36 protein-coding genes, 1 tRNA gene and 1 other RNA gene (1 of these 38 only partly in view) are annotated in these 40,886 nt (G+C 54.8%); 8 read left to right on the forward strand and 30 right to left on the reverse strand.

The genetic code is table 11. The features are described from left to right. Positions 1-369 carry the 3' portion of a hypothetical protein gene (locus ACP7IZ_RS07920; protein WP_006117435.1) on the forward strand. It extends 36 nt beyond the left edge of the window, so the window shows 369 of its 405 coding nt (coding positions 37-405); the start codon falls outside the window, past its left edge; the stop codon is at positions 367-369. Here the strand turns inward: ACP7IZ_RS07920 and ACP7IZ_RS07925 are convergent. Continuing rightward, positions 366-965, reverse strand: coding sequence for an IMPACT family protein (locus tag ACP7IZ_RS07925; protein WP_426848622.1), 600 nt, complete (start codon positions 963-965; stop codon positions 366-368). The two genes, ACP7IZ_RS07920 and ACP7IZ_RS07925, sit on opposite strands and share 4 nt — an antisense overlap. A gap of 206 nt (positions 966-1,171) precedes the next feature. Here ACP7IZ_RS07925 and ACP7IZ_RS07930 point away from each other — a divergent pair, with 206 nt between their 5' ends. Beyond that, on the forward strand, positions 1,172-1,597 hold the full coding sequence (locus ACP7IZ_RS07930; protein WP_426848623.1) for a hypothetical protein: 426 nt from the start codon (positions 1,172-1,174) through the stop codon (positions 1,595-1,597). A 50-nt stretch (positions 1,598-1,647) separates the two neighbouring features. Here ACP7IZ_RS07930 and ACP7IZ_RS07935 read toward each other — a convergent pair whose 3' ends face one another. The 23 genes from ACP7IZ_RS07935 to rnpB form a co-directional block, all read right to left on the reverse strand. Next, entirely contained in the window at positions 1,648-2,472 is an 825-nt protein-coding gene (locus ACP7IZ_RS07935) for a pyruvate, water dikinase regulatory protein (RefSeq protein ID WP_426848624.1), read from the reverse strand. Positions 2,473-2,522: 50 nt separating this feature from the next. Then, positions 2,523-5,198: a pyruvate, phosphate dikinase gene (ppdK, locus tag ACP7IZ_RS07940; protein WP_426848625.1), complete on the reverse strand. Its 2,676-nt coding sequence runs from the start codon at positions 5,196-5,198 to the stop codon at positions 2,523-2,525. Positions 5,199-5,420: 222 nt separating this feature from the next. Further along, positions 5,421-7,508 carry an NAD-dependent DNA ligase LigA gene (gene ligA / locus ACP7IZ_RS07945; RefSeq protein WP_426848626.1) on the reverse strand — a complete coding sequence of 696 codons (2,088 nt, stop codon included), beginning with the start codon at positions 7,506-7,508 and terminating at the stop codon, positions 5,421-5,423. Further along, a complete protein-coding gene (gene recN / locus ACP7IZ_RS07950; protein WP_426848628.1) occupies positions 7,501-9,234 on the reverse strand; it encodes a DNA repair protein RecN in 1,734 nt (577 codons plus the stop codon). The genes ligA and recN overlap by 8 nt, the downstream gene beginning before the upstream one ends. 158 nt (positions 9,235-9,392) lie before the next feature. Continuing rightward, on the reverse strand, positions 9,393-10,430 hold the full coding sequence (locus ACP7IZ_RS07955; protein WP_063354424.1) for an outer membrane protein assembly factor BamD: 1,038 nt from the start codon (positions 10,428-10,430) through the stop codon (positions 9,393-9,395). A 96-nt stretch (positions 10,431-10,526) separates the two neighbouring features. Then, on the reverse strand, positions 10,527-11,507 hold the full coding sequence (gene lpxC, locus ACP7IZ_RS07960) for a UDP-3-O-acyl-N-acetylglucosamine deacetylase (protein WP_426848630.1): 981 nt from the start codon (positions 11,505-11,507) through the stop codon (positions 10,527-10,529). A gap of 153 nt (positions 11,508-11,660) precedes the next feature. Next, positions 11,661-13,181: a cell division protein FtsZ gene (ftsZ, locus tag ACP7IZ_RS07965; protein WP_426848632.1), complete on the reverse strand. Its 1,521-nt coding sequence runs from the start codon at positions 13,179-13,181 to the stop codon at positions 11,661-11,663. Between the two features lie 86 nt (positions 13,182-13,267). Beyond that, positions 13,268-14,704, reverse strand: a complete 1,437-nt coding sequence (gene ftsA, locus ACP7IZ_RS07970; RefSeq protein ID WP_063354421.1) for a cell division protein FtsA — start codon at positions 14,702-14,704, stop codon at positions 13,268-13,270. Further along, the gene (locus ACP7IZ_RS07975; protein ID WP_426848633.1) at positions 14,697-15,653 is read right to left on the reverse strand and encodes a cell division protein FtsQ/DivIB; all 957 of its coding nucleotides are present in this window, start codon (positions 15,651-15,653) and stop codon (positions 14,697-14,699) included. The genes ftsA and ACP7IZ_RS07975 overlap by 8 nt, the downstream gene beginning before the upstream one ends. After that, positions 15,650-16,588 (reverse strand): D-alanine--D-alanine ligase, encoded by a 939-nt coding sequence (locus ACP7IZ_RS07980; protein WP_426848634.1) that lies wholly within the window; start codon positions 16,586-16,588, stop codon positions 15,650-15,652. Before ACP7IZ_RS07980 ends, ACP7IZ_RS07975 begins: the two co-directional genes overlap by 4 nt. Continuing rightward, positions 16,585-17,529 (reverse strand): UDP-N-acetylmuramate dehydrogenase, encoded by a 945-nt coding sequence (murB, locus tag ACP7IZ_RS07985; protein WP_426848636.1) that lies wholly within the window; start codon positions 17,527-17,529, stop codon positions 16,585-16,587. The genes ACP7IZ_RS07980 and murB overlap by 4 nt, the downstream gene beginning before the upstream one ends. Continuing rightward, positions 17,526-18,959, reverse strand: coding sequence for a UDP-N-acetylmuramate--L-alanine ligase (gene murC / locus ACP7IZ_RS07990; protein ID WP_035351936.1), 1,434 nt, complete (start codon positions 18,957-18,959; stop codon positions 17,526-17,528). Before murC ends, murB begins: the two co-directional genes overlap by 4 nt. Continuing rightward, positions 18,956-20,104 carry an undecaprenyldiphospho-muramoylpentapeptide beta-N-acetylglucosaminyltransferase gene (gene murG, locus ACP7IZ_RS07995; RefSeq protein ID WP_426848637.1) on the reverse strand — a complete coding sequence of 383 codons (1,149 nt, stop codon included), beginning with the start codon at positions 20,102-20,104 and terminating at the stop codon, positions 18,956-18,958. Before murG ends, murC begins: the two co-directional genes overlap by 4 nt. Next, entirely contained in the window at positions 20,101-21,264 is a 1,164-nt protein-coding gene (locus tag ACP7IZ_RS08000; RefSeq protein ID WP_426848638.1) for an FtsW/RodA/SpoVE family cell cycle protein, read from the reverse strand. The genes murG and ACP7IZ_RS08000 overlap by 4 nt, the downstream gene beginning before the upstream one ends. 7 nt (positions 21,265-21,271) lie before the next feature. Continuing rightward, positions 21,272-22,687: a UDP-N-acetylmuramoyl-L-alanine--D-glutamate ligase gene (gene murD / locus ACP7IZ_RS08005; protein WP_426848639.1), complete on the reverse strand. Its 1,416-nt coding sequence runs from the start codon at positions 22,685-22,687 to the stop codon at positions 21,272-21,274. Continuing rightward, positions 22,684-23,778 (reverse strand): phospho-N-acetylmuramoyl-pentapeptide-transferase, encoded by a 1,095-nt coding sequence (mraY, locus tag ACP7IZ_RS08010; protein WP_063354414.1) that lies wholly within the window; start codon positions 23,776-23,778, stop codon positions 22,684-22,686. Before mraY ends, murD begins: the two co-directional genes overlap by 4 nt. After that, a complete protein-coding gene (locus ACP7IZ_RS08015) occupies positions 23,778-25,163 on the reverse strand; it encodes a UDP-N-acetylmuramoyl-tripeptide--D-alanyl-D-alanine ligase (protein WP_426848640.1) in 1,386 nt (461 codons plus the stop codon). Before ACP7IZ_RS08015 ends, mraY begins: the two co-directional genes overlap by 1 nt. Continuing rightward, positions 25,160-26,629, reverse strand: a complete 1,470-nt coding sequence (locus ACP7IZ_RS08020; protein WP_426848641.1) for a UDP-N-acetylmuramoyl-L-alanyl-D-glutamate--2,6-diaminopimelate ligase — start codon at positions 26,627-26,629, stop codon at positions 25,160-25,162. Before ACP7IZ_RS08020 ends, ACP7IZ_RS08015 begins: the two co-directional genes overlap by 4 nt. Beyond that, complete coding sequence (locus ACP7IZ_RS08025; protein ID WP_426848642.1) at positions 26,626-28,644, reverse strand: peptidoglycan D,D-transpeptidase FtsI family protein; 2,019 nt, start codon at positions 28,642-28,644, stop codon at positions 26,626-26,628. Before ACP7IZ_RS08025 ends, ACP7IZ_RS08020 begins: the two co-directional genes overlap by 4 nt. 31 nt (positions 28,645-28,675) lie before the next feature. Beyond that, a complete protein-coding gene (gene ftsL / locus ACP7IZ_RS08030; protein ID WP_426848643.1) occupies positions 28,676-29,665 on the reverse strand; it encodes a cell division protein FtsL in 990 nt (329 codons plus the stop codon). Between the two features lie 4 nt (positions 29,666-29,669). Then, entirely contained in the window at positions 29,670-30,677 is a 1,008-nt protein-coding gene (gene rsmH, locus ACP7IZ_RS08035; RefSeq protein ID WP_426848644.1) for a 16S rRNA (cytosine(1402)-N(4))-methyltransferase RsmH, read from the reverse strand. Continuing rightward, positions 30,674-31,159, reverse strand: a complete 486-nt coding sequence (gene mraZ, locus ACP7IZ_RS08040) for a division/cell wall cluster transcriptional repressor MraZ (RefSeq protein ID WP_426848645.1) — start codon at positions 31,157-31,159, stop codon at positions 30,674-30,676. Before mraZ ends, rsmH begins: the two co-directional genes overlap by 4 nt. 288 nt (positions 31,160-31,447) lie before the next feature. Next, an RNA gene (gene rnpB, locus ACP7IZ_RS08045) (RNase P RNA component class A) lies at positions 31,448-31,875 on the reverse strand. A gap of 60 nt (positions 31,876-31,935) precedes the next feature. Between rnpB and ACP7IZ_RS08050 the strand changes: the two genes are divergently transcribed. Further along, positions 31,936-32,994, forward strand: a complete 1,059-nt coding sequence (locus ACP7IZ_RS08050; protein WP_426848646.1) for an alpha/beta hydrolase — start codon at positions 31,936-31,938, stop codon at positions 32,992-32,994. A gap of 16 nt (positions 32,995-33,010) precedes the next feature. On the opposite strand, the gene ACP7IZ_RS08055 is transcribed toward ACP7IZ_RS08050, so the two are convergent. Together ACP7IZ_RS08055 and zwf are read right to left on the reverse strand one after the other, a co-directional pair. Further along, the gene (locus tag ACP7IZ_RS08055; RefSeq protein WP_426848647.1) at positions 33,011-33,457 is read right to left on the reverse strand and encodes a hypothetical protein; all 447 of its coding nucleotides are present in this window, start codon (positions 33,455-33,457) and stop codon (positions 33,011-33,013) included. Further along, positions 33,454-35,088, reverse strand: a complete 1,635-nt coding sequence (gene zwf / locus ACP7IZ_RS08060) for a glucose-6-phosphate dehydrogenase (protein ID WP_426848648.1) — start codon at positions 35,086-35,088, stop codon at positions 33,454-33,456. Before zwf ends, ACP7IZ_RS08055 begins: the two co-directional genes overlap by 4 nt. A 96-nt stretch (positions 35,089-35,184) precedes the next feature. On the opposite strand from zwf, the gene ACP7IZ_RS08065 reads away from it, so the two are divergent. Next, positions 35,185-35,457, forward strand: coding sequence for a DUF2312 domain-containing protein (locus ACP7IZ_RS08065; RefSeq protein WP_003623048.1), 273 nt, complete (start codon positions 35,185-35,187; stop codon positions 35,455-35,457). A gap of 23 nt (positions 35,458-35,480) precedes the next feature. Further along, positions 35,481-36,134 (forward strand): hypothetical protein, encoded by a 654-nt coding sequence (locus tag ACP7IZ_RS08070; RefSeq protein WP_426848649.1) that lies wholly within the window; start codon positions 35,481-35,483, stop codon positions 36,132-36,134. A 3-nt stretch (positions 36,135-36,137) separates the two neighbouring features. On the opposite strand, the gene proB is transcribed toward ACP7IZ_RS08070, so the two are convergent. The 4 genes from proB to rplU all read right to left on the reverse strand — a co-directional run bounded on the left by proB (position 36,138) and on the right by rplU (position 39,079). Continuing rightward, the gene (proB, locus tag ACP7IZ_RS08075; protein WP_006117403.1) at positions 36,138-37,265 is read right to left on the reverse strand and encodes a glutamate 5-kinase; all 1,128 of its coding nucleotides are present in this window, start codon (positions 37,263-37,265) and stop codon (positions 36,138-36,140) included. A gap of 54 nt (positions 37,266-37,319) precedes the next feature. After that, positions 37,320-38,339, reverse strand: coding sequence for a GTPase ObgE (gene obgE, locus ACP7IZ_RS08080; protein WP_006117402.1), 1,020 nt, complete (start codon positions 38,337-38,339; stop codon positions 37,320-37,322). Between the two features lie 108 nt (positions 38,340-38,447). Beyond that, positions 38,448-38,717: a 50S ribosomal protein L27 gene (rpmA, locus tag ACP7IZ_RS08085; protein WP_003623041.1), complete on the reverse strand. Its 270-nt coding sequence runs from the start codon at positions 38,715-38,717 to the stop codon at positions 38,448-38,450. A 47-nt stretch (positions 38,718-38,764) separates the two neighbouring features. Then, on the reverse strand, positions 38,765-39,079 hold the full coding sequence (gene rplU, locus ACP7IZ_RS08090) for a 50S ribosomal protein L21 (RefSeq protein WP_026019364.1): 315 nt from the start codon (positions 39,077-39,079) through the stop codon (positions 38,765-38,767). A 221-nt stretch (positions 39,080-39,300) separates the two neighbouring features. Here rplU and ACP7IZ_RS08095 point away from each other — a divergent pair. From ACP7IZ_RS08095 to ACP7IZ_RS08105, 3 genes are all read left to right on the forward strand, one after another. Continuing rightward, positions 39,301-39,390: transfer RNA gene (locus ACP7IZ_RS08095), tRNA-Ser, on the forward strand. 155 nt (positions 39,391-39,545) lie between these two features. Further along, positions 39,546-39,953 carry an Arm DNA-binding domain-containing protein gene (locus tag ACP7IZ_RS08100; RefSeq protein WP_426848650.1) on the forward strand — a complete coding sequence of 136 codons (408 nt, stop codon included), beginning with the start codon at positions 39,546-39,548 and terminating at the stop codon, positions 39,951-39,953. Further along, the gene (locus ACP7IZ_RS08105; RefSeq protein WP_426848651.1) at positions 39,914-40,462 is read left to right on the forward strand and encodes a hypothetical protein; all 549 of its coding nucleotides are present in this window, start codon (positions 39,914-39,916) and stop codon (positions 40,460-40,462) included. The genes ACP7IZ_RS08100 and ACP7IZ_RS08105 overlap by 40 nt, the downstream gene beginning before the upstream one ends. Positions 40,463-40,886 lie beyond the last annotated feature (424 nt).

The raw sequence follows: 40,886 nt of genomic DNA on the forward strand, positions 1-40,886 counted from the left end.
TCGGGCATATGTGTTGGATTTGGCCTTATGGCTGGTATTTCTGCAGCTTATGCAGATCCAGCCCTGATGCCTGATGATAATGTTTCCTTCTCTGAAGGTTCTGGCAGCCTCGATTCTAACGGCCAGCAGAGCCAGTCTTCTGAAAAGAAGACCGTGCATGGGCATCGTAACCTGCCACCTGGGTATCAGGATGCACCATCCATGGATTTTCAGCATGGCGCAGACCCGGATCATCTGGCCAAGGTGCATCGTGACTCGGTAACCGGTTCCGATATTTCCAAATATGGTTCTGCCTATCAGAGCAGCAGCCCGTTTGGTTCCGGGCAGGTTGGGGATTCTACCGGCAACGGGTGGGTTATCCCGCGCTAATTTTCTTCTACCAAGCGTATCTGGGCCTGACCATTCGTCAGGTCTGTGATGCGTTGAGTGATGTTTTCCTGCCATTCTGTGGGCAGCGTAAGAATAAATTGAGCACCCAGAGCATCAAATTCTGGCGTGTCAGCCTCCACCCCCCATTCTGGTAAACGAGACTGTAGCAGCCCGATCAATGAAAACGGGCAATGAAAGCTCAGTTTGATACGGTCTATCAGCGGTTCTTTTGGGGCTTCTCGCAAACATTCTGCCGCAGTGCCAGCATAAGCGCGCACAAGGCCACCGGCCCCAAGCTTGATACCGCCAAACCAGCGCGACACCACAATGGCAACCCGATCAAGCTTTTGTGCAAGAACAACCTGTAAAATTGGCCGCCCAGCAGTGCCCGATGGCTCTCCGGCATCATGGCAGCGGCAATGTGGGCCAAATTGCCACGCCCAGCAATGATGCGTGGCATCTGGCCCCGCCGCTGCAATGCGGCTGATAAAAGCTTCGGCCTCTTCTATGCTGTTTATGGGCGTAGCATTGGCAAGAAAACGGCTTTTTTTAATATCCCGTTCCAGAGTAAAGGGGCTGAGAAGCGTTTCGGTCATGCGCTTAATGATACAGCCTGCCTAAAGCCCAGCAAATATGTATTCTGATGAGTGTATGATGAGAAAGCCGCAGTTATGGCCTTATTAAGGTTGTTTCTTTGGTAAAATGGCATGACAGGATGGTGAAAAACAGGCTTGCTCTGTTGGGTGTAGGATCGTTTTGTTCCAATATATGGAAACAATCGCATTTCGCGGCTTTGCAGATTATGTATCTGCTAGCAGTGGAGCAGAAAAAGGAAAGCAGCAGCATGGTGCCTGTGTTGCGTAAGAAGTGTTTGGTTCTGGCAGGTGTTTGCGCAGTTGCTTTACCTATTCTGAATATGCCTTTTGCTATGGCAGAAGGCGGGTTGGGCGACGATGACGATGCAGAAACGCATCGTCCGGCAGATATGCACAATTTGGCAACCAAGCCGCCGCTGCCCCGTGCCCACAAGGATTTTAGCAAATATCGCTATAAGCCAGAGGGCGATAAAGTGCAGGAACAACCAGATGCCAACCGGTTGTTGTTCTGGACACAGGATGGCAAGCCAGATGGTTATGCGCAGCGGCGTGGAAGCAGCATTATTTATTATAATGCGCAAGGGCAGGCGATACGCATCCAGCACCTGACCCCAGAAGAAATGGCTGACTAGAACGGGCTTCCTTCTTCTTTCTGTATGCGTGCAGGAAGAAGAAGGTGTTTTTACCCGGCGGAAATCAGATCCAGAATAGCAGCGGATGTTTCTTCAATAGACCGGCGCGTAACATCAATAACTGGCCAGTTATGGCGGCGGCACAAGCGGCGCGCCCAGTGTAGTTCTTCCTGCACTTTTTCCAGATCAATATAGGCATAATCTGCCACTGGATCGATCTTGGCTTTGGATGGCACCATTTGAGATAAACGGTTACGGCGAATTTCAATAAGGCGTTCTGGGTCTATTGTCAGCCCGATAACGGGTTTGTTGGTAGTAAACAGATCCTGCGGTGGCTCAATGCCCATTACCAAGGGAACATTGGCTGCCTTTAGGCCCCGATTTGCCAAGTAAAAGCAGGTAGGTGTTTTAGAAACGCGCGAGACACCAACTAGAATAACATCAGCTTCGTTCAGACCTTTGGTTTCCTGCCCATCATCATGCGCCAGCACATAATGCATGGCCTCAATGCGCTGATAATAGTTTTCATCCATGATGTACTGGCCACCCGGATGAAGCGTAGCTTCTTCTCCCGTTTCTTCCGTAAGAAAGTGCAGGGCGTTATCTAGCACATCTAACAGCCGCACCTGGAGGCTTGCACAGCCTGCTTCCATATCAGCCTGCAAGGTCGGGTCTGTCAGGGAAGACATAACTGGCCCACGATCCAGCGCGATATGCCGCAAAACCCGGCGGAGCTGAAGCTGCGTGCGAATAAGGTTCCAGTGGCGCAGATGCACTTCTGTATTGGGAAACTGCGCAATACAGGCGCGGGCAACGGAATCCAGTGTCTGGCCCGTTGCTTCGGAGACAAGGTGGAGCGTGATTTTTTTTTGCATGATCTAGATTCAAAAATGGCCGCCTCGGTGAGAGGCGGCCACCTTTTTGTTCAGGCTTTTACGGCCTTGTTGTTTTTGGCAGCCAGTGCAGCCTGTGCTGCGGCCAATCTGGCAACGGGCACGCGGAAGGGAGAGCAGGAGACGTAATCCAACCCAACTTCTTCAAAGAAGGAGATGGAAAGCGGATCGCCCCCGTGTTCACCACAGATGCCCAGTTTGATGTCGGGCTTGGTGGCACGGCCTTTTTCCACACCCATACGCACCAGTGCGCCAACGCCTTCGCGGTCGATCGAGACAAACGGATCTTGCGGAAGCAGCCCTTTTTCCACGTATTCTGGCAGGAAGGAGCCAGCATCATCGCGGGAAAGGCCAAGGGTGGTCTGTGTCAGATCGTTTGTGCCGAAGGAGAAGAAGTCTGCGCTCTGCGCAATCTGATCTGCCGTAATGGCTGCACGTGGCAGTTCGATCATGGTGCCGATCTTGTAAGACAGCTCTGCCTTCCGTTCAGAAAGAACATCAGCAATGGCTGTTTCACAGGTTTTACGCACCAGATCCAGTTCTGCTTTGGTACCGATCAGCGGGATCATGATTTCCGGAGCAACAGGCTTGCCTGTTTCCTTGGCGATATCAAGGGCCGCTTCTGCAATGGCACGCACCTGCATGGCGTAGATTTCTGGGTATGTAATACCCAGACGGCAACCACGATGGCCCAGCATTGGGTTGGCTTCAGATAGCGCAGACCGGCGGGCGCGCAGGGTTTCAACATCCTGCCCAAGCGCTTTGGCCACTTCTTCCAGCTCTGCTTCACCATGCGGCAGGAATTCGTGCAGTGGCGGATCAAGCAGGCGGATGGTTACAGGTAGCCCCGCCATAATGCGGAACAGTTCTGTAAAGTCACTCCGCTGGAAGGGCAGAAGCGCGTTAATGGCTTTGGCGCGGGTGGCTTTGTCATCCGCCATAATCATCTGGCGCACATGGCCAATACGATCAGGGCCGAAGAACATATGCTCAGTCCGGCACAGGCCAATACCTTCTGCACCAAAGCGACGGGCTGTTGCCGCATCTTCTGGTGTTTCAGCATTGGCGCGCACACCAAGGCGACGGATGGAATCTGCCCACCCCATAAGGGTTGCAAAGTCACCAGAGAGTGTGGGCGGAATGGTGGGAACACGGCCTTTGTAAACAGCACCCGTGCCACCATCCAGTGTAAGCCAATCACCAGCTTTAAGCGTGTGGCCATCTACCTTCATGGTCTGGGCTTTGTAATCCACAGCAATGCTGCCAGCACCGGCCACGCACACGCGGCCCATGCCACGAGCCACCACAGCAGCGTGGGATGTCATGCCGCCGCGCGTTGTTAGCACACCGCGGGCAGCGTGCATGCCGTGCACGTCTTCCGGAGAGGTTTCAACACGCACCAGAATAACATCTTCACCCTTGGCAGCGCGGTCTTCCACATCCTCAGCAGAGAACGCGATAACGCCCGTTGCCGCACCCGGAGAAGCGGGAAGGCCGCGTGTCAGAAGCTGACGTTCTGCTTTGGGGTCCAGCACAGGGTGCAGAAGCTGATCGAGAGATGCAGGAGGCACGCGGTTAACGGCTTCTTCCTGCGTGATCAGGTTTTCCTTGGCCATATCAATGGCAATGCGCAGGGCGGCCGCGGCTGTGCGTTTGCCAGAACGAGTCTGGAGCAGGTACAGTTTGTTAGCCTGCACCGTGAACTCAATATCCTGCATATCGCGATAGTGGCGTTCCAGCAGATCGCGCACTTTTAGCAGTTCCTGATACGCGTTGGGCAGGGCCTTTTCCATAGGCACTTGGCCTTCAGCCGCACGGGATGCAGCCATAGGCTGCGGTGTGCGGATACCGGCCACAACGTCTTCACCCTGCGCGTTGATCAGGTATTCACCGTAGAAAATATTTTCACCGGTAGAAGGATCACGTGTGAAGCAGACGCCTGTGGCGCAATCATCACCCATGTTGCCGAACACCATGGATTGCACGTTAACAGCCGTACCCCAGCTTGCCGGAATATCATGCAGCTTGCGGTAAGTGTTGGCGCGTGGGTTCATCCATGAGCCGAATACGGCCCCAATGGCGCCCCAAAGCTGCTCTTTCGGGCTTTCAGGAAAGGCGGTGCCGGTTTCCTGCTGAACAATCTGTTTGTAGCCTTTAACGACTTCCTGCCATTCCTCAGCGCTCAGAGATGTATCATCTTCCTTGCCGATGGCGCGCTTGATCTGCTCAAGCAGATCTTCAAAGCGGTGGTGGGCAACACCCAGCACAACAGAGCCGTACATCTGAATGAAGCGGCGGTAGCTATCCCATGCAAACCGGGCATCGCCGGATGACTTTACAAGCCCTTCAACGGTGCTGTCATTCAGCCCCAGGTTGAGAACTGTATCCATCATGCCGGGCATGGAAACACGTGCGCCAGAACGGACAGAAACAAGCAAAGGGGCATTGGCATCGCCAAAGCGCAGACCCATGGCTTTTTCAACCAGACCCATGGCTTCTTCAAGCTGGGATTCCAGTTCAGCCGGGTATTTCCGTCCGTTTTCGTAGAACGCCGTGCAGACTTCAGTGGTAATGGTAAACCCCGGGGGGACGGGCAGGCCAATATTGGCCATTTCTGCCAGATTGGCTCCCTTACCGCCGAGGAGATTGCGCATCCCGGCGTTGCCTTCGCTCTGGCCTGCGCCGAAACTGTAGATCCACTTGGTCATGTGCCGTTCACTTCATTCCTGCATACAGTAAAGCCAAAAGCCCCGACCGAGGGGAGGAAAAGGAGATAACGGGGCGATAGGCTGGCCTGCGTGCTATTTTTATTCTTGGTTTTGGACGACTTTGTAATCCATCCCTTCGTTGGAAAGTAGCATGACGCAGTTTTGCTGGGCGGGCAATCTCTCTTTTGTATCAGAATACAAAAAAACGTGTGGCGCGCTGCGCTATTCCTGCTCGGAGCAAAAAGCGTTCCATTCTGCCTCATCCATGGTCTGAAGGCCAAGTTCCACAGCCTTTTTGGCCTTTGAGCCAGCTTTTTCCCCCAGAACAACCAGATCTGTTTTTTTGGAAACAGAATCCGAAACCTTGGCGCCCATGCGTTCCGCCGTTGCTTTGGCTTCTGGCCGTGTCATGGTGTGTAGGGTGCCGGTAAACACAATGGTTTTGCCAGCTAAGGCACCTTCGGATGCCGCAGTTTCTTCCGTTATGGTCAGATTTGCGCGTAAATCCGCCAATGTTTGCAGGTTATGTTCTTCTGCCACAAAGGCCACCAGATCTTCCGCTGTGGTCGTGCCTATACCGGTAATGGAACCCAGTTCCAGCCGCGCGTCAGATCCAATAATGGCGGCAGCCTGCATCTGGTTGAACCAGTTTTCATAGGTGCCATAGTGGCGTGCCAGCAGGCGGGCATTGCTGGCGCCAATCCGACGGATGCCAAGCGCATAAATAAAACGAGAAAGAGAAATGGTGCGGCGGCTCTCTATGGCCTGCAACAGCTTTTGAACTGATTGCTCGCCCCAACCATCGCGCTTTTCTATGTCTGCGGCGTGTTCATGCAGGCGGAAAATATCACAGGGTGTTAAAATCAGGCCGATATCGTGGAATTCACGAATACTGCGGTCTCCCAAGCCTTCAATGTCAAACGCTTGGCGGGAAACAAAGTGGATAAGCCGCTCCACAACCTGCGCGGGGCAGGTGAGCCCACCTGTGCAACGGCGCACAGCTTCGCCTTCTGGCCGCACAGCCGCCGCACCGCAAGCAGGGCAATGATCGGGGAAGAGATAAGGGGCCTGCCGGGGCGTGCCATCTGTAGAAGGGGCAACGCCCAACACTTGAGGAATAACATCCCCCGCCCGCTGGATAAAAACCATATCACCGGGGCGGACATCCTTGCGGGCAATTTCGTCTTCATTATGCAGGGTTGCGCGCATAACCAGCACACCACCAACATTTACCGGCTCCAGATGTGCAACAGGGGTAAGCGCACCTGTGCGGCCAACCTGAATTTCTATTTCTTTCAGGCGGGTTACTGCCTGTTCTGCCGGAAACTTCCACGCAATGGCCCAGCGTGGGGCCCGGCCTGCAAAACCTAAGCGTTCTTGCAGGGCCAGATCATCAATTTTGTAAACAACGCCATCAATATCGTAGGCAAGTTCAGCCCGATTCTGGCTGACTTCCGCAAAAAAGACTTCGGCATCTTCTACGCCTTTGATCTGGCGAGAAAGCGGGTTAACCGGAAAACCCCACGCTTTGAGTTGCTCCAGATAAGCCCAATGGCTGCGGCTGATTTTTTCTGAGCAGAAACCAAGCGCATAAGCGAATAAGGATAGCGGGCGTTGTGCCGTAATTTTGGAATCTAGCTGCCGTAATGAACCCGCTGCTGCATTACGCGGGTTGGCAAACAGCCGTTTGTTTGCAGCTTCTTGCGCTGCGTTGAGTTCCAGAAAGTGCTTTTTGGAAAGAAAAACCTCACCACGAATTTCGATGAGATCGGGGTAGGAGCCAGAAAGGCGTAACGGCAAATCCTTAAGCGTGCGCAAATTGGCGGTAACGTCTTCGCCTTCTGTGCCATCTCCGCGGGTGGTGCCACGTACAAAACGGCCTTTTTCGTAGGTTAGGCTGATAGAAAGGCCATCAATTTTGGGCTCCCCTACAAAAATCAGTTGTTCTGTTGCTTCCTGATCCAGGCCTAAAAAGCGTGTGGCGCGGCTGATAAAGCCTTCAAAATCTTCTCTGTCAAACACGTTGTCCAGCGAGAGCATGGGCACAAGGTGGATGTGCTTGCCAAAAGCTGTATCGGGTGCGGCCCCTACGGCTTGGGCTGCGCTGTTTTCTGGTTCGGCCTGTGGGTGCTGGGCCACAATGGCATCATACCGCCTGCGCAGGGCATCATATTCTGCATCACTGATTTCTGGCGCATCGTTCCGATAATAGGCCGCGTTATGGTGGGCAATTTCGGCGGCAAGGCGTTCCAGTTCTTCCCGTGCTTGTTGGGGTGTCATTGTAGCGGGAAGAAGGGCGGGTTCAGGCATTATTGTCATGTCCAAGTAGGCTGGCGGCAGCGGCGCGGGCGGCATCGGTTACTGTATCACCTGCCAACATACGCGCAATTTCCTCGTTACGCTCTGTATCTGTAAGTGGGGTGGCGTGTGTTACGGTTTGGCCGTTGCGGGTAAGTTTGCCAATACGCAAATGTGCATCTGCGCTGGCCGCCACTTGAGGGCTATGGGTAACAGCCAGAACCTGCACATTTTGCGCAAGCCGATGCAGGCGTTCACCAATGGCGGCGGCTGTGGCCCCCCCAACGCCCGCGTCAATTTCATCAAAAATCAGCGTGCCAATACCTGATTGACCGGCCAGAACCAGTTTAAGCGCCAACATAAGGCGGGAAAGTTCACCACCAGAAGCAACTTTAGCCAAAGGCCCTGCTGGTTGGCCGGGGTTGGCCGCGATCAGAAAGATCACCTGTTCCATACCCTGCCGGCTCCACTGTTCAGTAGGAAGTGGCTTGATATCCACCAGAAAGCGGGCTTTTTCCAGTTTGATAGGCTTTAATTCCGCGGTAACAGCCTGCTCCATCTTGCGGGCAGCTTTGGTGCGGGCTTCGTGCAGGGCTTCGGCTTTTTGAATATACGTCAGCCGCGCTTCTTCGGTTGCAATTTTAAGAGATTCCAGCGCCGCCGTGCCGTTTTCCAGTGCTGTCAGGCGGCTAGAAAGGCGAGCAAGCAACTCTGCCAGATCATCTACGGGAATGGAATGTTTGCGTGCCACGGTGCGTAGGGCAAACAGGCGCTCTTCTGTATCTTCCAACAGGCGCGGGTTGGCTTCTGTGTCCGCAGCTAAGCGGGAGAGCAGGTTTTCGGCTTCTGCCAAAGCGTTTTCGGCATTTTCCAGCGCCGTGAGGGCTTCTGTTGTGCGGGCTTCCAACGGTTCGGCTTCTGCCGATGTTGGTGGGGTAGCGGATGCATTTGTTGGCACAAGGCGCAGCAGGGCGCGGGTTGCGCCACGCAAGGCGGCGGCTGGGCCGGGGGAGCGTCTGTCTCTGGGGGTAAGTTCGGAAAGGGCTGCGGCTACAGCTTCTCCACGTCGTTCGGCTTGTTGAAGCGCATGGCGCTGTTGGGCCAATTCCTCTTCCTCACCCGGTTGCGGGGCGAGGGCTGTGAGTTCATCAACCGTATGGCGCAGCCATTCCTCTTCCCGCGCGGCTTCTTCTAATGCGCGATGTGCATTGGCAAGTTCTGAGCGCAGGGTTTGCCAACGATCAAACGCACCAGCAGTACCACTTAATAGAGAAGGTTTGACACCATAAGCATCAAGCAAACCGCGATGTGTGCTGGAATCGGCCAGCCCCATTTGCTCGTGCTGGCCTTGAATTTCAATAAGGGTTGCGGCCACGCGCCGCAAAAGCGTGATACCAACAGGCTGATCGTTGATCCATGCGCGGGAGCGGCCTTCCTTGGAGATGACTCGGCGGAGGACCAAGGGCTCCTGTAATTCTGCGGGAATGTCCTGCTCTTGCAGAATGCCGAATGCCTCGTGTGAAGCAGAAACATCAAAACTGGCAGTTACGCGTGCTTCTGGCGCACCGGCACGTACTAGGCCAGCACTTGCGCGATCACCCATGGCAAGGCCCAAACTATCTAGCAGAATGGATTTGCCCGCTCCGGTTTCCCCTGTAAGTGCAGTAAAACCTGCGTGGAGTGAGAGATCGAGCGTTTCAATCAGAACAACATCCCTGATGGAAAGGCTTGTTAGCATAATGGCATCCGGTTTTCCGGGCTTGCGCCCAAAGGACAGGAAAGACGGCAAAACACAAAAGCCAATAGCTTCCTGCTTGCCCCGCCCGCGTGGGGCGGCAAACGCACAATACTCATTTCAGGCGCGAGCCGCCAGAAAAAATGTTCTCTATGTGTTCTTTATTTTGCAGGTGAGCTTGCAGGGGCAGCCGGAGCGGTAGGTTCTGCTTTTACAGGTGTAACAGGTGCTGCCTTAATAGGCATGGCCTGCGGCTGTGTGTTTTCATTACGCGTATCTGTTGCCAGAGCATCTGGTTCCATAGCTGTGCCTTTTTTGGCACCAGCTGTTCCGGGCTCGGCATCTTTGGGCATGTCAGATGCAGAAACAATCTTACCGGGAATAGGGAACTTATCCGTTAGCAAATGATAGCGGTGCAGATTATCATAGGCATAGCGATACCATTTGCTGCCGGGGTAATTGTAACCCAGCACAATGGCAGATTTACGCGCCTGATCCGTTAATCCCAGATCCAGATACACTTCCACCATGCGTTCCAATGCTTCGGGCACATGGTTGGTGGTCTGGAAATCCTGCACCACACGTTGGTAGCGGTTGATCGCGCCTTCGTAGTTCTTTTCACGCTGATAATAGCGGCCAACCAGCATTTCCTTACCGGCCAGATGGTCTCGGCAAAGGTCAATTTTCAGCTGCGCATCACGCGCGTATTTGGACTGCGGAAAGCGTGTGATCACTTCTTCCAGCGCATCCATAGATTCTGCTGTGCCTTGTTGATCGCGCTGGACATCTGCAATCTGCTCGTAAAAGCACAGTGCGCGCAAATAATAGGCGTAGGCGGAATCTGAACTGGTGGGGTGTAGGCTAATAAAGCGGTTAAGCTGCTGCACGGCTTCGGGGTATTTCCCTTTCAGGTAATACGCGTAGCCCTCCATAAGCTGGGCATTCGCGATGTAACCAGAATAGGGGTAATTCTGCTGAAGCGTTTCAAACTCTGAAGCCGCAAGGGCATAGCGCCGAGTGCGCAGGGCATCAATGCCGTTATTGTAAAGGGTTTCAGGCGCAGCAATTTTGGGAGCCGGCGGCAGCTTCTTGTTTTCATTAAACAAGCCACAGCCTGCCAGGCTCGTCAGCAGGGCAACTGAAAGCACGCGGGGCAGGACGTGGCGAAGTAACTGTGGTTTGATACAAATGTCAGACATACCGGCTCTTCATTTAGAGACGGCATCTTATAGCATGCCCACTGCGCAAGAAAAGCAATGAAACAGCTATTGATTCGTTATTGCGCCAAAAAGGCATCAGGCGGCGGACGCAGCGGGTAGGGATGTCGTGATATCACGCCACGCATTCTGGTCCGCAAAAAGGGCGCGCAGAACCTGGTTGTTCAAGGCATGGCCAGACCTGTGGCCCCGGAATTCACCCAACAATACGCCACCGGCAAGGTAGAGATCCCCCACCGCATCCATTACTTTATGTCGAATGAATTCGTCCGGCTTGCGCAGGCCAGATGGATTGAGAATATGGTCATCATCCACCACGATGGCATTGTCGAGCGAGCCACCACGTGCCAGCCCGGCGCGATGCAGGGCTTCAATTTCCGCTTTAAGGGTAAAAGTGCGGCTATCTGCCAGTTCATGGCGGAAAGACCACGGCGTAAGTTCGGCGCTATAGCTTTGCTGGCCAATGGCTTTTGCCGGAAAATCAATGCTCAGGGAAAGATGAAGGTGGTGGCCTGCTATGGGGTGAAGCTCTGCCCATGAATCCTTATGGCAAATCCGAATGGGCTTGGAAACTTCAATAAAACGGCGGGGGGCATCCTGCGCCTTCCGCCCGGCACAATCCAGCAGGAACACAAAATCGGCGGCAGACCCATCAAAAACCGGAGTTTCCGGGCCGTCAATCAAAACAAGCACGTTATCTATGCCGCAGCCATTCAAGGCTGCCATAAGATGTTCAACCGTGGCCACCCGGTTTTCTGGGCGTTGGGCTTCACCCAAAACGGTGCTTAGGCGTGTTTCCAGCACGTTATCGTAACGGGCCGCAATGGGGGCCGCATTGGGCAGATCTGTACGCTGGAACACAATGCCATGTCCGGCACAGGTAGGATGCAAGCTCATGCGAATGGATTGCCCCGTATGTAGCCCCGTGCCAGTGCACGAAATGGCATGGCGAAGCGTATGCTGCAAAGCAGACGGGGTTTTCCTTATAGATGGCATAAAAGATGCTGGGCTTTCTACAATATCGGAATACAGGAGAGGCTCCCTTAGCAGACCGTCCATTATCTGGGCATCCTATGCTTGCGTAGATAGAAAGTTATGACAACGCTAAAGCTTGTTTCTGGGAGAAGCCAGTCAACGATTATTGCCATCTATTACATAAAAAATGCGCCGCCTTATGAAAGGCGACGCATTTATAGAGTAAAGTATAAAAAATTAACGGCGCAGGAAGGTAGGAATTTCCAGCCCGGAATCTCCTTCACCAGAACGCAGGCCAGATCCCTGATCGGCTTGGCTGATGGTGGGGCGCGGCTGAGCGTTGGGTTCCTGCCGGGAAGCATCGGCTCCGTTGCGGCGGAACGCACCAGTTACGCGGCCAAAAAGGCTGCGATGTGCTGGGGCTTCCTGCTGCTGAGGGGCCGCTGCGGGTTGGCGCGGCGTTTCAGTAAACAGACCAGCGCGGGGAGATACCGCCGGGCGTAGCTGTTGGGGCTGGTGGTTGGTGGCTGCTGCCGGCGCAGCCTGTACCGGAACTGTATGTGCTGGCGGAGCAGAAACATTATTGGCGCCAGCAGGCTGAAAAACCTGCGCATGCTGCGGTGCCGCTGTGGCCTGTGTAGAAGGCGTAGCCTGCGTGGTTGTGGGTGGAACGGGCGCAGCAGTAGCAGTAGGCGCGGGCGCGCCACCACCAACAGCAGCCTGCGGCTGTTCTGCCGGAGCTTCACCCTCAACCGCCACCAAATGCGGACGATCCGTCGAATCGGAAGGCATATCAATGCCAGTGGCAACCACGGATACCCGGATACGGCCGCTCATTTTTTCATCAATAACAGTCCCGAAGATCATGTTCGCATCTTCAGGCACTTCACGGCAGACACGGTTAAAGGCTTCTTCTGCTTCAAAGAAGGTCATGTCTTCGCCACCGGTCACGTTCACCAGCAGGCCCTTGGCGGTGGACATGCAGGTATCTTCCAGCAGCGGGTTGGAAATAGCGGCTTCTGCTGCTTCTACGGCGCGGTTTTCACCTTCACCTTCACCTGTGCCCATCATGGCTTTGCCCATTTCAGCCATAACGCTGCGGATATCGGCAAAATCCAGATTAACGTAACCACGATCCATCATCAGATCGGTTACGCCGCGCACGCCCATGTTGAGCACCTGATCAGCCAGTTGATAGGCTTCACGCAGGGTCGTACGTTCGTTGGCAATACGGAAAAGGTTCTGGTTGGGGATAACAATCAGCGTATCAACATACTGCTGAAGTTCCTTGATACCTTCATCCGCAACACGTCCACGGCGCTTGCCTTCATAAGCAAAAGGCTTACTGACAACACCGATGGTCAGAATGTTCCGTTCACGCGCCATGCGGGCAATAACGGGGGCTGCGCCTGTGCCCGTGCCACCACCCATGCCGGTGGTGATAAAAACCATGTGAGCGCCATCCAGATACCGTGCAATTTCATCTGCAGCTTCTTCTGCCGCAGCCCGGCCTACTTCTGGCTTTGCACCGGCACCCAAACCGTGGGTCAGATGTGGGCCAAGCTGGATTCGGCTATCTGCCAGACTTTTTTCCAGACTTTGGGCATCGGTGTTGGCAACAACAAAATCAACACCCTGCAGGTTGGACGCAATCATGTTGTCAACTGCGTTCGTTCCCCCACCGCCAACACCAATGACTGTGATTTTTGGGGAAAAATCAGCATGTGTTTGGGGTGGAACGGTCAGGTTGAGTGTCATGTGTGTCTCCCGAACGGCTGCAGCTTACCGGTATATGCTTAGAGAAATAAGATTACGTTCAGATTACCAAGAATTTGTAAGCTAAATCAAACCCTCTCTCGAATAAAAGCGACGAGTTTTTGTAAAAAACCGGAAGGGGCTGCTTCCCGAAACTCCACGTCTCCAAAAGGACGTTCTGCGCTGGCGGCCCAGAACAGCAACCCAGCGGCTGTTGCAAAGCCCGCAGCAGCGGCAGTATTTTCGGGCAGACCAATAATATGCTTAGGCCGCCCAAGGCGAACGGAGCGCGTAAACCCTGCCCCAGAAGGGCGTCCAGAACTGACCGGCATGCCAAGTATGCGTTCTGCCATTGGGCGAATGCCATCTAGCAAGGATGCGCCGCCAGTTAACACAATGCGCCCACTGGCCGCAGTGCCAAGGCCTGCTCCATCCAGTTTTTCACGCACCAGTTCCAATGTTTCTTCTACGCGCGGGCGGATAATATGGCCGAGCTGTGCGCGTGAAACCTGCTCAAAATGCGGGACATCATTGCCCAAAAGTTCAACGGTAAGAACTTCATCTTCAACATCTGATGCCAGATCTGCACTGCCGTAAAAGGTTTTCAGGCGTTCGGCATTCTCCAAGGAAGTGCTGAGCCCGCGCGCAATATCACGCGTAACATGCAGGCCACCCACACCAATCTGAGCCGTATGCAGAATTTGCCCTTCACCAAACACTGCCAGAGATGTGGTGCCACCCCCCATATCCACTACGGTGGTGCCGAGGTCTCGCTCATCTGCATCCAGCACGGAAAGGCCAGAAGCGAGAGGAGAGGAAACCAAGGCTTCCATTTTCAGTTCTGCACGGCTCAGCACAGTTTCCAGATTCATCAGTGCTGTGGTGGCCGCATCTATAATATGCAGGCGAGCTTTGAGCGTTTCGCACAGATGGCCCCGTGGGTCTGAAACGCCTTCCGTATCATCCACGGTAAAATCTATGGGAAGGGTATGAATAACTTCACGCCCCTGAACGGTGGCCTGAATACGGCCTTCCGTTACTACGCGCCGAATATCTGCTTCCGTAACAACCCGGCCGCCAATAGGCCAGCGCACGTTAAACAGACGGCTGGCCGGATGCCCGCAGGAAAGATTAACCACCACCTTATCAATCGGGCGCTCTGCCATGGTTTCGGCCTGCCCAACGGTGGCCCGAATGGCAGCTTCTGCTTCCTGCAACTCTGTAATGGCCCCATTACGCACACCGGCAGAACGCCGCCAGCCATAGCCAACCACGCGTAAATTGCCGTTGGGCTCACCTTTGCCAATCAGGCAGGTGATTTTGGTGGAACCAATATCCAGAACAGCGGTGTAACCATTGCGCCATGTATGTGGCCGTTTGTTTTTCTCACTAGGCGGCAAGGGGAGAGAGCTTTCCCCGCCACTCATCAGCAGGGAAGATCCAGTTGCCGCTGTCGTGCGCTTTTTATGCAGCCGATCAGAAAGACTAAATCCAGAGGAAGCGGGTGAACGCGTGGGGTCACTCATCTGGGTTTTCCTCCGGGTTATCTTTTTTTGCTTCTTTAGCCGCAGGGTGCACAGGATGCGAGACCGGTTTAGGAGCATCTGCCTTGTGCGGTGCAGGAGTATCTTGCGTGTTATTTCCTGCATCCGATGGTGGTGGAGATGCAGGTGGTTTTTCCTTAATGGTCAACCGGTCTGGCAGGCGCATATCTATCAGCAGCACGGGCCGATCCAACAGCCGTGTTGTAGCGTTGATTTTTGCCAGCCTGTGAATGGCCGGTGCTTCCTCGCCTTCTGGCAAAAGCACGGTTGCGCCATCACGCAGTGTAAGATTCCAGCGCCTGTCACTGACACGTACAGCAGCCGTAACACGGGCTTTAACGTCTGGTTCTTGTGCCATAATATCAATCAGGCCGGCAGCGGATGTATTTGCGCCATCCCCCACAACCAAAGGCAATTTGGTAAAGGCTTCTGCATCCTTACCTGTCATGCCTTGGTCTGGTACACGGTTGCCTTGCTTGTCTATCAGTTCAAAATGCCCTTGATGCTGCCATACAGCATAGGGCAGGCGTTCGGTAATATGCACGTCAATTTCGCCAGAGAGATGGCGTTCTATGGTAACGTGATCAACAAAAGGCAGGGTATCCAGTTTTTCCCGTGCAGCGGAAACACTAAAGTCCAGCACGGGGTCTCCAACTTCCACACCCAATGCATCCCGAATGCTTTGCTCACTGGTGAGCTGCGCACCATCAATATGAATGCTGGTAACACGCAGGGCAGAGGTACCCAGCAGCTTATCGCGCAAAGGGGCGAGCTGTTCCTGCACAGCAGGAATTTTTAGGCTGATATATCCAGCACCACCCAGAACAGCCAGAAACAGCAGCCCGGCGATAGGCCGCAGCAAGCGTTTTTGCCGCCTGAGAAAAAGCCCGATGCGAGAGGGCCTGTCAGCAGGAGATGGGGGTACCCTCATTGTCGGCAGGTAGCCTGTTCAACCAGCCATGCGCAAAGTTCCGGGTAGCTGATGCCACAATAGGCGGCTTGTTCGGGCAACAGGGAAGTTGCCGTCATGCCCGGTTGCGTATTGACCTCCAGCAGAATGAGGTGTGGCTGCTTCGGATTGGTATCATCCAACCGGAAATCAGAGCGCGATGCGCCAGAGCACCCCAAAGCCTGATGAGCCTTTACAGCAACTTCCAGCGCAAGTTTGGCGCTAGAAGCATCAATTTGTGCAGGCAGAACGTGGGCAGAGCCGCCAACCTGATATTTGGAATCATAGTCGTAAAAATCATGCCCCGTGCCGGTAGGGGTAATATCCGTAATGGTGAGAGCACGATCCCCCATAACCCCTACGGTAATTTCGCGGCCCGGAATAAAGGCTTCTACCAGTGCTTGTGGGCCAAAAGTCCAGTTTTTAACAATATCAGCCCGTGTGTTGGAACCCGTACGCACAATGGAAACCCCAACGGACGAGCCTTCATTGAGTGGTTTCACAACATATGGTGTGGGTAGGGGATCTGCATCGGCAAGGGTGACAATATCTACCACCATGCCTTCAGCTACAGGTAATCCGGCAGTTTGGAAAATAGCACGGGCAGCAGCTTTATCCATGGCAGTGGCCGAGGCCCGAATACCCGAATGGGTGTATGGAATGCCCATCCAGTCCAGAATACCCTGAATACAGCCATCCTCACCAAAACGACCATGTAGGGCGTTAAACACCACATCCGGCTTTTGTGTGTTCAGCGTTTCAACCAGTGCTGCCAGATCTGCTTGGGCATCCAACGTGCAAACATCATACCCTTTGCTGCGCAGCGCTTCAGCCACACCTTGCCCGGAGGAAAGGCTGACTACGCGCTCGGAAGACATTCCGCCCATCAGCACAGTAACGCGTTTTGGTGCACTCATTTGGGGGAGGCCTCCGTTTTACCTAGCCGCTTGATTTCCCAGTGCAGGGAAACGCCAGAATTCTGGGCAACACGTGTGCGCACGTCTTCTCCCAATTCTTCCAGATCGGTTGCTGTGGCATTGCCCAGATTGATGAGGAAATTGCAGTGTTTTTCACTTACCTGCGCATCTCCGTGGCGCAGCCCACGGCACCCTGCGGCGTCAATCAGTTCCCAAGCTTTACGAGCAGATGTTTCTGCATCTGGATTGCGGAAGGTGGAGCCCCCGGTGCGTGCCCGCACAGGCTGAGAAAGCTCACGCGCAGCGCGTACTTCTGCAATACGGTTGGCAACATCTTGCGCATTTGCAGGTGTGCCCCGCAAACGTGCACGAATAACAAATGCTCCTTCCGGCAGGCCAGAACGACGGTAGCCAAAGCGCAGGGCAGCATTATCCAACCGGATCAGGCTGCCATCCCGCGTAATAATTTCGGCCCAATCCAGAACATTGGCGATGTCTGACCCATAAGCGCCTGCATTCATCCGCACAGCACCCCCAATGGAACCGGGAATGCCAGCCAGAAATTCCAACCCGGCAAGCCCGGCCTGTGCGGCATGTTCGGCCACGGTGGCATCCAGGCAGGCGCTACCAGCTATAATGCCATCGGCTTCTACTTTAATATCAGCAAACCCACGCGCCATACGCACCACAACGCCTTCCAACCCACCATCACGGATGATGACGTTAGAGCAAGCCCCCAAAGCGGTTATGGGCAGTTCCGGGGAAAGGCGTTGCAAAACACCAGCCAGATCCTCGGCATCAGCAGGCTGAAACAGCCATTCTGCCGCCCCACCAACCCGAAACCACGTGCGTGGGCCCAAAGGTGCCTGTGGTGTTAGCCTTCCGCGCATATTGGCAAAGGCATGCTTGACCATATCCTGCATGGAGGCCGGATTGTTCATGCCGCGTTGCCACCCTTGTCTTCTGCCTGCAAGGCAGCAAGCTGGGCAGGGAGAGCCTGCGCCCAGTTGGTAATGGTGCCTGCGCCAAGGCACACAACATAATCCCCCGGTTTGGCGATGGCGTTGATCATTTCGGCCAAATGGTCTGGGCTGGACAATGGCACCACCGAACGATGCCCACGTTCACGCAGGCCTTCAATCAGCTTGTCGCGGCTGGCATCGGGCAATGGGTCTTCACCCGCAGCGTACACATCCGACACAATCACGGTATCTGCATCATTCATGCAGGCGCAGAAATCTGAGAACAGGATTTTCAGGCGCGAATAGCGATGCGGCTGCATAACGGCAATAACATGGTTGGCACCGGCTTGCCGGGCAGCTTTCAGTACAGCGGCAATTTCAACAGGGTGATGGCCGTAATCATCAATTACCGTAATGCCACCGGCTTCCCCCGTGCGGGTAAAGCGGCGTTTTACGCCACGGAAGCTGGCAAGGCCTGAACGGATGACGTCATCACTGATGTCCATTTCCGTTGCTACGGCAATGGCGGCCAGAGCGTTCTGCACATTGTGAGAACCCAGCATAGGCAGACGGAAGGGGCCAGCCTTGCGGGTGTGGCGGCTTACGCGATCTGTTAGCGTGACTTCGAACGTGGCGCCCAGTTTGTCAGTAATCAGTTTTTCTGCGCGCACATCGGCTTGGGGAGAGAACCCATAGGTGACAATCCGGTGGTCAGACAGGCGCGGGATCATCTGCTGCACGGCTGGGTGATCAATGCACAGCACGGCAAACCCGTAAAATGGCACGTTGGAAACAAACTGGTCGTAAGCTGCTTCCATTGCTTCGGGGGAGCCCCAATGGTCCAGATGTTCCGGGTCCATATTGGTAACAACCGAAATAACGGAAGGCAGGCGCAGGAAGGAGCCATCGCTCTCATCTGCCTCAACTACCATCCAGTCACCTTTCCCCATGCGGGTATTGGTGCCGTAGGCTTCAATAATACCACCGTTAATAACTGTTGGGTCCAGCTTGGCGGCTTCCAGCACGGCAGCCACAAGGCTGGTGGTGGTGGTTTTGCCATGTGTGCCACCCACAGCAACAGACCAGCGCAGGCGCATGAGTTCAGCCAGCATTTCTGCCCGGCGTACAACCGGAATCAGCTTGGCGCGTGCGGCAACAACTTCCGGGTTATCACGCTTAACAGCGGTGGAAATAACCACCACCTGTGCATCACCCAGATTTTCGGCTTTATGACCAATGGTTACAGGAATACCCGCAGCCCGCAGGCGCTTAACGTTAGCGTTTTCTGCAATATCCGAACCCTGCACAGAATACCCCAACAGGCACAGCACCTCCGCAATGCCGGACATGCCAATGCCGCCAATGCCGACAAAATGGATGGTTCCGATGGAAAGGGGGAGGGCTCTCATGCGCGTGTCTCCGTCTCGCTGGAGGTCGTCGGATGGGCGGGTGCAGGGGAAGGAGTGAAGCATTCTTCTACTATATCGGCCAGGCGGAGGGCAGCATCCGGGCGGGCAAGCGTGGCAGCGGCTTGGGCTGCCTGTGCCAGTTCATCCGGCGCGGTGAAAAGATCATTCAGGCGGCTGGCAAGGGCCGCAGAGGTGAAGTCTGGCTGGCGGATCATCCAGCCTGCTCCAGCATTGGTAATGGCGCGGGCATTTTCCGTTTGCTCATCGCTGGCGGCAATGGGCAAAGGCACCAGAATGGATGGGCGGCCCGCTGTTGTAATTTCTGCCACAGAAGAGCCGCCAGCACGCCCGATAACCAGATGGGCGGAGGCTAGAAGTTCGGGCACATCCTGCAAGAAGGATTCAACACGTGCCTGCACACCCATTTCTGCATACGCAGTGCGCACGGCGTCCAGATCATCCTGCCGCGCCTGCTGTGTAATATGGATACGCTGGCGCAGGCCTTCCGGCAATTTGGCTATGGCGGCAGGCACAACCTGAGAGAAAATACGCGCCCCCAGAGAACCACCCCATACCAGCAGGTTAATATGGTCTGTTGGTGGCACCCATCCTTCACCCGCCAGAGCGGCAATGGCGGGGCGTACGGGCATGCCTGTAAACACGGTACGCGCGCCAATAGGTAGCTTGGCAACAGAAGGGAAAGACGTGGCAATAACATCCGCAAAGCGGGAAAGAACCGCATTGGCCTTACCCAATACAGCATTGCCCTCATGAATAATCAGGGCAGGGTGTTTACGCCCGATCAGCCGTGCGCCCAGCAAAGGCGGCACGGAAGGATAGCCCCCAAAACCCACCACCACATCAGGCTTGATTTGCTGGAGAATAGCGCGCGCTTTCCATGCACTCGCCAACAGGGTGAGGCCTGCGCGAATGGCACGGATTGGCCCACGCCCAGCCACACCAGCACCGCTGAGAACATATTGCGGGCCACGGGCAAATACACCGCTTTCCCGCTTGCCAGCGCGCCCATCTGTCATAAGCACAAGGTGGTGGCCGCGTTCTGCCAATGTATCTGCCAGCGCTTCGGCCGGAAAGAAGTGTCCGCCAGTGCCGCCTGCGGCAATGACGATAGTACGTGAACTCATGCTGACCGCCATTGTCTGAGTGTGGTTACAAAACCATTGCCAGCCAGGGAACGCCCCTGTTGTTGCCGTGTAAGAGCAAGCACCATGCCGATAGCCAACGCGACAGACATGGCAGAAGACCCACCATAGGAAATGAATGGCAGTGTCATGCCCTTGGTGGGAATAAGATGCAAGGAAGAAGCCATGTTCACAAATGCTTGCAGGCCAAAGCCTGTTACCAAGCCAGATGTGGCAATCACAACAAATGGATCGTCCTCACGGATCAGCCGCAGCAGGGTGCGCACCACGATCACGCCAAATACGCAGATAATGAGCATGCACACAACCAGCCCGTATTCTTCCCCCGCCACAGCAAACACAAAGTCTGCATGGGCATCTGGCAGCAGATCTTTTACGCGGCCTTCACCGGGGCCACGGCCCAGTAGGCCACCATTACCAAAGGCGCGCAGGGCGGTATCAATCTGGTAGTGGTCCCCCACGCCGGGGTGCATAAAGCGCTCAACGCGGGAACGCACATGCGGGAAGATGAAAAACGCAGCAATACCGGCGGCAATCATGCAGCCAAAGCCAAATGCAACCAGAATGAGGTTAAGGCCATCTACAAAAAGCTGCACCAGAAACACGGCCGTAATAACCGTAAGCATGCCAATGTCTGGCTGAGATTTCAGCAGCAGCATAATCAACCCATATAGGGCAAAGGCAATAAGCATACCGGGAAAGTAGCGTGAAACACGGCGCTGGGTCAGCAGCCAGCCTGTAACAACGGCAAAGCAGGGCTTTAAAAACTCGGATGGCTGGAGAGACATCATGGGCAGGGCAATCCAGCGCCGTGCCCCTTTAATTTCTATGCCATGTACAAGGGTAAGTGCTGTTGCCCCCAGCATAAGCATGCCGCCTATTATGGAAAGGCGCAGCACAGCCTTGCGGGAGAGCATGGAAATGCCCACCACGATAACGCCCGCAATGCCTAAAAACATCACCTGCTTGAAAATGAACATATTGCGCGATGCGCCAATACGCACAGCCACAGCAGGGCTGGCGGCCAGCATAAGGATGTAGCCAAAACCAATAAGGATGAAGGTGCAGATCAGAGTTGTCCGGTCTACATTCCGCCACCAGCGGCCAAACGGGGAATCATCGGTGCGGGAAGAACCGGCCATCAGTCTCTCACTGCTCTGTCATGCCCGCATGCCGGGCGCAAACCTCATCCGCCAGTTCCTGAAAGCGCAGGCCACGTGCCTCAAACCCAGAAAACTGATCAAAGCTGGCGCAGGCGGGTGAAAGCAGCACAACAGGCGTATGCGTAAGGTGCGCTTCCGTATAAGCCGCAGGCACGGCGTTTTCCAGTGTTTCTGCCATAGTAAAAGGCACGTTGTGTTCTTTTAGTGTTTGGGCCAATTGCGGAGCATCCCGCCCGATCAGGAATGTATGTGCAATATGCGGGAAATAGGGCGTGAGAGAGGCAATGCCACCTTCTTTTGCCGTGCCGCCTGCAATCCACACCAGTTTTTCATAACACCCCAAGGCGCGCGAGGCTGCATCTGCGTTGGTGGCTTTGCTGTCATCCACAAAATCCACCCCGTTGCAGGAAGCTACAAGCTTTTGCCGGTGTGGAAGGCCGGGAAAGGAGGCCACAGCCTGCGCAATGGTTGCATCTGGCACATCCAGAAAGCGGGCTATTGCAATAGCAGCAGCAGCATTTTCTGCATTATGGGTACCGGGAAGGCTTAGCCCGGTTTGTGCTATGCGTGTGCTGTGGTGCCATATGGCACCATCCTTGCCGTAGTAAGAACAGGCCGGATTGGTGCCAGAAATGGTTTCACATTTGGCAGGTCCATGCTCCAGCTCTGCTGCAATGGTGCGGCACCATGTATCATCCATGCCAATAACAGCCAGATCCTTGCCTGTTTGGCCGGTGAACACTCGCTTTTTGGCTTGAGCGTAGCCATCCATGCCTGCGTGACGGTCCAGATGATCTGGAGTCAGGTTCAGCAAACATGCGGCATCAAAGCGCAGGGTATCTAACCGTTCCAGCATGTAGGATGACATTTCCAGCACATATATGCCGTTATCCGGTAGCAAAGGCAGGGCAAGGGCTGCTGGCCCCAAGTTGCCGCCAGCAGCTACGGGTAGTTTGGCTTCTGCCAGAATATGGGCCAGCAAAGTGGTGGTGGTGGATTTACCGTTGGTGCCTGTAATGCCAACAAAACGGGCTTTGCTGCCAGATTTGCGCACAGCCCGATAAAGCAGTTCCGCATCGGAAAGAATGGGAATGCCCGCTTCCTTGGCCATAAGGGCAATAGGGTGCGGCTTGGGTAAAACGTGTGGAATACCGGGGGAAAGAATAAGTGCTTCAAACCCATGTAGGCTTTCAAACGGCTTGCACTGAATACGTGCTGCAACGTTTGGCGCAAGAGTGGAAAGTGCTTTTGCCAGCCCTTTGCGCCCGCCTTCACCATCATCCCATACCTGCACAGTGGCACCTGTGCTGGCCAGCATAAGCACAGCTGGTAAGCCATTTTTGCCAAGCCCGAAAACAGCAAAGCGCTGCCCGGAAAACAGGGAGGGTGAAAAGCCGTTCATCTTAGTTTCAGCGTGGCTAGACCACACAGCCCCAGAACAATGGAGACAATCCAGAACCGGATGACAATTTTGGGTTCTGCCCACCCTTTTTTCTCAAAATGGTGGTGGAAAGGGGCCATAAGAAACACACGCCGGCCTGTGCGTTTGTACCAAAACACCTGAATGACCACAGAAAGTGTTTCCGCCACAAACAGGCCGCCCACAATGCACAGCACCAGTTCATGCTTGATAGCTACGGCCAGGGAGCCCAGTGCGCCACCAAGGGAAAGAGAGCCTGTATCCCCCATAAAGACCGAGGCCGGAGGGGCATTAAACCACAAAAACCCAAGGCCAGCCCCCACAAGGGCGGCGCAGAATACGGCCAGTTCCCCCGTGCCGGGCACAGCGTGGATTTGCAGGTAATCAGCAAAAACGTGGTTGCCGACCAGATAGGAAAGAATGGCAAACACGAGGGAAGCCACAATAACGGGGCCAATAGCCAGCCCATCCAGCCCATCTGTAAAGTTGACCGCATTGCCAAAGCCGGTAATCACAATCATGGCGAACGCAGGGTAGAGAATACCCATCGGCAGCAGAAGGTCTTTTACAAACGGAAAAGCCAGATGGTTTGCCAGCTCTGGCGGCATAAGATATTGCAGCCACAACCCGCAGATAAGCGAGATACCAAATTCTCCGCCAAGCCGGGCGCGTTTGGAAAGACCATCCGTGTTGCGGCGCGCAAGCTTGCGGTAATCATCTGCAAACCCAATGGCGCCAAAACCCAGCGTGGTGAGCATAACGGCCCACACAAACCCGTTTTCCAGATCTCCCCAAATCAGCATGGAGATCACCAGAGAAATCAAAATCAGCACACCACCCATTGTGGGCGTGCCGGTTTTTTCCAGAATATGGCGTTCAGGGCCAACGGCACGAATGGGCTGACCTTCGCGTTGGATACGGCGTAGCATTCTAATAAGCGGGCGGCCAAGAAGCAGGCTGATGCCAAGGGCTGTCATACACGCACACCCTGCGCGGAACGTGATGTAGCGCAGCAGGTTCAGGATTGTGATGTGTCCATCATGCGCCGCGTGAGAAATCAGCATATACAGCATTAGGCACACTCCACTGCGGGAAGTGCGTTGAGTGCTGCAATAACATCGCGCATGCGGCTCCCTAAACTGCCTTTCACCAACACGGCGTCTCCTTTGCGCAAAGCCGCGCAGACATGAGGAGCAAGTAAGGCAGCACTTTCTGCCCATGCGCCCTGCTTAGAGGGCGGAAGGGCATCAAAAAGGGTTTTCATGTAGGATCCGCAGCAAAAAACGAGGTCAGCAGCACTGGCTGTAGGGGCAGCAAGCGCTTGATGTTCGGAAATGGAAAATTCACCCAGTTCACGCATGTCGCCCAGAACGGCAATACGGCGCGTGGCAGGAATATGGTGCACAACATCCAAAGCAGCCCGGATGGAAGCCGCTGAGGCATTGTAACTTTCATCCAGCAGCGTAATGGCTCCACCGGCAATTTGGGTGAGAGCACCACGACCTTTGCCTGGGCGGAAAGCTGCCAATGCGGCTGCGGCTTTTGCAGCATCTGCACCTAGGGCGGCACAAGCTGCGAGTGCCGCAACGGCGTTGCGGGCCAGATGCGTGCCGGGGGCGGGAAGGTGGACGTTGAAAGTTTTGCCCAAAATGGAAACATCAAAGTGCGAGCCATCAGCACCAGTTTGCAAATGGCTCAGATGTGCAGTGCTTTGAGGGTTTACACCACAGGGCCACAAAACAGCCTGCGCTTTTACTGCTGTAGCAGTAAAAAACGGTGTGCCGTGCGCATCATCCGGCACAATGGCAATACCGCCTGCGGGCAGTGCGGTAATAATGGAGGCTTTTTCTGCCGCAATAGCATCCAGACTGCCCATATGGCCCAGATGCGCTGAGCCAATGGTGGTGATAATGGCCACATCTGGCTGCACCATCTTGGCAAGCGGAAGAATTTCTCCCGGATGGTTCATGCCAATTTCACTGATACAGAAAGCAGCTTCCCGCGGTAGGCGCGCAAGGGTAAGCGGCACACCCCAATGGTTGTTGTAGGAGGCCTCGGCCGCATGTGTCAGGCCAGAAGGTGCCAAGCAAAGGCGCAGCATTTCCTTGGTGGTGGTTTTACCCACGCTGCCTGTTACGGCTACAACTTTACCCTTAAAGCGCGCCCGTGCGGCCAGTGCCAGTTTTTGAAGGCCCAGCATGGTATCAGATACCAGCAGAATACGCGGGTCTGTTAGGCCTTCGGCTGAATGAGCCAGAATGGCCGCGGCACCTTTTTCTAGCGCTGTAGCAATATGTGCATGGCCATCGCTGTTATCGCCTTTGAGGGCAATAAACAGGTCTCCGGGGGCAAGGGAGCGTGTATCAATTGAAATGCCGGTAACGGAAACAGGGGTATTTCCTAAAAACGTTCCACCAGTTGCGGTTTCCAGTTCTTCGCGCGTCCACAAAAGGCTCATGGATGGCCCGCCAGTGTGCGCAACACGGCGGCATCATCAAACGGTAAAATGGTATTGCCTATAATTTGTCCCTGTTCGTGGCCTTTGCCGGCCACAACCAGTACATCGTCTGCTTTAAGCATGGAAAGAGCTTCTGCTATTGCCTGTTTTCTATCTGCAATTTCCAGCGCTTGCGGAGCGCCGGTTTTTATATCTGCACGAATGGAGGCCGGGTTTTCTGTGCGCGGGTTGTCATCTGTAATAATGGCAATATCTGCACCTTTTACGGCTTCCTGCCCCATAAGAGGGCGCTTGCCACTATCGCGGTCTCCGCCTGCGCCCAAAACAACAATCAGCTTGCCGCGTGCGTGGGGGCGCAAAGATGCCAAAAGCCGTGCCAATGCATCTGGTGTATGGGCGTAATCCACATAGGCGCAGGCCCCGTTGGGCAGCACTGTTGCGCGTTCCAGACGCCCCCGCACCCCTTTAAGATGGGGCAGAAGGGGGAGAATACGCGCAATTTCGGCATCATCTTGTGCAGCCAAGGCTATAGCCAACAATACGTTGTCTGCCTGAAAGCGCCCCGGAATAGGCAGCAGAACCGTGCTCGTGCGGCCATTGTGTTCAATGGTCAATTCCTGCCCGGCGGGGAGAGCGTTATGTGCCACAAGGCGGAGTGTTGTGCCGTGCTCCCCAACCAGCCTTAGCCGTAGGTTCCGCCGTGCGGCAATGGCGCAGATGGCTTGGAGTGTTTGTGCATCCATATCGGCATTGGCAGCCGCAATGGCATGTTCTGGCAAAAGGGTATCAAACAGCTTCAATTTGGCTGTGCGATAGGCCTCTATGGTCAGATGATAATCTAGGTGATCCCGTGTTAGATTGGTAAAACCCGCAGCGGCAAGATGTAAACCATCTAGCCGCCCTTGTTCCAACCCGTGGGATGAGGCTTCCAGCGCTACATGCTGAAAGCCAGCTTGAGTAAGCGCTGCCAGCCCATTGGCAAGGGCAACCGGATCTGGCGTGGTAAGTGCTGGAAATGAAATGGAAGTATCTTCCGCCCCAGTAAGGCCAAGCGTGCCAATGGCAGCGGCCTTAAAATCCTGCAACGCCCAGATCTGGCGCATAAAATCTGCAGTGCTGGTTTTGCCATTTGTGCCAGTAATAGCTACCAGATGCTGTGGCTGAGGCCCCGCCAGAACAGCCGCCATAAGCGCCAGTGCGTGGCGTGGGTTAGGTGCCAGAACCAGCGGGCAGGCGGGTACATCAGTCGGCCACTGTGTATCTGCGGGTGCCAAAACTGCTGCTGCACCATTTTGCACGGCCGTTGCGATAAAGGCCCGGCCATCGGCTTTTACACCCGGCAACGCGGCAAAAAGCGTGCCTGGTTTTACCTGCCGACTGTCCGCCGTAATGGAAGAAATTTCAGGATTTTCGGGCAGAGCCGGAAGCCCTACAGCAGCAAGAAGGGTGGAAAGAGGAAGGCTCATTCGTCCATAACCTCCGCAGCCGCTTTTTTGCGTTCAGCCATAGCACGTTTAAGGGCTTCTTTTTCTGCCTTGTGTTCGGCTTCCGCTTTGCGCGGGTCTCCCGGATCATTCCCAGGGCCAAGTGGTCTTACGCCACGCGGCACTGCAGGATGCAGGGGCAGAGCCATTTGCGCATCAATCTGCTCAGCATGCTCTGTATCTGGAAAAATCTGAAGCATGGGGCCAATGCGTGAAACAATTTTGGAAACAGTAGGTGCCGCGTTCCAGCCTGCTGTTGTCCAGCCGTGGGTTTGGGGTGTGGGTTTGGGGCTATCCAGCATGACATACACAGCATAATGCGGTGAGTTCATGGGGAAAATGCCTGTAAAAGCCGAGATGTTGACGTGCTTCAGGTAGCCACCATGTGGGCCAATTTTTTCTGCCGTGCCGGTTTTGCCACCAACAAAATATCCCGGAGATTCCGCAGTGCGCCCTGTGCCGTGGGTAACATCCAGCCGCAAAAGACGACGCAGAAGGCTGGATACTTTTTCGGAAAGAATACGCGGGCCTGCAGGCGTAACTGGGGCATCTGCCGCACTGCTTTGAGTATCATCTTCCACGCTTTGCTCAAGCGCTGCGTTTTGAATGCCGCTGGCAAATTGCGGGCTTATGCCGGGTGCGCTGGCTGTGGCATTAGCTGGGTCTTCCTTATCCAGCAAAGTAGGCGTTACCAGAATACCGCCATTAACCGTAGCCGCTGTGCCACGCACAATAGCCAATGGGGGTTCTGCCACACCATGCCCGAACCCAACTGTCATAACCGTGGCAATGCCCCATTGATGTGGCACCAACGGGCGTGCAGCTTCTGGCAGTTCCACCGGAACGGGGGAGAAAAACCCCATGGAACGCAGCCATTCGGACTGTTTTTTGCCGCCAACATCCAATGCAATATGTGCGGCCGCCGGGTTGGAGGAATAAGCCATCACCTCGGGCAATGTCAGCCACGGAGAGAAATGGTCACTCTTCATATCGCGGATAGTAAAGCGCCCGATATGCAACGGCACGGATGAAAACCGGTCCCAAATATGGATAGTGCCCGTTTCCAGCCCCATAGCCGTTGTTTGCAGTTTAAAGGTAGAACCCGGTTCGTACAAACCGGTAACTGCACGGTTAAAGCGCTCATCATTGGTGGCGTGGGCAAAATTATTGGCATCAAAGTCAGGCAGGCTGACCATGGCGATAATTTCACCGGTGCGCACATCCATCACAATGCCACATGCCCCAATGGCTTGGAATGTCTGCATGGCGTTTGCCACTTCTTCACGCACAGCAGACTGAACACGAATATCCAGTGAGAGATGGAGCGGGCGATGATCAGAAAGCAGGCGCTTATCGAAGTATTTCTCAATCCCAGCCACGCCGTGATCGTCAATATCAACAGTACCCATAATCTGGGCAGCCATGCGGCCTAGCGGGTAATGCCGCCTTTCACCCGGTTCGAAATAAATGCCCGGAATGCCAAGGTTATTGATGGCCAGTTCCTGTTGGGGCGAAATATTACGTGCGATGTAAACAAACTGTTTGGGGCGGGAAAGGCGATCAGCAGTTTCCTGCTCATCCATATCCTTCAGGATAGACTTCAGCTTGTGCGCAACATCCTTGGGGTCAATCAGTTCTTGCGGGTTTGCGTAAACCTGCGCAACAGGCAGAGAAAGCGCCAAGGTTTGGCCGTTGCGGTCCACAATGGAAGCACGGTGCACTTGCGGCAAAGAGAAATCGCCAGCAAGGCTGCCCTTGGGGTCAATTTTAGGAATTTCAGGAACCTGCGGCGCAATCTGCCGCTTTTCTGGCGCCATGGGGTGAACGACTGTTGCAATAGTAAGCTTAATGGCGACAACGGCAAAAATCAGGCAAAAACCACCGGCAACACCCAAAAGCCTTACATGCATTTGGTCCCGATGTGCGCGGGCGCGCAAATCGTCCCCCGTAACACCTACTGTACGCGTTGGGTCGGGGTCATTGGGGGAGACAGACATGTCAGGTCAGAAAGGCCTTTAACCACAAAAATCAGTTGGCAACCGGAACCGGAGCCGGCAGCGCATCACCACCGCGGCTGAGCAAAGAACCGCTGCTATAGCCGGAAGTCGCACGCGCTTCCATATAGCTGGAAGGTGCCGGAGATGCGCGATGCGGGCGTGTAGCATGCCAGCTAGCTGCTGCAACAGGCAGAGGATGCCGGATTGGCGCCGTATCATCATCCGAAGCCTGCGCAACGTGCCGAATGGCAGGGGATGCCGCATGGGTGAGGCTGTGGCGAACCGGGACTACAGGCGCATCATCATCCACGTTGGTGGAGGCAACAACCTGCGGGCGCGGTGTTTCTACAGCCATATGGTGCACAGGGCGCGAAGGTACGGCGGGTTCGGTTGTCTGTGCAACACGCACTGGTGCAGCTACGGGTTCAGGCGCAGTATGAGGGCGATCATGATGTAACGTAGGTGCACGCAGAACAGGCGCGGCATCAGCTACAGATGTTGCGCGTGGGCGAGGGGCAGGTTCCGCTGCAACATGCGGTACGTCAGCCACAATAGTTGGTGCGGCCACGGGGCGCGCCTGATGGGGAACTGCCGGTGGCGTTACGTGCGCAGGGCGTGCATCAGCCACAACAGCCGGTGCGTGCACTGTGGGCGCAATAACTGGCGGCGGGGCAACATTAGTTGATTTGTCTGCAACCAATGCTGGTGTGGGCGGCAGGGCATCTTTTGCAACCGCAGGCAGGTGGCTTTCCAAATCAGCCATACGCACAAACTGCGTGGGGTTCATGGTCTGCAACCCAGCCTCATGCCGTGCCACAAGCTGGGCCAAGCGTTCAGGCTGGTTTTCCAAAGCCCATTCCGTGCGCAGGATGGATGTTTGTGTGCGAACGTGCTCCGTTTCCTTCACGATCTGCGAAATCTGCTGATCAAGAAGGGTGGTCTGGTGCTTCTTTGTGTAAAGGAAAAAGCCAGATGCAATCGCCAGAACCGCACAGCAGCATGTAAATGGACGGGGGATCATGGACTTAGCCCTTTTTTACGGAAGCAGGGGTTGAAGCACGTTTCATGACAGCGCGCAGCCGTGCACTTCTGGCGCGCGGATTATAGCTACATTCGGTATCGGTGGGCCGCCGGGCTTTGTGTGTAAGGGCCACAAAATCGGCTTCTGGCGCTGGGGTGCCTGCGGCGCGGGGATCATAGCGTGAAAAGCTTTTATCCTTGCCCGTGGCATGCTGCACCATACGCTTGGCGATACGGTCTTCCAGTGAATGGAAGGAAACAACAACCAGTCGTCCACCAGGCGCCAGCATATCCAGCGCCTGTTTAAGCCCGCGTTCAATTTCGCCCAGCTCATCATTCACGGCAATGCGCAGGCCCTGAAAGGCGCGCGTGGCGGAATCTATGCCGGAACGATCTTTGGGAATAACAGAGCGTACAAGATTGGCCAGTTGTGTGGTGGTTTCAAAAGGCATTTCCGAACGCGCATTTACAACAGCGCGGGCAAGACGGCGTGCGTGGCGCTCTTCTCCATAAAAATGGAAAATATCTGCCAGTTCTGCTTCCGGTGCCTTGTTGACGATATCTGCTGCGGATGGCCCGGACTTTTCCATGCGCATATCCAGCGGGCCTTCCATACGGAAGGAAAAGCCGCGGTCAGCTTCATCCAACTGGAAGGAGGAGACGCCCAAGTCCAGCACAATGCCATCGAACGTGGAAACACCTGCGGCACTGGCAAGCGCCTGCATGTTGCCAAAGCTACCTTGCAACATGTGAAGGCGAGATGTGCCATCGGCGGCAGGGAAATTACGGCTGAGCGCCTGCCCGCGCGCAATTGCGTCCGGGTCACGGTCAATGCCCCACACATTGCAATCTGCGCTTTTTAGAATGGCAGAGCTGTAGCCGCCTCCACCAAAAGTGCAATCCAGAATACGCTCACCATCTGCGGGCTGAAGATATTCCAGAACCTCTGGCAACATAACGGGAATATGGCCCTGAGCCGTTTCAGGGGATGTAAAGGCAGAAAGAGCGTTCATGCATTACGCCCTTTTGAATCCGCTCCACCTGTAGCCGGAATACTAACGCGGCGTGAACGCTGGCGTGCTTCTACCCGGCGTTGCTGCGCGGCCTGAGGTTCCCAGATCTGAAAGATACGACCAACGCCCATAAAGGCAGCCGTGGGGCTTTCTGCCAGCCCGGCATGATCACGTAAAAATTCGGGTAAAATAATGCGGCCTTCACGATCGGGGTCTATGGGGTAAGCATCAGCATATAGGGCAGCCGCCAGATCATCATGCTCATCAGAAAACATGTCCAGCCGATCAAGCGGTTCGGTCAGGCGTGCAAAAGCCACGGCAGGCCATGCCTCAACACAGGGCAGGGTATGGGAGGGGCGGAGAATCATCAGCGCGTCACCTTCCGTCTGCTGCGTTTTGAGTACTGAACGGAACCCGGCAGGAATCGAAATACGCCCCTTGGCGTCGAATCGATTTTCATGCGTGCCGAGAAATACGCCCACGTACGTCAGAAGCCTTTGCAGAATCAGCCTTTCCGTTCGCAATTCAGCGGGGAACAGAACCGCCTTCACCACACTTGTGGTTTGGTATGGGATAGCATGGGATGTTATGGGACGCAAATTAAAATGACAGAAAAAACAGCAGAAAACCGCCATTATTTAAGTATTCATGCAGAAAAGATTTCTGACACGAATGTATTGATTTTGTGGCGGCAAACAAAAGATTGCCGTTTTCCGTTCTTTTTATGTTCTATTTTTGGTGGGAAAACCGTGATGAATACAGATAAAGAGAGTGTCAGGTGGTCTGTAAGCCGGGTTCTGTCCACCTCTGTAAAGAGGCTGGACGGTCATTCGTCTAGGGCGTGTTTTGCAACATGCCTCTCGCAACCAACCCGAACAGCAGGGCGGAAGAACCCCCGAAACCACAAGGGTTTCTGCTGTTCCTATTCGGTTTTGCTCCCGGTGGGGTTTACCGTGCCTCCTCTGTTACCAGCGGAGCGGTGCGCTCTTACCGCACCGTTTCACCCTTACCTTCAGCCTGTCCCATAAAATCCCATAAGGATTTTACAAAGCCAGACCCGGAAGGCGGTCTGTTTTCTGTGGCACTTTCCCTAAGGTTACCCTCGCCGGCCGTTAGCCGGCACCGTTCTTCCGTGGAGCCCGGACTTTCCTCTCTCCTACCCGTTAAAGAGCAGGACAGCGACCGCCCAACCACCTGACGGAGCGCACCCTGCGTCGGGCTTGCGTTCAGGTCAAGCCGCAACTGATGTTATGAAGGCATGACGATGCAGAAAATTGCCGGTAATCAGGTAGCTATGTCTGATTTTTCTGATGTGCCTCAAAACTCTGTGCCCGCACGGCCTAATCTTCCATCTCGGCTTTTGCTGCGCTGTATCACATGGCAGGAGCAGCTTAAGCGGAAGTGTGCGGGCAAAGATGCGCCTGAAACAGACAGGCCCCATAATGCCGCGCAGGAAATGGCTGCGTTTCTTGTGCGGTTGCGCAAGGCTATGGATACGCCTTCCTTCCCGCTACGCCTTTCATCTGTGCCGATGAGAAGGGTAGTGACATTATCTATCCCCGGTGCTGCGGGGCCTATGCGGGCGCGTCTTTTTATTCCCTATGGGCGGGTAAGGGGCGCGTTGCTGTACCTGCATGGCGGTGGGTTTGTGCACTGTGGGTTGAATTCCCATTACGGTATTTGCTGCCGCTTGGCGCGGGCTTCTGGGGCGGCTGTGCTCTTGCCCGATTATCGCTTGGCGCCAGAGCATCCTTTTCCCGCTGCTATTGATGACAGTCAGGCTGCTTTGCAGTGGCTTGCTGGTGCTTCTGCCCGGTATTGGGGTGGTAAAGTTGCAGTTGCGGGGGATAGTGCCGGTGGAAATCTGGCTGCCGTTTTGGCGCAGGATGGGCGCGCGGGATGGGGGCCCAAACCTGTTATACAGTTGTTGTATTATCCATCCTTATACGGAGAGAAGCTTTTTCCATCTCACCGCACTTACGAGAAAGGATATTTTCTCTCTCGCAGGTCCATGCAGTGGTATGGAGATCAGTATATTCAAAAGGAAGAAGACTGGCTGCATCCACGTTTTGCGCCGGGCTTAAACCCAGATTTACAAGGTTTACCGCCAGCCGTCATTATTACAGCCGAATGTGATCCAATGCGTGATGAGGGCACGGCCTATGCGCAGGCTTTGGAGCGGGCGGGGGTTAAAGTAATATACCGCTGTTACCCCGGCGCCCTGCATGCGTTCCTGAACTTTTACGCCTTTATGCCGCATGGCAAGGCGGCCCTACGCTTGGGAGGTAAGGCGCTGAAGAAAGCCTTTGCCGGATAAAATCAGCCTTAGTGCGTTATGGAATGGGGTGAAAAACCCCCGGCGAACCCTGATCCGAATAAACAATGCGGTTCAGCCTATCCACACGCAATGTGAACAGTTTAGGCAAATCATCTTTTGGGCCGGGGCAAGTGCCGGAATGCTTTTCCATAACATCAATACGTGATGCCGTGGGCGCATCATTTCCGTTCACCACAAACAGCAGGCAATCCGGCCGATCATGCGTCATGCCGTTATGGGTGACCTTCAGGCGTAGGTGCTGCACCAAGGCTGTATCATCAAACCAGCTTGCGGGTTTGAAGGTGTAGGAATCCACCAGTCGATCCAGCGTGCCAGTTTTGGCCAACAGAATCATCATTAAAGAAAGCGGCAGAACGATTGCTAGCCGACGCAGGATATGTTGGCGCAGAGTGCGTTTTGCAAATGGCCCGCGGCCAGTCATTTTGGGGGAGGGTGTGTTCATGTCAGCATATCTTCGTGCCAAAGGGCGCCATCACGCGCCAGAAGTGCACGGGTGGTTGCAGGGCCCCAGCTTCCGGCGGGGTAGGGTTCCAGCGGCGTAAGAGCGTAGCGCCAGGAATCCAGAATGGGTTCTACCCATTTCCATGAGGCTTCAACTTCATCGCGCCGGATAAAAAGGGCAGGGTCTCCTCTTACAGCGTCTAGCAGTAAGCGCTCGTAGGAATCCTGATACTGCACAGAAAATTCGTTTTCGTAAGACATATGCAGTGTGGCGTTGCGCACTCTAAACCCACCTGCTCCGGGGTCTCGCGCGGCCAGAACAAGTGAGAGTTCTTCATGCGGGGCAATGCGGATAACCAACCGGCCGGGAGAGGGCATGTTGGTAAAAATAGGCCAAACCTGCGGGCGGAACTGGATCACAATTTCTGTGGTTTTTGTAGCCAACCGTTTGCCTGTGCGCAGGTAAAAAGGCGTATCACCCCAGCGGGCCGTACGAATTTTGGTGCGAATGGCTACAAATGTTTCGGTATCACTAGGGCGGCCCGTTTTCAGATCATCCACGTAGCCCGGAACATCTTCTCCTTTTACGCGGCCCGCTGTGTATTGCCCACGGATAACATTTTTACGCACCATATCGGGTGTCATGGGGCGCAGGGCGTTAAGCACTTTCAGCTTTTCATTCCGCAGATCATCTGCGCGCAGAGAGGCTGGGGCATCCATGGCAACCATGCACAGAACCTGCAAAAGGTGGTTCTGCACCATATCTCGTAATGCGCCGGATTTATCGTAGTAGGAGCCGCGGTCTCCCACGCCCACTGTTTCTGCTGCGGTAATCTGCACATGGGCAATCGCCTGGGAAGACCACAACTGTTCCAGTGCAGGGTTGGCAAAGCGTAGGGCCAGAATATTCTGCACGCCTTCCTTACCCAGATAATGGTCAATCCGATAAATGGCATCTTCAGAAAAGTAGCGGCCCACACCTTCATTGATCTCATTGGCGGATTGCAGGTCTGTGCCAATGGGTTTTTCCAGCACAACCCGCGTGTGCTGAGTGATCAGGTTATGGTGGGAAAGCCCAGCGCAAATGGCGGAATACAGCGCCGGTGCCGTGGCAAAATAGAAAACCCGCGTGCGTTCCGGATCGGGGAGCGTGGTGCTGAGTTCCGGCCAGTGAGAGGCATCCTGTGTGGCATCAAGGTACACATAGGTCAAAAGCCCCAGAAACTGGTTTAGCGTTTCTGTGTCTTTGGCAATATCGGGGGCAAATTCGTGCAAAGTGGCGCTGCACAAATTACGGAACTGCTCAGTGGTGAGTTCAGATCTCGCCGTGCAGATAATCCGCGCTTCCTCATCAAATTCGCGGGCATGGAAGCGGCGCAAAAATGCAGGCAGCAGTTTTCGGCGTGTCAGATCACCTGTCGCGCCAAAGATAACAAAGTCAAAAGGTTCCGTGCGGTTCACAAGAGCCATGATGCAGGGTTCTCGCTGGTCAGCCGGAGGGGGATGCCCGCCGTAAAAAAGTCGTGGTTTGCGGGCAAAATGCCCAGAACAAGAACAAGGTGCTGTGCTTATGGAAGGCCGCCCGTGTGTTTGCAAGGGGTTCTGATGTGCTGCATCATTGACCACATACACGTGGCGCGATAAGCCCGCGCTTCACTATCTGGCAATGTTAGCAGGTTCTGCCTGCGCAGTGTTGGATGTTTGTATATAAATTTAGGAGGCCGAAGCATGGATGGCGAACGCATTTCCGGGGATGAAGATGCAGCTGTTGGCGGTATTGCCGCAGATCGGCTGAGAAGCATTATTGAGCGTGTTGAACGCTTGGAAGAAGAGCGCAAAGCTCTGGCTGGAGATATCAAGGATATCTTTACAGAAGCAAAGTCTGCCGGGTTTGATGTAAAGGTTATTCGCCAGATCATCCGCCTGCGTAAGCAGGAACCTGCTGAAGTAGAAGAGCAGGAAACACTGCTGGATATCTACCGTCGCGCATTGGGTATGTAAAAGGCTAGTCGGGTCTATTTCCCATGATGTCTCTGTCTTTTCCTGATTGGATGCCTGTCTGGGGCCAGCTTCTGGTTCTGGCTTTTGGCGTGTTGTTCGGGCTTGCTTTCATGATGATGCCTTTTGCCGTGTTTGGGGTAAAAGGGCGGTTGGGTGAGATTTCTCTCCAGTTGGAAGAAATTCAGGCCGAACTGCGTGCGCAGGCCGTGCGGGGTGCTCCTGCGTATCAGGAGCCAGCTTTGTCTGTTGTGGCAGAGCGGAACGGCAGAACATCACCCGGCGTGGTGGTGGAAGAGGTGCGCCCGCCGGAGGTGAAAAAACCTTCTGCGGCACCTCGTGCAGTGCCAGTTTTTCCCGAACTGCGGACACCTAAGGTTTCTGATGCGTATGAAGCGCGAGAAGAAGCCCCACCCACACCGCATCTTGCCCCAGACCCGGCAAAGCCGGTGGTGCGCCGCATGCCGTGGCACGAGCCAGAATCTCCACCAGCGGAAACTGGTGCAGAAATTTTGCGTCGGCAGCGTGCGCCAGATGCCAATCAGCCACCGTACCGGCCTGATTTTTCACATGAGGCGCCGCAGCCCAACCCATCTGTTCAGATGCCGCGTATTGATGAGCATACTGGCCGTGCAGAACCTGTGCTGAACTGGCCCAGAAAAAACCCGGCAAACGATTAAGTTTTAGATCATGACGAGGTCATCACGATGGATGATCTCGTCTCGTCCATGCCATCCCAGAATATCTGTAAGTTCGGTAGAACGATGGCCTGCAATGCGCCGGGCATCATCTGCATCGTAGGCAGCAAGCCCATGTGCCAGCACGATGCCATCAGTATTGATAATTTCTACCAGATCACCCTGAGAGAAATCACCTTTTACGCCAAGCACGCCTGCTGGTAAAAGGGATTTACCCTGCTGCAGAGCGGTTACGGCACCATCATCCACCATAATCTCACCTGCGGGTGTCAGGCTGCCTGCAATCCACTGCTTGCGGGCTGTATGGGGGCAATCCTGCGGCAAAAACCATGAGCAGCGCCCGCCTTCCAGTAAAGAGCGGAGCGGGTGAGATGTTTTGCCCAAGGCAATAGCCATGGCGCAGCCTGAGCGCGTTGCAATACCCGCTGCCAACAGTTTGGTGCGCATACCCCCAGAAGAATAACCCGGAGGCGGCTCACCCCCCATGGCTTCAATTTCTGGGGTAAGAGTTTCAATCACGGGCAAATGCTGTGCATCGGGGTTTGTGCGCGGGTCTGCCGTGTAGAGGCCATCAATATCAGAAAGCAGCACAAGCTGGTCCGAGTCAGTCATTTGTGCAACGCGGGCTGCCAGCCTGTCATTATCGCCAAAACGGATTTCGGCAGTGGCAACAGTATCGTTCTCGTTAATGACGGGAACACACCCCATTTCCAGCAGGGTGTTCAGCGTTGCGCGGGCATTCAGGTAGCGCTTGCGGTCTTCCGTGTCTTCTGGGGTTAGCAAAAGCTGGGCGGCAACAAGGCCGTGGGCCGAAAGGGCATTGCTCCATGCTTGTGCGAGGCTGATTTGCCCTACAGCCGCCGCCGCCTGCTTTTCTGCCAAGCGGAGTGCGCCGCCAGCCAGCCCCAATGTGTGCCGGGCAAGCGCAATAGCGCCAGAGGATACAACGGTAACAGCCGTGCCCTGTTTGCGCAGATATGCAATGTCGGCAGCCACACTGGCTAACCATTCCTGACGTGGGGCCTGTTTTTCTGGGTCCACCACCAGCGCACTACCTATTTTAACAACAAGCCGTTTGGCATTGGTAAGGGAGGGGCTGGTGTATCCGGTCATGGATCAGTTCCGTAAAAGGAAAGGGGCTAGAGGGGCCTGCTTGCAGCTAAGTGTTCAGGCGGGGTTTTTATCCGCGTTCTTGCGGGTTTCGGTCACCTGATTCTGGAGCATGCGCAAAAGTTCTGGCACGCCCTGATGGGTTGCAGCAGAAATTAGCACAACCGGTGCGCCACTGGCTTTTTCCAGCGCAGCACGCCGGGAAGAAGCTTCCCGCGGGGTCATGGCATCCATTTTATTGAGCGCGATAATTTCCGGCTTTTCTGCCAGGCCGCCATCATAAGCGGCAAGTTCATGCCGTATGGTGCGCCATGCATCTACAACGCTACCAGCAGCACCATCTATAAGGTGCAGCAGCACGGCGCAGCGTTCAACATGGCCCAGAAAACGGTCTCCAAGCCCGGTGCCTTCATGAGCGCCTTCAATAAGGCCAGGAATATCCGCTACAACAAACTCTTCCGTCATGGAAAGGCGCACAACGCCAAGCTGGGGGTGCAGGGTTGTAAAAGGATAATCTGCAATTTTGGGCTTTGCAGCAGAAACAACAGAAAGAAATGTAGATTTGCCAGCATTGGGCAAGCCAACAAGGCCCACATCTGCAATCAGTTTCAGGCGCAGCCAAACCCAGCGCTCTTCACCCGGCCAGCCTTTATCAGACCGACGGGGGGCACGGTTGGTGCTGCTTTTGAAATGCGCATTGCCGTAGCCGCCATCCCCCCCGCGGCAGAGGGTAATGCGTTTACCGGCTTCGTTGAGATCCGCCAGCAAGGTGACGCGGTCATCATCCATAATCTGAGTGCCAATCGGCACCTTGATGATAACAGGAGAGGCCGCAGCCCCTGTGCGGTCAGACCCGGCACCGTTGCCGCCTTTGCGTGCACGGAAATGCTGCGTGTAGCGAAAATCGATAAGGGTGTTCAGGTTAGGTACGGCTTCAAAAATAACATCGCCGCCACGCCCGCCATTCCCACCATCGGGGCCGCCGAATTCAATATATTTTTCCCGTCGGAAGGCTGTCACGCCATCTCCGCCATCTCCTGAGCGGACGTAGATTTTTGCCTGATCCAGAAACTTCATGACATACCTTACTCAAGTCCAGAACGCGAAAAAGGGCCGATCCTGAGGACCGGCCCCTGTTTCTGCTCCGGCCACACGGGAAAACGTGCGGTGGAAAAACCGAACTGCTTATTCAGCAGCGGCAGGCAGCGCATCCACAGAAACGTGTACGCGGCCTTCTGCACGGCGTTCGAAGCGAACATTGCCGTTAATCAGTGCAAACAGGGTGTGGTCTTTGCCAACACCAACGTTTACGCCAGCTTTCACCTTCGTGCCACGCTGGCGCACGATGATGTTGCCAGCAATAACCTGCTCGCCACCAAATTTCTTGACGCCAAGGCGGCGTCCGGCGCTATCGCGCCCGTTACGGGATGAACCGCCAGCTTTTTTTTGTGCCATGACCTAAGTCCTCCGTGGTCTTAACCAGCTTAATACCCTGTGCGGGATTAAGCTGCGTTGATTTCCTGAATGCGCAGAACGGTAACCGGCTGGCGATGACCATTTTTACGGCGGCTGTTCTGCCGACGGCGCTTCTTGAAGATGATGACCTTCTTGAGGCGGTCCTGAGCGATAACGGTTGCCGTTACCTTTGCGCCGGCCACGGTGGGGGCACCAATCTGGCTGCCGCTTTCGCCACCAACGGCCAGAACTTCATCAAATGTAACGGTTGCGCCGGCTTCAACTTCCAGCTTTTCAACCTTCAGCACCATGTTGGGCTCAACCCGGTACTGCTTGCCGCCGGTGCGGATAACTGCGTACATAAACTGTCTCTTCCGATCTCTGGATTCTCGCGGCACCTTGTTAGATACAGGCGAAAATTCTGGTCGCTTTTTCTTCTTTGGCTACACAATACGCGCAGCATGGTTCCATCTGTGTGGATTAGGGCGGCTTTTTAAGCGGTGAGGGTAGGGCGCGTCAATAGAAATATGGAGTTCACGCACTTGCATGGGCTAGAAAAGCGTGTCTATAAGCTCGCGATATAGGAGAGATGCCGGAGCGGTCGAACGGGGCGGTCTCGAAAACCGTTGTGCGCGCAAGCGTACCGAGGGTTCGAATCCCTCTCTCTCCGCCATTCTATATATCCCATGACAGTCCTTAGCGCTCATAGCACATAAACAGTGGCGGTTTTCTGCTGTTTGTGCACTTTATAACGCTCTGTGATGTTCCTTCAAGCTCAAGCATTGTGGGGGTAGATATGGGGGTATCATTTCAAGGGTGGGGGTATCGATGCTGACGGATGTTCAGTTGCGTCGCCTCATGCCACGCGAGAAACCATACAAGCTTTCGGATACAGGCGGACTGTTCATTTTTGTGCAGACCGGTGGTTCGCGATTATGGCGCATGAAATACCGTTTTGGCGGGAAGGAGAAACTACTCTCCTTTGGTGCCTATCCGGAAGTGACTTTGGCAGCCGCACGTGAGGCACGTGATCAGGCTCGTGCCGAAATCCGGGCTGGGCGTGATCCATCGTTGACGCGTCGCCAGCGTCAGGCTGAAGCCAAACGCGTCGATAAACAACTTCGCCATGTTGGCGAGAAATGGATGACGACGAAGGTTGTTAGCCTTTCGGACGTGAACTGGGCGATGATCCAGAGTTGCTCCTCGGTCAGCATGTCGCCTGGCTGCGTACCATAGTTCTCAAAACCGTATTGAACGGTTTCATTTACAGCGTGCGATTGTTCTCGCTGTCGCTTACGAGCCATGCCGGGGCTGAAGACTGCATCGGTCGCCTGCTTCGCGGCCTCATTGTCGCAGCGCTTATCCAGTTCATCGGTGGACTCAATGCTCATATGCCTTCGCACATCGCCGTTTCGGTCGACACCATGAGGGGGGTATGGAGGCTGAATCTGCCATCATGGCAGCAAAGTCGCGCCATCAGCAGGTTGCTGGCGCAACTGGTGCGGTCGCGACCCGACGACTGGAAAGCAGTTCTTCACATCATTGATGCCGAACTCACGAGGTATGCCGGTGCCGGCGATCATCTTGCCCAAAGGGCGCGGGATTATCTGGCAGGCTGGATTAAAGGCCATTTTTACGACTTGGCTGAAATCCAGTCAAAGGAGCGTATCATCGCATCTGTCAAACCGCAGCGTCGGACAAAGAGAACGAAAGCATCCCGGCCCAAGAAAGTTGGCCGAAGTTAGGACGAATGCCTCGCACTCATCAGGAACGGCAGATATTGCTTATTCATGATCCGAGAGCCGCTTATCTCGAATGTCCGAAACACACTTCATGGAGCTTCACATAACAATGTCGGGGCTTTCGGGAGACCGTCACGCTCGTTTGAGTGTCGACTGTGAGGCGACTGCCGCCTGTCTGCTCTCTTATCATTAAGCAGACAGGCAGCTTAGGGGGGGGGCAGCGGAATGTCTGTCTTAGACATAATAAACAAAAAAAGCTGCTATTCGTGTGCAAAAGGTCTATGCAGCAACGTCATCATTCCGGTCTTGAAACCCGGATCGAGCGCGACAGGATCTCACTGCGTATTTTGAACATTACGGGTGAAGGCTATCGAAGGAATACCACGCAGGACGGATAATCAGTCGCGCCCCCATCGCCATCGCCATG

The sequence above is a fragment of the Acetobacter sp. AAB5 genome, from assembly GCF_050106715.1.
GTDB classification, from domain to species: Bacteria; Pseudomonadota; Alphaproteobacteria; order Acetobacterales; family Acetobacteraceae; genus Acetobacter; species Acetobacter oryzifermentans.

Coding starts and splice junctions, on each gene's coding strand:
- ACP7IZ_RS07925 (WP_426848622.1), bottom strand. CDS start 965: ATGACCGAAACGCTTCTCAGCCCCTTTACTCTGGAACGGGATATTAAA.
- ACP7IZ_RS07930 (WP_426848623.1), top strand. CDS start 1,172: ATGTATCTGCTAGCAGTGGAGCAGAAAAAGGAAAGCAGCAGCATGGTG.
- ACP7IZ_RS07935 (WP_426848624.1), bottom strand. CDS start 2,472: ATGCAAAAAAAAATCACGCTCCACCTTGTCTCCGAAGCAACGGGCCAG.
- ppdK (WP_426848625.1), bottom strand. CDS start 5,198: ATGACCAAGTGGATCTACAGTTTCGGCGCAGGCCAGAGCGAAGGCAAC.
- ligA (WP_426848626.1), bottom strand. CDS start 7,508: ATGCCTGAACCCGCCCTTCTTCCCGCTACAATGACACCCCAACAAGCA.
- recN (WP_426848628.1), bottom strand. CDS start 9,234: ATGCTAACAAGCCTTTCCATCAGGGATGTTGTTCTGATTGAAACGCTC.
- ACP7IZ_RS07955 (WP_063354424.1), bottom strand. CDS start 10,430: ATGTCTGACATTTGTATCAAACCACAGTTACTTCGCCACGTCCTGCCC.
- lpxC (WP_426848630.1), bottom strand. CDS start 11,507: ATGGACGGTCTGCTAAGGGAGCCTCTCCTGTATTCCGATATTGTAGAA.
- ftsZ (WP_426848632.1), bottom strand. CDS start 13,181: ATGACACTCAACCTGACCGTTCCACCCCAAACACATGCTGATTTTTCC.
- ftsA (WP_063354421.1), bottom strand. CDS start 14,704: ATGAGTGACCCCACGCGTTCACCCGCTTCCTCTGGATTTAGTCTTTCT.
- ACP7IZ_RS07975 (WP_426848633.1), bottom strand. CDS start 15,653: ATGAGGGTACCCCCATCTCCTGCTGACAGGCCCTCTCGCATCGGGCTT.
- ACP7IZ_RS07980 (WP_426848634.1), bottom strand. CDS start 16,588: ATGAGTGCACCAAAACGCGTTACTGTGCTGATGGGCGGAATGTCTTCC.
- murB (WP_426848636.1), bottom strand. CDS start 17,529: ATGAACAATCCGGCCTCCATGCAGGATATGGTCAAGCATGCCTTTGCC.
- murC (WP_035351936.1), bottom strand. CDS start 18,959: ATGAGAGCCCTCCCCCTTTCCATCGGAACCATCCATTTTGTCGGCATT.
- murG (WP_426848637.1), bottom strand. CDS start 20,104: ATGAGTTCACGTACTATCGTCATTGCCGCAGGCGGCACTGGCGGACAC.
- ACP7IZ_RS08000 (WP_426848638.1), bottom strand. CDS start 21,264: ATGGCCGGTTCTTCCCGCACCGATGATTCCCCGTTTGGCCGCTGGTGG.
- murD (WP_426848639.1), bottom strand. CDS start 22,687: ATGAACGGCTTTTCACCCTCCCTGTTTTCCGGGCAGCGCTTTGCTGTT.
- mraY (WP_063354414.1), bottom strand. CDS start 23,778: ATGCTGTATATGCTGATTTCTCACGCGGCGCATGATGGACACATCACA.
- ACP7IZ_RS08015 (WP_426848640.1), bottom strand. CDS start 25,163: ATGAGCCTTTTGTGGACGCGCGAAGAACTGGAAACCGCAACTGGTGGA.
- ACP7IZ_RS08020 (WP_426848641.1), bottom strand. CDS start 26,629: ATGAGCCTTCCTCTTTCCACCCTTCTTGCTGCTGTAGGGCTTCCGGCT.
- ACP7IZ_RS08025 (WP_426848642.1), bottom strand. CDS start 28,644: ATGTCTGTCTCCCCCAATGACCCCGACCCAACGCGTACAGTAGGTGTT.
- ftsL (WP_426848643.1), bottom strand. CDS start 29,665: ATGATCCCCCGTCCATTTACATGCTGCTGTGCGGTTCTGGCGATTGCA.
- rsmH (WP_426848644.1), bottom strand. CDS start 30,677: ATGAACGCTCTTTCTGCCTTTACATCCCCTGAAACGGCTCAGGGCCAT.
- ACP7IZ_RS08050 (WP_426848646.1), top strand. CDS start 31,936: ATGACGATGCAGAAAATTGCCGGTAATCAGGTAGCTATGTCTGATTTT.
- ACP7IZ_RS08055 (WP_426848647.1), bottom strand. CDS start 33,457: ATGAACACACCCTCCCCCAAAATGACTGGCCGCGGGCCATTTGCAAAA.
- ACP7IZ_RS08065 (WP_003623048.1), top strand. CDS start 35,185: ATGGATGGCGAACGCATTTCCGGGGATGAAGATGCAGCTGTTGGCGGT.
- ACP7IZ_RS08070 (WP_426848649.1), top strand. CDS start 35,481: ATGATGTCTCTGTCTTTTCCTGATTGGATGCCTGTCTGGGGCCAGCTT.
- proB (WP_006117403.1), bottom strand. CDS start 37,265: ATGACCGGATACACCAGCCCCTCCCTTACCAATGCCAAACGGCTTGTT.
- obgE (WP_006117402.1), bottom strand. CDS start 38,339: ATGAAGTTTCTGGATCAGGCAAAAATCTACGTCCGCTCAGGAGATGGC.
- rpmA (WP_003623041.1), bottom strand. CDS start 38,717: ATGGCACAAAAAAAAGCTGGCGGTTCATCCCGTAACGGGCGCGATAGC.
- rplU (WP_026019364.1), bottom strand. CDS start 39,079: ATGTACGCAGTTATCCGCACCGGCGGCAAGCAGTACCGGGTTGAGCCC.
- ACP7IZ_RS08100 (WP_426848650.1), top strand. CDS start 39,546: ATGCTGACGGATGTTCAGTTGCGTCGCCTCATGCCACGCGAGAAACCA.